General features: G+C 72.5%; 54 protein-coding genes and 1 pseudogene (2 of these 55 cut by a window edge). 32 read left to right on the top strand and 23 right to left on the bottom strand.

Features of this window, described 5'->3' with window-relative positions:
* A protein-coding gene (locus ACZ561_RS18225; RefSeq protein WP_470995830.1) for a GDSL-type esterase/lipase family protein crosses the window boundary here: on the bottom strand, positions 1-630 show its 5' portion. The gene continues 54 nt to the left of window position 1, outside the view; 630 of the gene's 684 nt are visible here — the first part of the coding sequence; its start codon is at positions 628-630; the stop codon falls past the left edge of the window.
* 78 nt (positions 631-708) lie between these two features.
* On the opposite strand from ACZ561_RS18225, the gene ACZ561_RS18220 reads away from it, so the two are divergent.
* A complete protein-coding gene (locus ACZ561_RS18220; protein ID WP_470995827.1) occupies positions 709-1,689 on the top strand; it encodes a WD40 repeat domain-containing protein in 981 nt (326 codons plus the stop codon).
* Here ACZ561_RS18220 and ACZ561_RS18215 read toward each other — a convergent pair.
* The gene (locus ACZ561_RS18215; protein ID WP_470995824.1) at positions 1,655-2,410 is read right to left on the bottom strand and encodes a TetR/AcrR family transcriptional regulator; all 756 of its coding nucleotides are present in this window, start codon (positions 2,408-2,410) and stop codon (positions 1,655-1,657) included. The two genes, ACZ561_RS18220 and ACZ561_RS18215, sit on opposite strands and share 35 nt — an antisense overlap.
* A 77-nt stretch (positions 2,411-2,487) precedes the next feature.
* Here ACZ561_RS18215 and ACZ561_RS18210 point away from each other — a divergent pair, with 77 nt between their 5' ends.
* The 3 genes from ACZ561_RS18210 to ACZ561_RS18200 all read left to right on the top strand — a co-directional run bounded on the left by ACZ561_RS18210 (position 2,488) and on the right by ACZ561_RS18200 (position 4,820).
* Positions 2,488-3,531 (top strand): ATP-binding cassette domain-containing protein, encoded by a 1,044-nt coding sequence (locus ACZ561_RS18210; protein ID WP_470995821.1) that lies wholly within the window; start codon positions 2,488-2,490, stop codon positions 3,529-3,531.
* A complete protein-coding gene (locus ACZ561_RS18205; RefSeq protein ID WP_470995818.1) occupies positions 3,528-4,367 on the top strand; it encodes an ABC transporter permease in 840 nt (279 codons plus the stop codon). Before ACZ561_RS18210 ends, ACZ561_RS18205 begins: the two co-directional genes overlap by 4 nt.
* An 87-nt stretch (positions 4,368-4,454) precedes the next feature.
* Positions 4,455-4,820: a cupin domain-containing protein gene (locus ACZ561_RS18200; protein ID WP_470995815.1), complete on the top strand. Its 366-nt coding sequence runs from the start codon at positions 4,455-4,457 to the stop codon at positions 4,818-4,820.
* 64 nt (positions 4,821-4,884) lie between these two features.
* Here the strand turns inward: ACZ561_RS18200 and serC are convergent, their stop codons facing one another.
* Positions 4,885-6,003 carry a phosphoserine transaminase gene (gene serC / locus ACZ561_RS18195; protein ID WP_470995812.1) on the bottom strand — a complete coding sequence of 373 codons (1,119 nt, stop codon included), beginning with the start codon at positions 6,001-6,003 and terminating at the stop codon, positions 4,885-4,887.
* Between the two features lie 51 nt (positions 6,004-6,054).
* Here serC and ACZ561_RS18190 point away from each other — a divergent pair, with 51 nt between their 5' ends.
* From ACZ561_RS18190 to ACZ561_RS18175, 4 genes are all read left to right on the top strand, one after another.
* Entirely contained in the window at positions 6,055-8,808 is a 2,754-nt protein-coding gene (locus ACZ561_RS18190) for an FAD-binding and (Fe-S)-binding domain-containing protein (protein ID WP_470995809.1), read from the top strand.
* Between the two features lie 9 nt (positions 8,809-8,817).
* Complete coding sequence (locus ACZ561_RS18185; protein WP_470995806.1) at positions 8,818-9,549, top strand: TetR/AcrR family transcriptional regulator; 732 nt, start codon at positions 8,818-8,820, stop codon at positions 9,547-9,549.
* Positions 9,488-10,075, top strand: a complete 588-nt coding sequence (locus ACZ561_RS18180; protein ID WP_470995803.1) for a DUF2867 domain-containing protein — start codon at positions 9,488-9,490, stop codon at positions 10,073-10,075. The genes ACZ561_RS18185 and ACZ561_RS18180 overlap by 62 nt, the downstream gene beginning before the upstream one ends.
* A gap of 70 nt (positions 10,076-10,145) precedes the next feature.
* Complete coding sequence (locus ACZ561_RS18175) at positions 10,146-10,811, top strand: DUF5701 family protein (RefSeq protein ID WP_470995800.1); 666 nt, start codon at positions 10,146-10,148, stop codon at positions 10,809-10,811.
* A gap of 70 nt (positions 10,812-10,881) precedes the next feature.
* Here the strand turns inward: ACZ561_RS18175 and ACZ561_RS18170 are convergent, their stop codons facing one another.
* The gene (locus ACZ561_RS18170; RefSeq protein ID WP_470995797.1) at positions 10,882-11,880 is read right to left on the bottom strand and encodes a GlxA family transcriptional regulator; all 999 of its coding nucleotides are present in this window, start codon (positions 11,878-11,880) and stop codon (positions 10,882-10,884) included.
* A gap of 115 nt (positions 11,881-11,995) precedes the next feature.
* Between ACZ561_RS18170 and ACZ561_RS18165 the strand changes: the two genes are divergently transcribed.
* Positions 11,996-12,589: an MBL fold metallo-hydrolase gene (locus ACZ561_RS18165; protein ID WP_470995794.1), complete on the top strand. Its 594-nt coding sequence runs from the start codon at positions 11,996-11,998 to the stop codon at positions 12,587-12,589.
* A gap of 146 nt (positions 12,590-12,735) precedes the next feature.
* Here ACZ561_RS18165 and ACZ561_RS18160 read toward each other — a convergent pair whose 3' ends face one another.
* A complete protein-coding gene (locus ACZ561_RS18160; RefSeq protein ID WP_470995791.1) occupies positions 12,736-13,635 on the bottom strand; it encodes a LysR family transcriptional regulator in 900 nt (299 codons plus the stop codon).
* A 129-nt stretch (positions 13,636-13,764) separates the two neighbouring features.
* Here ACZ561_RS18160 and ACZ561_RS18155 point away from each other — a divergent pair, with 129 nt between their 5' ends.
* Positions 13,765-14,712: an EamA family transporter gene (locus ACZ561_RS18155; protein WP_470995921.1), complete on the top strand. Its 948-nt coding sequence runs from the start codon at positions 13,765-13,767 to the stop codon at positions 14,710-14,712.
* On the opposite strand, the gene ACZ561_RS18150 is transcribed toward ACZ561_RS18155, so the two are convergent.
* Positions 14,709-15,167: a VOC family protein gene (locus tag ACZ561_RS18150; RefSeq protein WP_470995788.1), complete on the bottom strand. Its 459-nt coding sequence runs from the start codon at positions 15,165-15,167 to the stop codon at positions 14,709-14,711. The genes ACZ561_RS18155 and ACZ561_RS18150 overlap by 4 nt on opposite strands.
* Before the next feature lie 105 nt (positions 15,168-15,272).
* Between ACZ561_RS18150 and ACZ561_RS18145 the strand changes: the two genes are divergently transcribed.
* From ACZ561_RS18145 to ACZ561_RS18120, 6 genes are all read left to right on the top strand, one after another.
* The gene (locus ACZ561_RS18145) at positions 15,273-15,881 is read left to right on the top strand and encodes a TetR/AcrR family transcriptional regulator (protein WP_470995919.1); all 609 of its coding nucleotides are present in this window, start codon (positions 15,273-15,275) and stop codon (positions 15,879-15,881) included.
* A 648-nt stretch (positions 15,882-16,529) separates the two neighbouring features.
* Positions 16,530-17,318 (top strand): TIGR03084 family metal-binding protein, encoded by a 789-nt coding sequence (locus ACZ561_RS18140; protein ID WP_470995785.1) that lies wholly within the window; start codon positions 16,530-16,532, stop codon positions 17,316-17,318.
* Positions 17,318-19,006 (top strand): acyclic terpene utilization AtuA family protein, encoded by a 1,689-nt coding sequence (locus tag ACZ561_RS18135; protein WP_470995782.1) that lies wholly within the window; start codon positions 17,318-17,320, stop codon positions 19,004-19,006. The genes ACZ561_RS18140 and ACZ561_RS18135 overlap by 1 nt, the downstream gene beginning before the upstream one ends.
* Before the next feature lie 19 nt (positions 19,007-19,025).
* The gene (locus ACZ561_RS18130; protein ID WP_470995779.1) at positions 19,026-20,621 is read left to right on the top strand and encodes an acyl-CoA carboxylase subunit beta; all 1,596 of its coding nucleotides are present in this window, start codon (positions 19,026-19,028) and stop codon (positions 20,619-20,621) included.
* A 106-nt stretch (positions 20,622-20,727) separates the two neighbouring features.
* Positions 20,728-22,614, top strand: a complete 1,887-nt coding sequence (locus ACZ561_RS18125) for an acetyl/propionyl/methylcrotonyl-CoA carboxylase subunit alpha (RefSeq protein ID WP_470995775.1) — start codon at positions 20,728-20,730, stop codon at positions 22,612-22,614.
* Positions 22,611-23,744, top strand: a complete 1,134-nt coding sequence (locus tag ACZ561_RS18120; protein WP_470995772.1) for an acyl-CoA dehydrogenase family protein — start codon at positions 22,611-22,613, stop codon at positions 23,742-23,744. Before ACZ561_RS18125 ends, ACZ561_RS18120 begins: the two co-directional genes overlap by 4 nt.
* Before the next feature lie 78 nt (positions 23,745-23,822).
* Here ACZ561_RS18120 and ACZ561_RS18115 read toward each other — a convergent pair whose 3' ends face one another.
* Positions 23,823-24,620, bottom strand: coding sequence for a sporulation protein (locus ACZ561_RS18115; RefSeq protein ID WP_470995770.1), 798 nt, complete (start codon positions 24,618-24,620; stop codon positions 23,823-23,825).
* A gap of 184 nt (positions 24,621-24,804) precedes the next feature.
* Between ACZ561_RS18115 and ACZ561_RS18110 the strand changes: the two genes are divergently transcribed.
* The 3 genes from ACZ561_RS18110 to ACZ561_RS18100 are packed head-to-tail and all read left to right on the top strand — an operon-like array spanning position 24,805 to position 27,652.
* Positions 24,805-26,382, top strand: a complete 1,578-nt coding sequence (locus ACZ561_RS18110) for a 4-coumarate--CoA ligase family protein (RefSeq protein WP_470995767.1) — start codon at positions 24,805-24,807, stop codon at positions 26,380-26,382.
* Complete coding sequence (locus ACZ561_RS18105) at positions 26,379-27,086, top strand: enoyl-CoA hydratase family protein (RefSeq protein ID WP_470995764.1); 708 nt, start codon at positions 26,379-26,381, stop codon at positions 27,084-27,086. The genes ACZ561_RS18110 and ACZ561_RS18105 overlap by 4 nt, the downstream gene beginning before the upstream one ends.
* Positions 27,074-27,652, top strand: a complete 579-nt coding sequence (locus ACZ561_RS18100) for a TetR/AcrR family transcriptional regulator (RefSeq protein ID WP_376432153.1) — start codon at positions 27,074-27,076, stop codon at positions 27,650-27,652. Before ACZ561_RS18105 ends, ACZ561_RS18100 begins: the two co-directional genes overlap by 13 nt.
* Positions 27,653-27,776: 124 nt before the next feature.
* On the opposite strand, the gene ACZ561_RS18095 is transcribed toward ACZ561_RS18100, so the two are convergent.
* On the bottom strand, positions 27,777-29,501 hold the full coding sequence (locus ACZ561_RS18095) for an FAD-dependent monooxygenase (protein ID WP_470995761.1): 1,725 nt from the start codon (positions 29,499-29,501) through the stop codon (positions 27,777-27,779).
* A 276-nt stretch (positions 29,502-29,777) separates the two neighbouring features.
* On the opposite strand from ACZ561_RS18095, the gene ACZ561_RS18090 reads away from it, so the two are divergent.
* A complete protein-coding gene (locus ACZ561_RS18090) occupies positions 29,778-30,818 on the top strand; it encodes an isopenicillin N synthase family dioxygenase (protein ID WP_470995758.1) in 1,041 nt (346 codons plus the stop codon).
* 237 nt (positions 30,819-31,055) lie between these two features.
* Here ACZ561_RS18090 and ACZ561_RS18085 read toward each other — a convergent pair whose 3' ends face one another.
* Positions 31,056-32,165, bottom strand: a complete 1,110-nt coding sequence (locus tag ACZ561_RS18085; RefSeq protein ID WP_376432147.1) for a citrate synthase 2 — start codon at positions 32,163-32,165, stop codon at positions 31,056-31,058.
* A 219-nt stretch (positions 32,166-32,384) separates the two neighbouring features.
* Here ACZ561_RS18085 and pdxH point away from each other — a divergent pair, with 219 nt between their 5' ends.
* On the top strand, positions 32,385-33,017 hold the full coding sequence (gene pdxH / locus ACZ561_RS18080; RefSeq protein ID WP_470995917.1) for a pyridoxamine 5'-phosphate oxidase: 633 nt from the start codon (positions 32,385-32,387) through the stop codon (positions 33,015-33,017).
* Here pdxH and ACZ561_RS18075 read toward each other — a convergent pair.
* Positions 33,009-33,887: a winged helix-turn-helix transcriptional regulator gene (locus ACZ561_RS18075; RefSeq protein WP_470995755.1), complete on the bottom strand. Its 879-nt coding sequence runs from the start codon at positions 33,885-33,887 to the stop codon at positions 33,009-33,011. The genes pdxH and ACZ561_RS18075 overlap by 9 nt on opposite strands.
* Positions 33,888-34,009: 122 nt before the next feature.
* On the opposite strand from ACZ561_RS18075, the gene ACZ561_RS18070 reads away from it, so the two are divergent.
* The 3 genes from ACZ561_RS18070 to ACZ561_RS18060 are packed head-to-tail and all read left to right on the top strand — an operon-like array spanning position 34,010 to position 36,607.
* Entirely contained in the window at positions 34,010-34,813 is an 804-nt protein-coding gene (locus ACZ561_RS18070; RefSeq protein WP_470995752.1) for an ABC transporter permease, read from the top strand.
* Between the two features lies 1 nt (position 34,814).
* Complete coding sequence (locus ACZ561_RS18065; RefSeq protein ID WP_470995749.1) at positions 34,815-35,789, top strand: ABC transporter ATP-binding protein; 975 nt, start codon at positions 34,815-34,817, stop codon at positions 35,787-35,789.
* On the top strand, positions 35,786-36,607 hold the full coding sequence (locus ACZ561_RS18060) for an ABC transporter permease (protein WP_470995746.1): 822 nt from the start codon (positions 35,786-35,788) through the stop codon (positions 36,605-36,607). Before ACZ561_RS18065 ends, ACZ561_RS18060 begins: the two co-directional genes overlap by 4 nt.
* 70 nt (positions 36,608-36,677) lie before the next feature.
* Here the strand turns inward: ACZ561_RS18060 and ACZ561_RS18055 are convergent, their stop codons facing one another.
* Both ACZ561_RS18055 and ACZ561_RS18050 read right to left on the bottom strand, forming a co-directional pair.
* Positions 36,678-37,091, bottom strand: a complete 414-nt coding sequence (locus tag ACZ561_RS18055) for an esterase/lipase family protein (RefSeq protein ID WP_470995743.1) — start codon at positions 37,089-37,091, stop codon at positions 36,678-36,680.
* A 258-nt stretch (positions 37,092-37,349) separates the two neighbouring features.
* A complete protein-coding gene (locus ACZ561_RS18050) occupies positions 37,350-38,066 on the bottom strand; it encodes a DUF7674 family protein (protein ID WP_470995741.1) in 717 nt (238 codons plus the stop codon).
* Between the two features lie 127 nt (positions 38,067-38,193).
* Here ACZ561_RS18050 and ACZ561_RS18045 point away from each other — a divergent pair, with 127 nt between their 5' ends.
* Complete coding sequence (locus ACZ561_RS18045; protein ID WP_470995739.1) at positions 38,194-39,531, top strand: PAS domain-containing protein; 1,338 nt, start codon at positions 38,194-38,196, stop codon at positions 39,529-39,531.
* Between the two features lie 540 nt (positions 39,532-40,071).
* On the opposite strand, the gene ACZ561_RS18040 is transcribed toward ACZ561_RS18045, so the two are convergent.
* The 4 genes from ACZ561_RS18040 to ACZ561_RS18025 are packed head-to-tail and all read right to left on the bottom strand — an operon-like array spanning position 40,072 to position 43,668.
* Positions 40,072-41,277: an ABC transporter permease gene (locus ACZ561_RS18040; protein WP_470995736.1), complete on the bottom strand. Its 1,206-nt coding sequence runs from the start codon at positions 41,275-41,277 to the stop codon at positions 40,072-40,074.
* Positions 41,277-42,128: an ABC transporter ATP-binding protein gene (locus ACZ561_RS18035; RefSeq protein WP_470995733.1), complete on the bottom strand. Its 852-nt coding sequence runs from the start codon at positions 42,126-42,128 to the stop codon at positions 41,277-41,279. The genes ACZ561_RS18040 and ACZ561_RS18035 overlap by 1 nt, the downstream gene beginning before the upstream one ends.
* A complete protein-coding gene (locus ACZ561_RS18030) occupies positions 42,125-43,186 on the bottom strand; it encodes a peptidoglycan-binding protein (RefSeq protein WP_470995730.1) in 1,062 nt (353 codons plus the stop codon). The genes ACZ561_RS18035 and ACZ561_RS18030 overlap by 4 nt, the downstream gene beginning before the upstream one ends.
* Positions 43,183-43,668, bottom strand: a complete 486-nt coding sequence (locus ACZ561_RS18025) for a hypothetical protein (protein ID WP_470995727.1) — start codon at positions 43,666-43,668, stop codon at positions 43,183-43,185. The genes ACZ561_RS18030 and ACZ561_RS18025 overlap by 4 nt, the downstream gene beginning before the upstream one ends.
* An 89-nt stretch (positions 43,669-43,757) precedes the next feature.
* Here ACZ561_RS18025 and ACZ561_RS18020 point away from each other — a divergent pair, with 89 nt between their 5' ends.
* Together ACZ561_RS18020 and ACZ561_RS18015 are read left to right on the top strand one after the other, a co-directional pair.
* On the top strand, positions 43,758-44,417 hold the full coding sequence (locus ACZ561_RS18020; protein WP_470995724.1) for a response regulator transcription factor: 660 nt from the start codon (positions 43,758-43,760) through the stop codon (positions 44,415-44,417).
* A complete protein-coding gene (locus ACZ561_RS18015; protein ID WP_470995721.1) occupies positions 44,414-45,619 on the top strand; it encodes an ATP-binding protein in 1,206 nt (401 codons plus the stop codon). The genes ACZ561_RS18020 and ACZ561_RS18015 overlap by 4 nt, the downstream gene beginning before the upstream one ends.
* A 14-nt stretch (positions 45,620-45,633) precedes the next feature.
* Here ACZ561_RS18015 and ACZ561_RS18010 read toward each other — a convergent pair whose 3' ends face one another.
* Complete coding sequence (locus tag ACZ561_RS18010) at positions 45,634-45,897, bottom strand: hypothetical protein (protein ID WP_470995718.1); 264 nt, start codon at positions 45,895-45,897, stop codon at positions 45,634-45,636.
* 389 nt (positions 45,898-46,286) lie between these two features.
* Between ACZ561_RS18010 and ACZ561_RS18005 the strand changes: the two genes are divergently transcribed.
* A complete protein-coding gene (locus ACZ561_RS18005) occupies positions 46,287-46,793 on the top strand; it encodes a hypothetical protein (protein ID WP_470995715.1) in 507 nt (168 codons plus the stop codon).
* Positions 46,794-46,830: 37 nt separating this feature from the next.
* On the opposite strand, the pseudogene ACZ561_RS18000 reads toward ACZ561_RS18005, so the two are convergent.
* Together ACZ561_RS18000 and ACZ561_RS17995 are read right to left on the bottom strand one after the other, a co-directional pair.
* Positions 46,831-47,055: pseudogene (locus tag ACZ561_RS18000) on the bottom strand (DUF6333 family protein); the annotation flags it as partial.
* On the bottom strand, positions 47,028-47,213 hold the full coding sequence (locus ACZ561_RS17995; protein WP_470995712.1) for a DUF6333 family protein: 186 nt from the start codon (positions 47,211-47,213) through the stop codon (positions 47,028-47,030). The pseudogene ACZ561_RS18000 and the gene ACZ561_RS17995, both read right to left, overlap by 28 nt.
* 253 nt (positions 47,214-47,466) lie before the next feature.
* Here ACZ561_RS17995 and ACZ561_RS17990 point away from each other — a divergent pair, with 253 nt between their 5' ends.
* Positions 47,467-48,207, top strand: a complete 741-nt coding sequence (locus tag ACZ561_RS17990) for a DUF2470 domain-containing protein (RefSeq protein ID WP_470995709.1) — start codon at positions 47,467-47,469, stop codon at positions 48,205-48,207.
* On the opposite strand, the gene ACZ561_RS17985 is transcribed toward ACZ561_RS17990, so the two are convergent.
* On the bottom strand, positions 48,204-48,971 hold the full coding sequence (locus ACZ561_RS17985; protein ID WP_470995706.1) for an SIS domain-containing protein: 768 nt from the start codon (positions 48,969-48,971) through the stop codon (positions 48,204-48,206). The genes ACZ561_RS17990 and ACZ561_RS17985 overlap by 4 nt on opposite strands.
* Positions 48,972-49,120: 149 nt before the next feature.
* Between ACZ561_RS17985 and ACZ561_RS17980 the strand changes: the two genes are divergently transcribed.
* On the top strand, positions 49,121-49,813 hold the full coding sequence (locus ACZ561_RS17980) for a metal-dependent transcriptional regulator (RefSeq protein WP_470995703.1): 693 nt from the start codon (positions 49,121-49,123) through the stop codon (positions 49,811-49,813).
* Between the two features lie 592 nt (positions 49,814-50,405).
* Complete coding sequence (locus tag ACZ561_RS17975; protein WP_470995700.1) at positions 50,406-51,257, top strand: alpha/beta fold hydrolase; 852 nt, start codon at positions 50,406-50,408, stop codon at positions 51,255-51,257.
* A 9-nt stretch (positions 51,258-51,266) separates the two neighbouring features.
* On the opposite strand, the gene ACZ561_RS17970 is transcribed toward ACZ561_RS17975, so the two are convergent.
* Positions 51,267-52,463 (bottom strand): serine hydrolase domain-containing protein, encoded by a 1,197-nt coding sequence (locus tag ACZ561_RS17970; protein WP_470995697.1) that lies wholly within the window; start codon positions 52,461-52,463, stop codon positions 51,267-51,269.
* 383 nt (positions 52,464-52,846) lie between these two features.
* Complete coding sequence (locus tag ACZ561_RS17965; protein ID WP_470995694.1) at positions 52,847-53,713, bottom strand: arginase family protein; 867 nt, start codon at positions 53,711-53,713, stop codon at positions 52,847-52,849.
* A 131-nt stretch (positions 53,714-53,844) separates the two neighbouring features.
* Between ACZ561_RS17965 and ACZ561_RS17960 the strand changes: the two genes are divergently transcribed.
* The gene (locus ACZ561_RS17960; RefSeq protein ID WP_470995691.1) at positions 53,845-54,201 is read left to right on the top strand and encodes a DoxX family protein; all 357 of its coding nucleotides are present in this window, start codon (positions 53,845-53,847) and stop codon (positions 54,199-54,201) included.
* A gap of 129 nt (positions 54,202-54,330) precedes the next feature.
* Here ACZ561_RS17960 and ACZ561_RS17955 read toward each other — a convergent pair whose 3' ends face one another.
* On the bottom strand, positions 54,331-54,912 hold the 3' portion of the coding sequence (locus ACZ561_RS17955) for a hypothetical protein (RefSeq protein WP_470995688.1). 30 nt of this gene lie beyond the right edge of the window; the window shows 582 of its 612 coding nt (coding positions 31-612); the start codon falls outside the window, past its right edge; the stop codon is at positions 54,331-54,333.

Genomic DNA, 54,912 nt, shown 5'->3' with positions numbered 1-54,912 from the left:
GAAGGAGCCCGCCAGTTTGTGCTCGCCGGACGGGCCCGGGTGGGTGCCGTCGTAGGTGTCCGCGTGGATGTCGTACGACTCCGGGGTCGTCGCCAGCAGCAGCGGCGACGTGGCGGTGTCCAGATCGGCGACCGCCTTCGCGAGCAGCTCGTTGAAGCGCTCGCACTCGGCGGCGAACGGCGCGTCGTACTCGGCCCGCACGTTCGGGATGACCGGCATGACCACGGTCCTGACGTGCGGGTTCGCCGCGCGGGCCGCGGTGACGAACGCGCGTGTGTTCTCGGCCGTCTGGTCGCTGTTGGTGTAGAAGCCGAGGTCGATCAGGCCGAGAGAGACCAGCAGGACGTCCGCCCCGGTCGTGCCGACCGCCTCGCCGATCAGCGGCGCCATGTGCAGCCAGCCCTCGCCCCAGCCGGCCAGATGGCGCCGGGCGGGCGCGGGGAAGTCCGGGTCGGCGTAGTCGTGCGAGAGGGGCGCGTCGGCGCCCGTGTCGTACAGCTCGGTGCGCGGCCCGACGATCTCGTACCGCCCGGGCAGCACGGTCTCCAGGTGCTGCCACATCCGATAGCGCCACGTGTAGTCGCCGGCGCGTCCGATGGTCATGCTGTCGCCGACGAACATAAAACGCATGGTCACATCATCGCGGAGCCCGAGCGGGGCCTGCGACGTGATCCCGGCCACCCCTCGGCCCCGTGGCAGGCTTGGTCCATGCGATCGCTTCTGCGCGTCTCCGGTGCCGCCGCCCTGGTCCTGCTCACGGCGGCCGGCCCCGCCGTGGCCGCCGAGGTGGATCAGGACTTCACGATCAAGGACCCCCGGATCGCCGAGTCCAGCGGTCTCGCCGCCAGTCACGCTCACCCGGGCGTCTACTGGACGCACAACGACCAGGACTCACCCCTGATCTACGGCATCGACTCCCGTACCGGCGAGACGGTCGCGACGCTCACCATGAAGGGCGTCGGCACGCCGCGCGACATGGAGGCGATCGCCGTCGGCCCGGACGGCGACATCCATGTCGGCGACATCGGAGACAACAAGGACGGCAGCTGGGACCACGTCTGGATCTACCGCTTCCCCGAGCCGAAGCAGCTGAAGGACCAGACGGTCACGGCGAAGCAGTACGACGTGAAGTACGCGGACGGGCCCCGCAACGCCGAGGCGCTGATGGTCCATCCGAAGACGGGCCGGGTCTACATCGCCAGCAAGAACCAGGACGGCGGGGGGCTCTACGCGGGCCCCGAGCGGCTCTCCTCCGGGGGGACGAACGTCTTCCGGCGCGTCGACGACGTGCCATGGGTGACCGACGGGGCCTTCTCGCCCGACGGCGAACGGCTGACGCTGCGCGGCTACTTCACCGCGAAGGAGTACCTGTGGAAGGACGGCCGCCTCGGTGACGAGGGCGCGAGCGTGGGGGCGCCCTTCCAGGGGCAGGCGGAGTCGGTGACGTACACCGAGGACGGCAAGGCGCTGATGTTCGGCTCGGAGGGTGCGAACAGCAAGGTCGTCCGCGTGGACCGGTCCCCTGCCCCGCGTCCCTCGACCCCGGCCCCCGGCTCACCGCCGAAGGCCCCGGGCGCGGACGCGTCCACCACCACCGAGGACCGCGGCAACTTCACCGTCGGCGTGATCGTCCTCGGCGCCGCGACCGCCCTGGTCATCGGCGGGAAGCGCCTCCTGCGCCGCCGCTGACGAGCGCCTCGAAGCCGTCGAGGAGGCGTTCGAGCCCGAAGGCGAAGTGGTCGAAGTCGCGGGAGAAGGTGTCCTCGGCGAGGGCCGCCATGTGCGGGTAGTCGCCCGAGGCCATCGCCCGCTCGAGGAAGGGCTGTTGGCCCCTCCAGAACTCCTCGTCGTCGACGCCCGTCTCCTTCGCGGCCTCGGCGGCCTGGATCTCCATGCGGGCGACGCCCGCGACATAGCTCTGCACGGAGATGATCACCCCGATCGTCTCGGGGTCGCTCAGTCCCATCCCGTGCGGTCCCTTCAGGCCGGAGAGGCAGAGCTCGAGCCCGCGCAGCGCGCTCGGCCCGAGGACCGAGCGTGCCTGGTTGACCCTGAGCAGCCAGGGATGGGCCTGGTACAGCTCGCGGTACGAGCGCGCGAGCTGCTCGACGGTGTCGCGCCAGTGGGTGGGGATCTCCGGGCCGTCCTCGAAGGACTCGCCCTGGACGCGGTCGAGCATCAGGTCGAGCAGCTCGGTCTTGCCGGGGACGTACCGGTAGAGCGACATCGTCCCCACGCCGAGTTCCGTCGCCACGCGCCGCATGGAGACGGCGTCGAGCCCCTCCATGTCGGCGACGCCGACCGCGGCCGTGACGATCCGGTCGAGGGTGAGGCCCGGCTTGGGGCCGCGGCTGGGGCGTTCGCCCGTGCCCCACAGGAGTTCCAGGCTGCTCGTCGTCGCGTCCTTCATGGCCTCACCTTAAAACTGAGTACACCGTACTCTGAATCGGGTACGGTGTACTCAGTTTCGCTGAGTGGAGGATTCCCATGTACGAACACGCGGTCCTCGTCGAGGGCCTGCGCAAGTGGTACGGAGACAAGGGCGGGAGGAAGGGCGGTGGCCGGGGGCGCGCGAGCACCCTCGCTCTCGACGGCTTCGACCTCGCCGTCCGCCCCGGCACGGTCCACGGCCTCCTCGGCCCCAACGGCGCGGGCAAGACCACCGCCGTACGCGTCCTCGCCACGCTCCTGAAGTCCGACGGCGGCCGCGCCGAGGTCGCCGGGATCGACGTGGTCCGCGATCCGCGCGCCGTCCGCGGCCGCATCGGCCTGGCCGGCCAGTACGCCGCCGTGGACGAGGGCATCAGCGGCCGGCAGAACCTGGAGATCTTCGGCCGTCTCTTCCACCTGGGCGCACGTCGGGCCCGCGCCCGCGCCGGCGAACTCCTCGACCGCTTCCAGCTCACCGAGGCCGCCGACCGGAACGCGGGCACCTACAGCGGCGGGATGCGCCGCCGCCTCGACCTGGCCGCCTCGATGATCCTGGCGCCCGACGTCCTCTTCCTCGACGAGCCGACCACCGGCCTCGACCCGCGCGGCCGCGGTGAGGTCTGGGGCGCCGTCCGGGCCCTCGTGGCCGGCGGTACGACCGTGCTGCTCACCACCCAGTACCTCGACGAGGCCGACCGGCTCGCCTCCCGGATCACGGTCATGGACCACGGCCGGGCCATCGCCGACGACACCCCCGACGGGCTGAAGGACCGGGTCGGCGGCGACCGGATCGAGGTCGTGGTCGCGGAGGCGGCCGACCTGCCGGCCGTACGGAAGGTCCTCGCCCGGGTCGCGGCCGCCGAGCCCGCCGTGGACGAGGCCGACCGCCGCCTCTACGCCCCCGTCACCGACCGGGTCGCCGCCCTCACCGAGGTCGCGCGCACCCTGCGGGACGAGCGGATCGCCGTCGAGGACCTCGGCCTGCGCCGCCCCAGCCTGGACGACGTCTTCCTGACCCTGACGGGCCGCCCGAGCGCGGACGCCACCACCGACGAACCGGGCGCCACGCGCCCCGACACCCAAGGAGTCGCAGTCGCATGACGACCGCCGCCACGGAGGACCGGACCAGGACCCCGGTCGCCACTCGCAGCCGCGCCTACTGGGCGATGGCCGACTGCGCCACCCTCGTCCTCCGCACCCTGCTCAACTACCGCCGCCAGCCCGTCGCCATCCTCTGGCAGCTCGGCTTCCCGATCGTCTCCGTCCTGCTCTACGGCTTCGTCTTCGGCAGCGCGATGCGGGTCCCCGGGGGCGGTGACTACAAGGACTTCCTCATGCCGGGGATGTTCACCATGACGATGACCTTCGGCCTCATGAACACCGCCACCGCCGTCGTCTCCGACTCCGGCAAGGGGGTCATGGACCGGTTCCGGTCCATGCCGATGGCTCCCTCCGCCGTCACCGCCGGCCGCGGCCTGTCCGACCTGCTGGTCGCCTCCGCCGAACTCGCCATCCTCGCCGCCACCGCCCTCGCCATCGGCTGGACCTCGGACGGCGGCGTCGGCGGCACGCTGCTCGCCTTCGCCCTGCTGCTGCTCCTGCGCTTCAGCCTGATCTGGGTGGGCGTCTGGTGCGGGCTGATCGTCCCGAACACGGAGACCGCCGGCGCGCTCTACGCCGTGATCTTCCCGATCACGATGATCTCCAGCGTGTACGTGGCCCCGTCCCTGATGCCGGGCTGGCTGGCCCCCGTCGCGGCCTGGAACCCGATCTCCTCGACGGTCGCGGCCACCCGCGAGCTCTTCGGCAACCCGGGCGCGGGCGGCGGGAGCTGGGTGGAGCAGCACGCGCTCCTGATGGCCGTCCTCTGGCCGCTGATCCTGACCGCGGTCTTCCTGCCACTGGCGGTGCGCAGGTTCCAGCGGCTCAGCCGCTGACCTGCGGTTCCTCTCCCCGCGTCGACCGGGCGGGCCGCCGGGCCGAGACTGGAAGGAGAGCCGGGAACGACGAGGCGTGGAGGGATCATGACGGGATTCACCCGTGAGGGCACCCCGGTCGCCATGGAAGGCGGCGGTCTGGACTTCCGGATGCAGGAGGCCGGGGGCGACATGACCGTCGCCTTCATCCACCTTCCCAAGGGCACCGACATGGCGCCCGCGCTCAAGGGCCTCGAAGGCGACCTGTGCCAGTGCCCCCACTGGGGTTACTTGTTCAAGGGCCGGCTCAGGGTGCGGACCGCTTCGGGCGAGGAGATCTACGAGGCCGGCCAGGCCTACTACTGGGGACCCGGTCATGCCCCCGAGGCGCTGGAGGACGTCGACGTCGTGGAGTTCTCGCCGACCGCCGAGTTCAACGCGGTGGTCGACCACGTGAAGGCGCAGGTGGGGTGAGGGGAGAACGCACGAGGCCCGGCACCGACCGTGGTCGGTGCCGGGCCCTTCGTGCGACCAGGTGTTACAGCTTCTCGATCACGTAGTCGATGCAGGCCGTGAGCGCCCGCACGTCCGCCGGGTCGATCGCCGGGAACATCGCGATGCGCAGCTGGTTGCGGCCCAGCTTGCGGTACGGCTCGGTGTCCACGATGCCGTTGGCGCGCAGCACCTTGGCGACCGCCGCCGCGTCGACGTCCTCGGAGAAGTCGATCGTGCCGATGACCTGCGAACGCTTCGCCGCGTCGGTCACGAACGGCGTCGCGTACTTGGACTCCTCGGCCCAGCCGTACAGCGCCTGGGAGGACTCCTTCGTCCGGGCCACGGCCCAGTCCAGACCGCCCTGGCCGTTGATCCACTTCAGCTGCTCGTTGAGCAGGAAGAGGGTCGAGAGCGCAGGGGTGTTGTACGTCTGGTTCTTCAGCGAGTTGTCGATCGCCGTCGGCAGGGAGAAGAACTCCGGGATGTGCCGGCCGGACGCGTGGATACGGGCCGCGCGCTCCAGGGCGGCCGGCGAGAACGCCGCCAGCCACAGGCCGCCGTCGGCGGCGAAGGACTTCTGCGGGGCGAAGTAGTAGACGTCCGACTCGGTGATGTCGACCGGCAGGCCGCCCGCGCCGGAGGTCGCGTCGACCAGGACGAGCGCGCCCTCGTCGGCGCCCGCGACCCGCTTGACCGGGGCCGCGACACCGGTGGAGGTCTCGTTGTGCGTGAACGCGTAGACGTCGACGCCCGCCTCGGCCTGCGGCTCCGGGTGGGTGCCCGGGTCGGAGGAGATCACGGTCGGCTCGGCCAGCCAGGGGGCCAGCTTCGCGGCCTTCGCGAACTTGGAGGAGAACTCGCCGAAGTTCAGGTGCTGCGACTTCGACTCGATGAGCCCGTGGGTCGCGATGTCCCAGAAGGCGGTGGAGCCGCCGTTGCCCAGGATCACCTCGTAACCCTCGGGCAGCGAGAAGAGGTCACGCACTCCGGCACGTACCTCGCCGACCAGGTTCTTGACCGGGGCCTGGCGGTGGGACGTGCCGAGGAGGGAGGTGCCGGTCGCGGCCAGGGCGTCCAGCGCCTCCGTACGCACCTTGGAGGGGCCCGCGCCGAAACGGCCGTCGGCGGGCTTGATGTCAGCGGGAATCTGGATCTCAGCCACGAGGCGGAGCGTATCCGGTCGGAAGGGCCACGGCGGAACGATGTCCGCCGGATGAGACGACAGGTGAGACATCCTGACCTCGTGCGAAAACACCACGAGCTGTCCGAGCTGGAGGCCGCCCTCCGCTCGGCCGTGGCCGGAGACGTCGATTTCGGCGTCACGGCCAGGGCCCTGATGACGATGGACGCCTCCAACTACCGCCGGGTGCCGTTGGGTGTGGTCGCGCCCCGGGACGCCGGGGACGTGGCGGCGGTGCTGTCCGTCTGCCGCGAACGCGGGGTGCCGGTGGTCGCGCGGGGCGGCGGCACGTCGATCGCGGGCCAGGCGACCGGCACGGGCGTCGTGCTCGACTTCACACGCCATATGCGGACGGTCGTCTCCGTCGACCACGAGGCGCGGACGGCCGTCGTCCAGCCCGGGGTGGTCCTGGACCGGCTGCGGGACGCGGTTCGCCCGTACGGGCTGACCTTCGGCCCCGATCCGTCGACGCACAGCCGCTGCACCCTCGGCGGCATGATCGGGAACAACGCGTGCGGGGCGCACTCGGTGGCGTGGGGCACGACCGCCGACAACGTCCTCTCCCTCGACGTCCGTACGTACGGGGGCGAGGCGCTGCTGCTCGGGCGGGACTGGCAGGGAGCTCCGGCGGGGCTGCGGGAGCTGATCGACCGGAACCTGGCGCTGGTGCGGACGGGGTACCCGGCGGGGCTGCCGCGCCGGATCTCCGGCTACGCGCTCGACGCGCTGCTGCCGGAGCGGGGCGGCGACGTGGCCCGGCTGCTCTGCGGGAGCGAGGGGACGCTCGGGGTGGTGACGGAGGCGACCGTACGGCTGGTCCAGCTGCCCGCCTCGCCGGTCCTGGCGGTCCTCGGCTACGCGGACGAGAGCGCGGCGGCCGACGCGGCGGCGGGGCTCCTTCCGTACCGGCCGTTGACGGTGGAGGGGATGGCGGCCGATCTGGTGCGGGGCGCTTCCGGGCTGCCGCGCGGCGGGGCCTGGCTCTTCGTGGAGACGGACGGGGAGGCGGCGGCCCGCGAGCTGGTGAGGGCGGCGGACGCGCTGGACGCCTCGGTGGTGGTCGATGCGACCGATCAGCGGGCGCTGTGGCGGATCCGGGAGGACGCGGCGGGCACGGCGACCCGGATGCCCGGGGGTGCCTCCCGGAACGAGTCCGGGGGAGGTGCGGAGGCCTGGCCGGGGTGGGAGGACTGCGCGGTGCCGCCGGCGCGGCTGGGCGCGTACCTGCGCGAGTTCCGTGCGCTCCTTGCCGAGCACGGTCTCCGGGGGACTCCGTACGGCCACTTCGGCGACGGCTGCATCCACGTCCGTATCGACTTCGACCTCTACACCGGGGCGGGGGTGGGCCGCTTCCGGGAGTTCTCGGAGGCGGTGGCGGATCTCGTGGTCGCGCACGGGGGCTCGCTGTCGGGGGAGCACGGGGACGGGCAGGCGCGGGCGGAGCTGCTGCCGAAGATGTACGGCTCCGAGCTGGTGTCGCTGTTCGGTGCGGTGAAGGACGTGTGGGACCCGGACGGCGGTCTGAACCCGGGGATGCTGGTGCGCCCGGCGCCGCTGGACGCGAATCTGCGTTTCCAGGGGCTGCCGGTGGTGGGCCGGGAGGTGGCGCGCTGTGTGGGTGTTGCCAAGTGCCGGGTGGAGGGGCCCACTTCGGGACCGGGGGTGATGTGTCCTTCGTACCGTGCGACGGGGGAGGAGCAGCACTCGACGCGGGGCAGGGCGCGGCTGCTGCACGAGATGGCGCTCGGCGAGGTGATCACGGACGGCTGGCGCTCGGAGGAGGTCAAGGAGGCCCTCGACCTGTGCCTGTCGTGCAAGGGGTGCCGGAGCGACTGTCCGGTGGGAGTGGACATGGCCGCGTACAAGGCGGAGTTCCTGGACCGCCACTACGCGGACCGGCGGCGGCCGCGCTCGCATCTGACGATGGGGCGGCTGCCGGAGTGGCTGCGGCTGTTCGGGCCGGCGCTGAACGTGGCGCGGATGTTCCCCTCCCGGTTCGCCGGTGTCACTGCGGAGCGGAAGCTGCCGCGGGTGGCGGCGCTGACGTTCGTGTCCTGGTTCGGGGCGCGTCTGGAGGAGGCGGTGGACGTGCTGCTGTGGCCCGACACGTTCACCAACCACCTGGCGCCCGACGTGGGCCGCTCGGCGGTACGGGTGCTGCACGCGGCTGGACTGGGAGTGGGGCTGCCGCCGGGGCGGGTGTGCTGCGGGCTGACGTATGTGTCGACGGGGCAGCTGGACCGGGCGCGGAAGGCGATGCGCAGGACGCTCGACGTGATGGAGCCCAAGCTCGGCCATCCCGTGGTCGTCCTCGAACCCTCCTGCGCGGCGACCCTGCGGACCGATCTCCCGGAACTCCTCCCGGACGACCCGCGCGCCCGGACGCTGGCGTCCTCCGTACGGACCTTCGCGGAGGCCCTGGAGGAGTTCGCGCCCGAGTGGGAACCGCCGCGCCTCGACCATCCGGTGGCCGGCCAGACCCACTGCCACCAGCATGCGGTCCTGGGCGACGACCCGGACCGCCGGCTCCGTGAACGGATGGGCCTGGTCGGCGAGTTGAGCGGAGGCTGCTGCGGCCTTGCGGGCAACTTCGGCTTCGAACCGGGCCACTACGAGGTCTCGGTGGCCTGCGCCGAGGACCAACTCCTGCCGGCGATCCGGGCGTCGGCCGACAACGCGGTCCTCCTGGCCGACGGCTTCTCCTGCCGCACCCAGATCGACGATCTGGCGGGCCGTCGAGCCCGCCATGTCGCGGAAGTCCTGGCGGAGGCGCTGCGGGAGCAGTAACATACATGCATGAATGTACGTGAGCAGGCCGGCTCTCCGCGTCCCCGGCGTTCGACCCAGGCCGAGCGGCGGGAGCGGACGCGTGGTGCGCTGTTGGAGTCGGCTGCTCGGGGGCTGTCCCGGTACGGGTACAGCAACCTCGTGCTGGAGCAGGTGGCCAGGGACGCCGGGTACACGCGCGGTGCGCTGTACCACCAGTTCAAGGACAAGCAGGACCTCGCCCTCGCCGTGTCCGAGTGGGTCTTCGAGATGTGGGACCGCGAGGTCGGGCGGCACGTCGAGCGGGAGTCGGATCCGCTCGCGGCGCTGCTCAAGCTCGCCCGTGCCCACACCGTCTTCTGCCGGCGCGACATCGCCCGCGTGGTCGTGGCGCTGCGCCTGGAGTTCGCCGGACAGGACCATCCGATCGGACACCAGGTGGAGACGGGCTACCGCCAGCTCCTCGACCTCTGCACCGGGTACATCGAGGCCGGACGCGCGGCGGGGACGATCCCCGCGGGTCCCCCCGCCGGGGATGTCGCGCTCGCCTATGCCGGAGCGCTCGAAGGCACCTCGATCGCCCTCGCCGGGCGGGTGCCCGACGACGCGTCACTCGTGGTCGCCGCGGTCGCGGGCGCCCTCGGGCTCGACCCCCGCACGACGCACTCCTCTGTACGGAACGAACCGCAGGAGGCACATCATGGAACTTCCCACGTCCGCGCACACGTCCCGCCCCTGGCGGATCCACGAGATAGCGCCTGACTTCCGCCTCTACGACGTCTGGGCACTGCCCACACCTGGCGGCCCCGACGAATTCCCGCGCCTGGTACGGAACTTCGCCGGCGGCGACACGGGTGACAACTCCTCCCGGATCGCCCGCCTGCTCTTCGCGATCCGCTGGAAGCTCGGCAAGCTGCTCGGCTGGGACGACAAGGAGAAGGGCATCGGCTCCCGGGTGCCGACCCTGCGCGACCGGCTGCCGCAGGACCTCCGCGACGGCCCGGCCGGACCCGAGTTCGACCTGCTGCCCTTCACCTCCGTCTACCTGAGGGACGACGAGTGGGCGGCGGAGATGGCCAACCGGACCGTGCACGGAGTGATGCACCTGAGCTGGGTCCCCGACGGCGCGGGCGGCTACCGGGGTCAGATGGCCGTCCTCGTGAAGCCCAACGGCCTTCTCGGCAAGGCCTACATGGCCGCGATCGCCCCCTTCCGGCACCTCATCGTCTACCCGCCGCTGATGCGCGACATCGGGCGCGAGTGGCGTGCGTCCGCGTCCCGGGTCTGACGGGAACATTTCGCCGGGCCGCCTCGTTCCTCTCGGGACCACCACTGCGCACCACCGACCGAGGAGTCCCGTGCCCACACCCGCGTCGCCCTCCACCGTGACCCCGCTCCCGCCGCTCGCCGCCCAGGCCGAGCGCCTGATCGAGCTCGGGGTGCACGAGCTCGCGGGGATCCCCGCCGACGAGCTGCGCGCCTTCGCCGCGGGCGCCGGCGGCGCGGACGGAAACGGTGTCGCCCTGCTCGCCGTCCACCCGGACCGGGCCCCCGCCTCCGCCCTCGCACCGCTGCTCCGGCGCGAGGGCAAGCCCGGTTTCGTCGTCGTCGACATGCCCGACGTCGACGACTTCGCCCCGTCCGGCGCCGTCGAGCTGCCCGACGGCCCCCTCTACCTGGTCACCGGCGTCGACCGCGGTGACCACATGGCCAACTGGAGCCCGGAGGAGGCCCTGCCCGCCCTCACCGAGCAGGACCGCACCCCGCTGCTGCTCACCGAGGGCATCCACTGGGTGCTCCAGCAGCCGGAGGTCCTGGAGCGCAACCGCTGCTTCATGACCATCGGCTCCCGGCTGCGCAAGGCGAACGGCACCCTGGACGCCCGTACCCCCGCGATCTGGATCAGCAACGGCACGGGCCGGGACGGCCGCGAGCGGCGCGACGCCCCGAAGGTCGGCTGGTGCTGGTGGGGCAACCGCCACACCTGGCTGGGCTTCGGCTCCACCACGGGCCGCGAGAGCTAGGTCCTGTCCGCAGAGTCTCGCCTGGTCCGCGACGCCCTGCGGGCGGACGGCGATACCTTGCGGACACTCCCTAGGCCCGCCGCTCCAGGGGCCGCTGTGCCTCCGCGCCCGCCGCGTCCGTCCTCGTGAACGTACGGCGGTAGGTGCGGGGCGGCACCCCGCGGCGGCGGACGAACTGTTCGCGCAGGACCGCCGCGCTGCCGTAGCCGACGAGACGGGCGATCTCCTCGACCGGCAGGTCGGTCGTCTCCAGGAGCTCCTCCGCCCGGCCGAGCCGCAGGCCGAGGACCCAGGCGTGGGGCGTCGTCCCGGTCGCGGCGGCGAAGCGGCGGGCGAAGGAGCGGCGGCTCATCAGGGCGCGGCGGGCCAGTTCGGCCACGGGCAGCGGCTCGTGGAGGTGGGCCCGGGCCCAGGCGAGGACGCCGGAGAGCCGTTCGTCCTCGCAGTCCTCGGGGACGGGCGCGGTGACGTACTGCGCCTGTCCGCCGTCGCGGTGCGGCGGCAGGACGAGGTCCCGGGCGACCGCGTTCGCGGCGGCCGCTCCGTACTCCCGGCGCAGCAGATGCAGACAGAGGTCGAATCCGGCCGCCGCGCCCGCGCCCGTGATGATCCGGCCCTCGTCGACGTACAGGGCGTCCCGCTCGACGGTCACGGACGGGTGGCGGCTCGCGAGCAGATCGGCGAACCGCCAGTGCGTGGTGGCCCGCAGCCCGTCGAGCAGCCCGGCCGCGGCGAGGGCGAACGCACCGACGCAGTGCGACCCGACCAGCGCGCCGCGTGCGTGGGCGGCGCGGAGCGCGTCGAGCACGGGCGCGGCCGGCGGGGTGCGGAAGTCGGCCCAGGGCAGGACGAGTACGAGATCCGCGGCGGCGAGCCGGTCGAGCCCGTGCTCGACGGCGAGCGGGACGCCGAGGTCGGTCGGGACCTGCCCGGGCCGGTCGGCGCAGAGCGCGAAGTCGAAGCGCGGGAGGCCTGCGGGGGGAGCGCTGAAGACTTCGGAGACGAGGCCGACGGCGAGCATCCCGACGCGGGGCGGGGCGTAGGCGGCGACGTTCAGGAACGGCGTCATGGGGCGGAGTGTGGCATGCGGGGAGCCGGGTGCGCGGGGAGTGTGGCACAAAACCCGCGATGGGTGGCAGTACGGCCACTCGTCGATGGCCTTCCGCCCGGCGAAGCTTGGGCACATGACAGACCAGCCGCGCGGCAACACCGCCAACTACACCGTCCTGACCACCGGTTACACCACCTCCACGGGCCCGGGCGTCGCCGCCACGGTCTCGTACGTGTCCGACGGCGACCGCCATGTGATCGTCGACCCCGGCATGGTCGCGAGCCGCGACCGCATCCTCGGCCCGCTCGCCGAACTGGGCCTGGGCCCGGAGGACATCACCGATGTCGTGCTCAGCCACCACCACCCCGACAACACCATGAACGTGGGCCTGTTCGGCTCGGCGCGCGTCCACGACCACAAGGCGGAGTACCTCGACGACCAGTGGACCGACCGGGACGCCGAGGGCTATGAACTGACCCCGTCCCTGCGCCTGATCCGCACCCCGGGCCACAGCCCCGAGGACATCACTCTCCTCGCCGGTACGGCCGAGGGCGTCGTCGCCTTCGTCGGCGATCTCTGGTGGCGCCCGGACGGCCCGGCCGAGGACCCGGTCGCCCCCGACCGCGACCTCCTCCGTGACAACCGCCTCCGGGTCCTGAAGGCGTCCGACGTGATCGTTCCCGGGCACGGCGCACCGTTCCCCGCCGGCGACGAGGCGGTGCTCTAGGACGGCGCGTTCCCGCTCACCGCGCCCGTCGACCGTCGCGAGGGAACCCCAGGATGTTGTTGCCCGATCCCGCGTCACGGCCCGACGCGTCGTCGCCTCGAGGGAGCCAGGGACGGACAGCCGCACGTCGTGGTGACGCGACGGCTTCACGACTCCCGGGCGACCTCCCGGGCCAGGGCCACCAGCAGCTCCGTCGCCGGGTGGGGGGACGCGTCGCGCCAGGCCAGCAGGACATGGACCGGTGGCGCGTCGGGGAGCGGGCGGTAGGCCACGCCGGGGTGGGGGTGCATGGCGGCCGTCGAGGCCGAGGAGACGCCGACGCCCCGGCCCGCCGCGATCGCCGTCAGCCAGTCGTCGGTGTTGGCGACCGTGAGCGTGGTCGCCGGGCGGCGCGACGGGGGCCAGAGTTCGAGGGTCGTCGTGCCGGAGACGGTGTTGAGGACGACCGTCCCGTCCGCGAGGTCCGCCAGCGTCAGCGACGTACGGGACGCCAGGTCGCTGTCCGTCGGGACGGCGGCGACCCGGCCCTCCGTCGCCAGTTCCTCCGTCGCCAGGCCCGGCGCCTCCACCGGCCCCCGCAGCAGCGCCGCGTCCACCTCGCCCCGTACGAGACCGGCGGTGCGGTCGTCGATGCGCAGGAGCTCCAGGGGCGTCTCGGGGTGCTCGTGCTGCCAGCGCCGGAGCAGGGGAGTGGTGTACGGGCCGAAGGCCGACCACGCGTGCCCGAGCCGCAGGGGGCGCCGGCGCAGTCGCTCCGGGTCCAGGGCCGTGTCGAAGGCGGCGACGGCCGTGGCGGCCCGGTCGTGGAAGGCGCGGCCCTCGGCGGTCAGCGCCAGGTGGTGGGTGGAGCGGTCGACGAGCCGGGTGCCGAGGTGTTTCTCCAGGGCGGCGAGCGTGCGGGAGACGGCGGGCTGCGTGAGGTGGAGCCGGGCCGCCGCCCGCGTCACATTGCCCTCCTCGGCGATGGCGAGAAAGCAGCGGAGATGGCGTAGCTCGATGCTTGTACGGCTCATGCGTTCGGAGCATAACCGCAGCCCAATCGGCATTTCACGCGCCGCGCGGTGGCTCGTAACGTGAGAGGCGGAACCCGATTGACGGGTGCAGTATTCTGGACTGAGAGTCCAGTCTGATGAACTGCGCAAGGGAGTGAGCCGGTGGACAGCCCGGTCAAGGACATTGCCGCCGGGGCGCCGACGAGCGCCGGGACGGTCGCGGGCGGGACGGTCGCGGGCGCGGGGGCGGCGACCGCCTCGGCCTCGGCTCGCGCCACCCGTCTCGGCCCTGTCGCGCTCGTCGTCGCGGGCGGTCTGTCCGTGCAGTTCGGGTCGGCGGTCGCCGTGCTGCTCATGCCCCGCGCCGGCGCCCTCGGCGTCGTCACCCTGCGCCTGGTCCTCGCCGCCGCCGTCCTGCTGATCGTCTGCCGCCCCAAGGTGCGCGGTTACGGTCGCGCCGACTGGGGCACGGTCGTCGCCTTCGGCACCGCCATGGCGGGCATGAACATCCTCTTCTACCAAGCGGCGGACCGGATCCCGCTCGGAGCCGCCGTGACCCTGGAGGTCCTCGGTCCGCTGGTCCTCTCGGTGATCGCCTCGCGCCGGCTGATGAACCTGCTGTGGGCGGGGCTCGCCCTCGGCGGAGTCCTCCTGCTCAGCGGTGGCGGCTTCGACCGGCTCGACCCGGTGGGCGCCGCGTTCGCGCTCGGCGCGGGGGCGATGTGGGCGACGTACATCGTCTTCAGCGCCCGTACCGGCCGGCGCTTCCCGCAGGCGGACGGGCTGGCGCTGGCGATGGCGTTCGGCGCGGTGCTCAGCCTGCCGTTCGGCATCGTCGAGGCGGGCGACAAGCTGCTCGTGCCCTCCACGATCGGCCTCGGCCTCTGTGTGGCGCTGATGTCGTCCGTCCTCCCGTACACCCTCGAACTCCTCGCCCTGCGCCGCCTGCCCGCCCCCACCTTCGCCATCCTGATGAGCCTGGAACCGGCCATCGCCGCGACCGCCGGCTTCCTCGTCCTCAGTCAGGCGCTGGCCCTGACGGACGCGCTCGCGATCGCCCTGGTCATCGCGGCGAGCATGGGCGCGGTCCGCACCCAGGTGAAGCGCGCGGCCCTGCCGCCGGAGGTCTAGTCGGCGGGCGTGTGCCGATCCGGCGCGCCCTGATCCGGCGTGTACTGATCCGCGTACTCGGCGGTCGGCGGGGTCGTCGTGATCACGTCGATCAGCACCCCGTCCGGGGCCCCGACGATGAAGTGCCGCTGGCCGAAGTCCTCCGTGCGCAGCGGGAGCAGTTCGGGCAGCCCCGCCTCGCCGACCAGCCGGCGGTGCTCCGCGTCCACGTCCTCCACCTCGAAATTGAGCAGCAGGCCGCCCTGGGTGGGGGTGCGGTGGCCCTCGGGGAGGGTCGGGTGGCTGTGGTCGAGCAGCGCGAGCTCGTAGTGCGGCGCGTCGGGGCGGCGCAGGCTCACGTACCAGTCGGCCTCGAAGGTCGGCGTGAAGCCGAGATGGCGGGTGTAGAAGTCGCGTGCCGCGGCGACGTCGCGGGTGCAGATCACGGGGTAGAAGCTGTCGAGCCCGGTTCTCATGGCATGACTCCTCTGCGCGTGCGCTCTCTTTCACATACCTCGGGTATGTGAACCGTGCGGCTAGCATACCCCGGGTATGTGAAACGGGAAGGGTGGTGCGTGGCGATGGCGGACGAGCGGGCGGCGGGCAGCCGGGCGGAGCGGCGGGCGGCAACCCGGCGGGCGCTGCTGGCCGAAGGACGACGGCGGTTCGCCGAGGACGGCTACCACGGCGTGGTCCTCGCCGAGGTGGCCCAGGCCGTCGGGGTCACCAAGGGCGCCGCCTACCACCACTTCGAGAGCAAGGCGGGGCTCTTCCGGGCCGTGGTCGCCGAGGTCCAGCACGAACTGGGCGAGCGGGTCGCGGCGGCGGCGGAGGGGCACGCCGACCCCTGGGAGCAGCTGCGCGCCGGCTGCCGGGCCTTCCTCGCGGCCGGCTCGGACCCGGCCGTACGGCGGATCGTGCTGGTCGACGCGCCGAACGTCCTCGGGTGGGAGGAGTGGCGGGCCCTGGACGAGGAGTCCTCCGCCCGGCATCTGACCGAGGTCCTGGCGGCCCTGATCGACGCCGGGATCGTCGCGGAGCAGCCGGTCGAACCCCTGGCGCGCCTGCTGTCGGGCGCGATGAACGAGGCCGCACTCTGGCTGGCTCGCGGCGGCACGCCCGCATCGCTGGACCTGACGATGAACGCCCTGGACGGCCTCCTGTCAGGCCTCCGCCGCCAGGAGCCGTAACGGCGAGGCGCGGCCTGACGATGCGGGGCCTGGTGGCGCGGCCTGGCGATGCGGGGCCGGGTGGCGCGCCCCGGCGATGCGCGGCCGGGTGGCGCGCCCCGGCGGTGCGGGGGCTGGTGGTTCGCCCCGGCGATGCGCGCTCCAGCGAAGCGGCCCGGCGACGCACGCCCGGCCCCCGTGCCCCGGTGAGGCGCCCGGCTTCGTGCCCCGTGCCCGCAGCCCGGGCCGTTCCTCGTGCCCCGGGCTGCACCCCGGCCTCGTGCCCCGTGCCGCACCGCACCCCACGTCCCGGGCCGTGCCGCACCGCACCCCATATCCCGGGCCGCACCGCACCCCGCCTCCCGTCCCGGGCCGCACCGCACCCCGCCTCCCGTCCCGGGCCGCACCGCACCCCGCCTCCCGTCCCGGGCCGCACCGCACCCCGCCTCCCGTCCCGCACCGCACCCCGCCTCCCGGGCCGCCGCCGCGCGGTCGCCTTCCGCGCCCGGCCGCGCGCCTCGCCGTCAGGGCCGCGCCCCTGCCGCATCCCTCCGCGGCGGCGGAGCGCTCGCTCGATCGTGCCCAAGAACTAAAGCAAGCACGCTTGATTGTTTCTCCGTCCGCTGCCATGCTCCTCGGCACACGCCCGTGTCCCGAGGGGAGCGCACCGTGTCCGACCCTGCCGTCGTCCTCGACGATCTGCGCAGCGAGAGCGAGGAAGTCGACCTTCTCGTACGGGGGTTGAGCGACGAGGGATGGGCAGCGCCCACACCCGCCCCCGGCTGGACGATCGCCCACCAGATCGCCCATCTCGCCTGGACCGACCGGGCGGCCCTGCTCGCCGCCACCGATCCCGAGGCCTTCACCGCCGAGGCCGAGAAGGCGCTCGCCGCACCCGACACGTTCGTCGACGACGGGGCGGCGGAGGGCGCCGCGCTCCCGCCCGCCGAGCTGCTCGGACGGTGGCGGGTCGGCCGCGAGCGGCTGCAGAGCGCCCTGCGCGCGGCCCCGCCCGGCGCCCGTTTCCCCTGGTACGGGCCACCCATGAGCGCCATCTCCATGGGCACCGCCCGGCTCATGGAGACCTGGGCGCACGGCCAGGACATCGCCGACGCCCTCGGTGTCGTACGCGAGCCGACCGCCCGGCTGCGCCACGTCGCCTGGATCGGCATCCGCGCCCGCGACTACGCCTATCTCGTCCGGGGGATCACCCCGCCCCCGGAGCCCTTCCGCGTCGAACTGGCCGCCCCCGACGGCGAGGAGTGGGTGTACGGACCCCAGGAAGCGGCCCAGAGGATCACCGGGCCCGCGCTCGACTTCTGTCTGCTCGTCACCCAGCGCGTCCACCCCGACGACACCGCGCTCCGCGCCGAGGGCCCCGACGCCGCGCACTGGCTCACCATCGCCCAGGCCTTCGCGGGCCCCGCCGGCACCGGCCGCGCGCCGCAGGGGGCCTAGTGGACCTCCTCCGTATCGGCAACGCCTCCGGCTTCTACGGCGACCGCTTCGACGCGGTCCGCGAGATGCTCACGGGCGGCGAACTCGACGTCCTCACCGGCGACTACCTCGCCGAACTGACCATGCTCATCCTCGGCCGGGACCTTCTGAAGGACCCGGACGCCGGATACGCCAAGACCTTCCTGCGCCAGATGGAGGAGGGCCTCGGCCTCGCCCACGAGAGCGGCGTCCGCATCGTCACCAACGCCGGTGGTCTCAACCCCGCCGGTCTCGCCGAGGCGCTCGGGGAGCTGAGCCGAAGGCTCGGCATCCCCACCCGTATCGCGTACGTCGAGGGCGACCGCCTCCCCACCGAGCACGGAGTGCTCACCGCCAACGCCTACCTCGGCGGCGCCGGGATCGCCGCCTGCCTGACGGCCGCCGCCGATGTCGTCGTCACCGGCCGCGTCACCGACGCCGCCCTCGTCACCGGGCCGGCGCAGTGGCGCTTCGGCTGGGGTCCGGAGGAGTACGACAAGCTGGCGGGCGCGGTCGTCGCGGGCCACGTCCTGGAGTGCGGTACCCAGGCCACCGGCGGCAACTACGCCTTCTTCACCGACCACGACCCGCGCGCGCTGCGCCGCCCCGGCTTCCCGCTCGCCGAACTCCGCTCCGACGGCAGCGCCGTCATCACCAAGCACCCCGGCACCGGTGGCGTCGTCGACCTCGGCACGGTCACCGCACAGCTCCTGTACGAGACGTCGGGCGCGCGCTACGCGGGGCCCGACGTGACCGCCCGGCTCGACACCGTACGGCTCACCCAGGACGGGCCGGACCGGGTGCGGATCGACGGCGTACGGGGCGAGGCGCCGCCGCCCACCCTCAAGGCGGGGTTCACCAGGATCGGCGGCCACCGCAACGAGGTCGTCCTCGTCCTCACGGGTCTCGACATCGAGGCCAAGGCCCAGCTCGTCAGGGAGCAGATCGAGGACGCCTTCGAGCGCTCCAAGTCCCGCCCCGCCGACGTCCGCTGGGAGCTTGCCCGTACCGATCACGCGGACGCCGCGACCGAGGAGACCGCGAGCGCGCTGCTCCGTCTCGTCGTCCGCGACCCCGCCCCCGAGCCCGTCGGCCGTGCCCTCAGCGGCGCCGCGATCGAACTGGCCCTCGCGAGCTACCCCGGTTTCCACGTCACCGCCCCGCCCGGCAAGGGCGCGCCCTACGGCGTCTTCGAGGCCCGGCACGTCCCGGCCGCCGACGTCCCGCACACCGCCGTCCTGCCCGACGGGAGCCGCGTCACCCTCCCCGTACCCGACCGCACCCGGGAACTGGCGCCGCTCGACCCACCTCCGCTGCCCGAGCCGCTCCCCGAGGGCCCGGTGCGACGAGCACCGCTCGGGCGCGTCGCCGGGGCCCGCAGCGGCGACAAGGGAGGCGACGCGAACATCGGCGTCTGGGTCCGCACCGACGACGCGTGGCGCTGGCTCGTCCACACCCTCACGGTCGAGCGGCTCAAGCGACTTCTGCCGGAGACCGCCGGGCTGGACGTCGTACGGCACGTCCTGCCGAACCTGCGCGCGGTGAACTTCGTCGTCACCGGCCTCCTCGGCGAGGGCGTCGCCTCCCAGGCCCGCTTCGACCCCCAGGCCAAGGCACTCGGCGAGTGGCTCCGCGCCCGCGAACTCGACGTACCGGAAGAGCTCCTGTGACCGCCCCGGAGGAACTGCTGTGACCGTCCTCGCCTCCGCCCTCGACACGGGCGGACCCGACTACGCGGCCCACCGCGCCGCCATGCTCGACAAGCTGGCCGCCCTCGACACCGAGCACGCCAAGGCGCTCGCGGGCGGCGGCGAGAAGTACACCGCACGGCACCGCAAGCGCGGCAAGATGCTCGCCCGCGAACGCATCGAGCTCCTCGTCGACCCGGACACCCCGTTCCTGGAACTGTCCCCGCTCGCCGCCTGGGGCAGCGACTATCCGGTGGGGGCGTCGATCGTCACCGGTATCGGCGTCGTCGAGGGCGTCGAGTGCCTGATCACCGCCAACGACCCGACCGTGCGCGGCGGTGCCTCCAACCCGTGGACGCTGAAGAAGGCCCTGCGCGCCAACGAGATCGCGTACGCCAACCGGCTTCCCGTGATCTCGCTCGTCGAGTCCGGCGGCGCCGATCTGCCGTCCCAGAAGGAGATCTTCATCCCCGGCGGGGCGCTCTTCCGCGACCTGACCAGGCTCTCCGCCGCCGGCATCCCCACCATCGCCGTGGTCTTCGGCAACTCGACGGCCGGCGGGGCGTACGTCCCCGGCATGTCGGACCACACCGTGATGATCAAGGAGCGGTCCAAGGTCTTCCTCGGCGGTCCTCCGCTGGTGAAGATGGCGACGGGGGAGGAGAGCGACGACGAGTCGCTCGGCGGCGCGGAGATGCACGCCCGCACCTCCGGTCTCGCCGACCACTACGCCGTCGACGAGGCCGACGCGCTGCGCCAGGCGCGGCGGATCGTCGCCCGCCTCAACCACCGCAAGGCGCACGCCGATCCGGCGATCGCGGAGCCCCCGAAGTACGACGAGGACGAGCTGCTCGGGATCGTGCCGGGTGACCTGAAGACCCCGTTCGATCCGCGCGAGGTCATCGCCCGGGTCGTGGACGGCTCGGACTTCGACGAGTTCAAGCCGCTGTACGGGCCGAGCCTGGTGACGGGCTGGGCGGAGCTGCACGGCTATCCGGTCGGCATCCTCGCCAACGCCCAGGGCGTGCTCTTCAGCGCCGAGTCGCAGAAGGCGGCGCAGTTCATCCAGCTCGCCAACCAGCGCGACATCCCGCTGGTCTTCCTGCACAACACCACCGGCTACATGGTCGGCAAGGAGTACGAGCAGGGCGGCATCATCAAGCACGGCGCGATGATGATCAACGCGGTGTCGAACTCGAAGGTGCCGCACCTGTCCGTGCTGATGGGCGCGTCGTACGGCGCCGGGCACTACGGGATGTGCGGCCGGGCCTACGACCCGCGCTTTCTCTTCGCCTGGCCGAGCGCCAAGTCGGCCGTCATGGGCCCGCAGCAGCTGGCCGGCGTCCTGTCGATCGTCGCCCGGGCGAGCGCCGCCGCGAAGGGGCAGCCGTACGACGACGAGGCCGACGCCGGGCTGCGCGCGATGGTCGAGGCGCAGATCGAGTCGGAGTCGCTGCCGATGTTCCTGTCCGGGCGGCTGTACGACGACGGCGTCATCGACCCCCGCGACACGCGCACGGTCCTCGGGCTGTGCCTGTCCGCGATCCACACGGCACCGGTCGAGGGCGCGCGCGGCTTCGGCGTCTTCCGCATGTGAGGCTCCACCGGATCACCGCAACCATCAATTGAGGAACCACCGCGGCGAGCAACCAGCTCCGCGAGAACGGCGGCGGTTCAGCCGCGAAGGCAGAGGGAGAGGCTCCATGATCCGTTCAGTCCTCGTCGCGAACCGGGGCGAGATCGCCTGCCGGGTGTTCCGTGCGTGCCGGGAGCTGGGCATCGGGACGGTCGCCGTGTACTCGGACGCGGACGCCTCCGCCCTGCACGTACGGGAGGCGGACGCGGCGGTACGGCTGCCGGGGGCGACGCCCGCGGAGACGTATCTGCGCGGCGACCTCGTCGTGAAGGCGGCGCTGGCGGCGGGCGCGGACGCGGTGCACCCGGGGTACGGCTTCCTGTCGGAGAACCCGGAGTTCGCCCAGCAGGTCCTGGACGCGGGCCTGGTGTGGATCGGCCCTCCGCCGTCCGCGATCGAGGCGATGGCCTCCAAGACGCGGGCGAAGGAGCTGCTCGGGATCGCCCCGCTGGTGGCCGCCGACGTCACGGAGGCCGACCTGCCGGTCCTGGTGAAGGCGGCTGCGGGCGGCGGCGGGCGCGGCATGCGGATCGTGCGGGACCTCGGCGCCCTGGAGGGAGAGCTGACGGCCGCCTCGGCGGAGGCGGCGAGCGCGTTCGGCGACGGCGAGGTGTTCGTCGAGCCGTACGTGGAGAACGGCCGCCATGTGGAGGTCCAGATCCTCGCGGACGGCCACGGGACGGTCTGGGCGCTCGGCACCCGCGACTGCTCGCTCCAGCGCCGCCACCAGAAGGTGATCGAGGAGGCCCCGGCGCCGGGCCTGCCGCCGTCGCTCGTCGCGGAGCTCCACGACCGTTCGGTGTCGGCGGCGAAGGCGGTCGGCTATGTCGGCGCGGGCACGGTCGAGTTCCTGGTCGCGGACGACCGGGCGCACTTCCTGGAGATGAACACACGCCTCCAGGTGGAGCACCCGGTGACGGAGGAGGTCCACCGGGTGGACCTGGTGGCCCTCCAGATCGCGGTTGCGGAAGGCGGGGCCCTGCCCCCGGAGCCCCCGTCCCCCCAGGGCCACGCGATCGAGGCACGCCTGTATGCGGAGGACCCGGCCGGAGGCTGGACGCCTCAGACGGGCACACTGCACGCCCTCGAGTTCCCCGTGGGCTCCCGCGTCGACACCGGCTACGTCTCCGGGGACACCATCGGGGTCCATTACGACGCCATGCTCGCCAAGGTCGTCGTCCACGCGCCCACCCGCGCCGAGGCCGTCCGCAAGCTGGCCCACGTACTGGAGCGGGCACGGATCCACGGGCCCGTGACCAACAGGGACCTGCTCGTCGCGAGCCTGCGGCACCCCGAGTTCCACGACACCTCGCGCCTCGACACCGGCTTCTACGAGCGGAACCTGGACGCCCTCACGCAGGCCCCGCCCGGCGAGGCGCACGCGGCCGTCGCCGCCGCGCTCGCGCAGGCCGAGGGGAGCCGTGGGCGGTTCGGGGGAGGGTGGCGGAACCTCGCCTCGCAGGACCAGGTCAGGGTGTACGGCGACCACGAGGTCCGCTACCGGCCCACTCGTGACGGCGGCGCCGGGTACAACGTCACCGTCCCTGAGGGCGTCCGCCCCGTGAGCGTCGCCCCCGACCGCGTACGGCTCGAAGTGGACGGTGTCGTACGGGATTTCGAGGTCGCCCGGCACGGTGACACCGTCCACGTCGGCCCGCACCGGCTCACCGTGCGGCCCCGCTTCCCCGACCCCACCGACCAGCGGGAGCCCGGCTCCCTGCTCGCGCCGATGCCCGGCACCGTCGTCCGCGTCGCCGACGGCCTCGCGCCCGGCGCGCGGGTCACCGCCGGGCAGCCGCTCCTCTGGCTGGAGGCCATGAAGATGGAGCACCGCGTCATCGCCCCCGCCTCCGGCACGCTCACCGCGCTCCACGCCGTCCCCGGCCGCCAGGTCGAGGTCGGCGCCCTGCTCGCCGTCGTACAGACCGATGCACAGGAGGACCAGACCGTATGAGCACCATGATCGAAAGCGAAGAGCTCACCGCGCTCCGTGCCGCCGTCTCCGCGCTCGGCCACCGCCACGGCCCCGGCTTCGACCGGGCCACCCTGTGGGCCGAGGCGGGCAAGCTCGGCTACCTCGGGGTGAACCTGCCGGAGGAGTACGGCGGCGGAGGCGGCGGCATGGCCGAGCTGTCGATCGTCCTGGAGGAGGCCGGGGCCGCCGGCGCACCGCTCCTGATGATGGTGGTCTCGCCCGCGATCTGCGGCACGGTCATCGCCCGTTTCGGCACGGAGGAGCAGAAGCAGGCGTGGCTGCCGGGTCTGGCGGACGGCTCGCGCACGATGGCCTTCGGTATCACCGAGCCCGACGCGGGCTCGAACTCGCACCGCATCACGACCACCGCGACCCGTACGGAGGAGGGCTGGGTCCTCAACGGCCGCAAGGTGTTCGTGTCGGGCGTCGACATCGCCGACGCGACCCTGATCGTGGGCCGTACGTCGGACGCCCGCACGGGCACGCTCAAGCCCTGTCTCTTCATCGTCCCGCGCGACGCCCCCGGCTTCCAGCGTCGGCACATCGAGATGGAACTCGACGCGAACGAGAAGCAGTTCGAGCTGACCATCGACGATGTGCACCTGCCGGCCGACGCGCTCGTCGGCGACGAGGACGCGGGTCTGCTCCAGCTCTTCGCGGGGCTCAACCCGGAGCGGATCATGACGGCCGCCTTCGCGATCGGCATGGGGCGGTACGCCCTCGCGCAGGCCGTGAAGTACGCGAAGGAGCGCCAGGTCTGGAAGACCCCGATCGGCGCCCACCAGGCCATCGCCCACCCCCTGGCCCAGGCCCACATCGAGCTGGAACTGGCCCGCCTGATGATGGCCAAGGCCGCGCACCTGTACGACGCGGGTGACGACATCGGGGCGGGCGAGGCCGCCAACATGGCGAAGTACGCGGCGGCCGAGGCCTGTGTGAAGGCCGTCGATCAGGCTGTCCACACGCTCGGCGGCAACGGTCTCACCCGTGAGTTCGGTCTCGCCCGTCTGATCGCCGCGTCCCGCGTGGCCCGGATTGCCCCCGTCAGCCGGGAGATGATCCTCAACTACGTGTCGGTGCACACGCTGGGGCTGCCCAAGTCGTATTGAGGAGACGGCAGTTCCGGCGTTCTTCGGTCGGTCCCGTTCCCTCCGGAAGACCCGAGGAGGGAACGGGGCGGCGGTCGGTCACTCCTCGTCGGCGGCGTGACTGTCGCCGAGGAGGGCGACCTCGCCGATCCAGCGCCGGATCTCCGCTCCGAAGTCCACCCGTCCGACCTCGTGATGGGCGGCCACGAAGCGCAGGGCGGGCGGCTTGCTCTTCCAGTACCGCTCGTGAACGGCGGCCTTGCGGAGGAAGATCTCGCAGCCGACGGCGTTGGTGTGGAAGTTCAGCTCCAGCTCGCGCGGGCGCTCGTGCCCGGGCGACTGATCGACGAGAAGGAGGCTCTGCCGCCGGTAGACGTGGTACTCGGTGCGGGGGATGGTGTCGGTGACGATCCGGGATCCCTCGCACACGTAGCCCTCGGCGGCGAAGGACTCGAGAACCGTCTCGTGCAGGGGCAACGCGCTGATGTGCACGAGGTCGTCATCCGTCCGGGCCTTGATCCCCTCGGCCTCGACCTCGGTGTGCAGGCCCAGGTGGACCCCCAGCTTCTGCCCCTTGACCTCGGTCAGCGGGGTCTCCCACTTGAGCCGGTGGCGGATCCGGACCCGCCTCTCCTCGCCCTTCTCCAGGGTGAAGTAGCCGCTCACGCTCGGGTAGTCGAACGTGTCGCCGCTCTCCCCGTCGCCGTCGCCCTTGTGGGCCACCGGTGCGTCGGTGACGAGCCTCAGGCTTATCGACTTCACCTCGACCCTGCGTTCGGGGGCGCGCAGCACCACCTCACCGGTCAGAAGTCCCCCAGGCAGCGCCGGTTCGGACTCCACGAGGGTGTCGATCTCGAGCGGTACGCCGCCCTTGCCCAGCAATCGTTTGAAGACCATGCGCGCAGGCTAACCGGTTGTGATCATTCTGTGTGCGGGCCTCGACATTTCGTGCACGGCGGTCATCGCTCTCGAATCATGCAGGCACGCTTGATTGTTTCCCTGGAGTGCTGACAAGGTCTCCCCAAGTCGTACCGACACACGCGATCCTGGCGACCACCTTCCACCTCTCCAGGGGGCCTGCATGGTGTTCCACAGCGAGTACGAGGCCGTCTCCACCGTTTCCCTCCCCATCCACGAGGCCGTCCTCGGCCGGGCCGCAGAGTTCGGGGACGCCCCCGCGCTGATCGACGGGGCCGGTGGGCCCACCCTCACCTATGCCCAGGTCGACGCCTTCCACCGGCAGGTCGCCGCAGGGCTCGCCGAGGCAGGAGTCCGCAAGGGGGACGTGCTCGCCCTGCACAGCCCCAACACCGTGCTGTTCCCCATCGCGTTCTACGCCGCCACCCGGGCCGGCGCGTCCGTCACCACCGTCCATCCGCTCTCCACGGCGGAGGAGTTCGCCAAGCAGCTCCGCGACTCCTCCGCCCGCTGGATCGTCACCGTCTCGCCGCTCCTGGAACCGGCCCGGCGGGCCGCCGAACTCGCGGGCGGGATCGAGGAGATCTTCGTCTGCGACCAGGCGCCCGAAGGGGACGGCATCCGCTCACTCCAGTCGATGCTCGCCACCACCGCCCCCGAGCCTGCCCTGGAGTTCGACCCGGACGAGGACATCGCCGCCCTGCCGTATTCCTCCGGCACCACCGGGGTCCCCAAGGGCGTGATGCTCACCCACACCTCGATCGCCACCAACCTCGCCCAGCTCGAACCCTTCATCCCCATGGGCCCGGGCGACCGCATCCTCGCCGTCCTGCCCTTCTTCCACATCTACGGGCTGACCGCCCTGATGAACGCCCCGCTGCGGCAGGGCGCGACCGTCGTCGTCCTGCCCCGGTTCGAACTCGACCAGTTCCTCGCCGCGATCCAGAACCACCGCATCAACGGCCTGTACGTGGCCCCGCCGATCGTCCTCGCGCTCGCCAAGCACCCGGCCGTCGCCGACTACGACCTGTCCTCCCTGGAGTACATCGTCAGCGCCGCCGCCCCGCTCGACGCCTCCCTCGCCGAGGCGTGCTCGGCCCGGCTGAAGCTGCCGCCCGTCCGCCAGGCGTACGGCATGACCGAGCTGTCCCCCGGCACGCACGTCGTCCCCCTCGACGCCGTGAACCCTCCGCCCGGCGCCGTCGGCAAGCTGCTCCCCTCCACCGAGATGCGGATCCTGTCCCTCGACGACCCGACGAAGGACACCGAGCCGGGTACGGAAGGAGAGGTCGCCATCCGGGGTCCGCAGGTCATGAAGGGCTACCTGGGCCGCCCCGACGCCACCGCCGACATGATCGACGCCGACGGCTGGGTGCACACCGGCGACATAGGCCGGGTCGACGAGAACGGCTGGCTCTTCGTCGTCGACCGGGTCAAGGAACTCATCAAGTACAAGGGCTTCCAGGTCGCCCCGGCCGAGCTGGAGGCCCTGCTGCTCACCCACGAGGGGATCGCCGACGCGGCCGTGATCGGCGTGCACGACGAGGACGGCGCCGAGATACCCAAGGCGTTCGTCGTCCGACAGGCGAGCGCGGCCGACCTGAACGGCGAGGACGTCATGGCGTACGTGGCCGGCAAGGTCGCCCCGTACAAGAAGATCAGGCGTGTGGAGTTCGTCGACGGGGTGCCGCGCGCCGCGTCGGGGAAGATCCTGCGCCGCGAACTGAGGGACCGCGAGTGAAGCTCGACCGTGGCATCGCCACCCTGACGCTGGACTGTCCGGAGAACCGCAACGCCCTCTCGGCCGCCCTGGTGGCCGAGTTGGCGGAGGCGCTCACCGAGTGCGGCGAGGATCCGGCCGTACGCGCGGTGGTCCTCACGCACACCGGCTCGACGTTCAGCGCGGGCGCCGACCTGAAGGCCCCGCCGAGTCCGTACGCCTTCGTCGACCTGCTCCGGCAGATCGTCGAGCTGCCGAAGCCCGTGGTGGGCGTGGTGCGCGGCCATGTGCGCGCCGGCGGCCTGGGGCTGCTCGGGGCGTGCGACATCGTGGTCGCCTCCGAGGGCTCGGACTTCGCGCTGACGGAGGTACGGATCGGGGTCGCGCCCGCCGTCATCTCGCTGACGCTGCTGCCCAAGCTGGAGCAGCGGGCGGCGGAGCGGTACTACCTGACGGGGGAGCGGTTCGGCACGGCGGACGCCGTACGGATGGGTCTGGTGACCGCCACCGAGGACGACCTGGACGCGATCCTGGACGGGCTGCGCAAGGGGTCCCCGCAGGGGCTGGCAGAGTCGAAGCGCCTGGTCACGGCTAGAGTCCTGGAGACCTTCGAGCGCGACGCGGAGGACCTGGTCCAGAGGTCGGCCTCGCTCTTCGCCTCCGCCGAGGCGCGCGAAGGGATGACGGCCTTCCTCGAACGACGGGACCCTGAATGGCGGCTCTGACCGGCCCGAAGCAGGACAGGAGCCGCGCCACCCGGCAGCGGCTCCTGGAGGCGGCGGTGTCCTGCCTGGCCGAACACGGCTGGGCGGGCTCCACCGTCTCCGTGGTGGCCGAGCGCGCCGGGGTCTCGCGCGGCGCCGCGCAGCACCACTTCCCCACCCGGGAGGACCTGTTCACGGCGGCCGTCGAGTACGTCGCCGAGGAACGCTCCCACGCCCTGCGCACCCTCCCGGCGCGCGACCGCCGCGAGGCCGTCGGCGCCCTGGTCGACCTCTTCACCGGACCGCTCTTCCGCGCGGCCCTCCACCTCTGGGTGGCCGCGGCCCACGAGCCCCAGCTCCACGCCCGGGTCACCGAGCTGGAGGCCAGGGTCGGCCGCGAGTCCCACCGCATGGCGGTCTCCCTCCTGGCCGCGGACGAGTCCGTCCCGGGCGTACGGGAGACGGTGCAGGGCCTCCTCGACATGGCCCGCGGCCTGGGCCTCGCCACCCTCCTGACCGACGACAAGGCGCGCCGCGAACGGATCGTGGCCCAGTGGTCGAAGCTCCTGGACGACGCACTGGGCTGAGCCCCGAGGTCCGCCCCCGTCGACCGGCGGGTCGCCCGCGCGGCGGGCCCTCTCGCCCCGGGCCGTTCGGCTTCCCGGGTCGGTCGACTGTCCTGACCCGTCGGCCGCCCGGCCCCGTGAGACCTCAGGCCGGTACGGACAGCGCGGCGAGGTAGCCGGTCAGCGCGGCCGCGGTGCCGGCGAGGGGGAAACGGGCGCCGAGCTGCCCGTCCGGGCGCACCAGGAACCCGGTCGGCCCGTCGGGGCGGTAGATCCGGGCGAACTCGCCCGCCGCGTCGACGTACCCGGGGACGCTCCCGGTACCGGCGGCCGAGGCCGCCTCGCCGGCGAGCACCGCGACCGTCTGCAGGCTGCTCTCGGGCCCCTGCCCGTCGGGTCCGGATCCGGGGAGTCCGGCGAGGGCCACCGGCTCCGCGCCGGGCGCCTTCCGCCCGCCGACCGCGGCGGCGACCACCGCGCCCGCCTCGGCGGCCCTGGCGAGGTCGGCGGGGGCGGTCGCGTACAGCAGCAGCACGTGCCCGGTGCGGCCGCGCAGGACGTCGAGCAGACGCAGCGGGTACGCGGCAATGGGGACGGTCAGGCCGCCGCAGTCGGGGGCCCGATCGCCGGGCTGGGGCGCGTCGACCGGCCCGTACGGGCTGCCCGCGAGCGGGCCGTCCCGGTAGGCGACCAGCAGTTGGGCCTCCCGGAGCATCAGGGTGCTCGGGTCCTCGGGGTCGCTCTCCATCCCCTGCCTCGCGTGGCGCACGGTCCGGCCCACCACCTCTTCGCCGACGGGGCGGCGCTCGGCGTCGTAACTGGCGAGCAGGGCCGGCCCGGCCTCCCCGTCGAGGACGAGGGCGAGCTTCCAGGCCAGGTTGCAGGCGTCCTGGATGCCGGTGTTCATGCCCTGGGCGCCGGTGGGCGGGTGGATGTGGGCGGCGTCGCCTGCGACGAAGACCCGGCCCTCGCCGTAGCGGTCGACGATCCGGTGGCTGATGCGGAAGACGGAGGACCAGCGCAGCGCGGAGACGCGGGTGGGGGTGGGGGCCAGCCGGTCGACCACGGCCTGGATGTGGGACAGCTCCGGCGCCCGGCTGCCCTCCAGACCGTGCGCCACGCCGTCGCCGCCCGCGTCACGCCCCTGCGCGGACAGCTCCGGCGGGACCATCATCGACATGCGGAAGCGGCCCGTGCCGGGCAGCGGGATGCAGACCAGCACGTCGTCGGTCGAGCCGTCCTCGGCGTGGCGCAGGGACCGCAGGCCGTAGCCGTACGGCAGGTCCCAGTCGGCCTCGACGTCGCCCAGCATGTACTCCTCGGGGAAGGCCCCGCCCTCGTAGCTGAGGCCGAGGCCCTTGCGGACGGTGCTGTGGGCACCGTCGCAGCCGATCAGATACCGGGTGCGCAGCTCCTCGTCGGCGCCGGCGCCGGTCCGCAGCCGTGCGGTCACCCCGTCCTCGTCCTGGGCGAACGACAGCAGCTCGGTGCCGCGTTCCACGGTGGTGTCCAGACCCGCGACGTACTCCTCCAGGAGTCGCTCGGTCTCGTACTGCGGCAGCGCGGCGAATCCGTACGGCACCTCAGGGGGCAGCGCGAGGTCGACCCGCGCGACCTCCCGGCCGTTGACAAGGATCAACTGGCCGCGCAGCGGGACGGCGGCCTCCAGGACGGAGCGGGCCAGCCCCATCCGGTCCCAGATCTCCAGGGTGCGCGGCTGGATGCCGACCGCTTTGGCGTACGGCAGCCGGGCCGGCAGCCGGTCGACGAGCCGGCAGCGCACCCCGCGGCGGCGTAGTTCGGCGGCCGCGGTCAGCCCCACGGGGCCGGCGCCCACGATCAGTACGTCGGTTGTACGGGTGTCTGCCACGGGTGCCTCCCAGTGCACCTGGCCCCCGGACCGGTCCCGAACACCATGGTCGCCCGGGGGCGTGACCCGCGCCACATACGTCTCGCCCGCCCCGCAGTACGCTGGTCCCATGCTTTCGCTCGTACGCCGCCGCCACGTGGACTTCGTCCGCGTCACGAGCATGGGCTGTCGGCGCTCCGCCTGACCTCGAAGCCCCCAGATCCACTTCAGGCACCCGCGCCCCCGCCCCACCCCTGGCGGCGCGCCCGGGCCCCGTACACCCCGCGGACGCACACCATGACGCACACCTCGTACAGCTCCCAGCTCCCCATCGTCGACCTCGCCGCCGCCGACCGCGGCCCCCAGGCCCGGCGACTGCTCCATGCGCAGCTCCACAGCGCCGCCCACGACGTCGGCTTCTTCCAGCTGGTCGGGCACGGTGTGACCGAGGCCGAGACCCGGGCGCTCACCTCCGCCATGCGGGCCTTCTTCGCGCTGCCGGAGGCCGACCGGATCGCCCTCGACACCACCAACTCGCCGCACTTCCGCGGCTACACCCGCATCGGTGACGAGCGCACCGGCGGCTCCCGCGACTGGCGCGACCAGCTCGACATCGGCGCCGAGCGCCCCGCGCGCGTCCCGGGCCCCGGCGAGGCTCCGTACTGGTGGCTCCAGGGCCCGAACCAGTGGCCCGCCGCCCTCCCCGAGCTGCGGTCGGCCGCCCTGAACTGGGTCGAGCGCCTCAGCGGGGTCGCCGAGCGGCTGCTGCACGAGCTGCTCGCCTCGATCGGCGCGCCCGCCGGCTTCTACGACGACGTCTTCGGCGACCGGGCCCACCCGCACCTCAAGCTGGTGCGCTACCCGGGAAGCGCCGGCGACGGCGCCGACCAGGGCGTCGGCGCGCACAAGGACTACGGCTTCCTGACCCTGCTCCTGCAGGACCACGTCGGCGGCCTCCAGGTCGAGCGCGAGGACGGCGCCTTCCACGACGTGCCGCCGCTGCCCGGCGCGTTCGTCGTCAACCTGGGCGAGCTCCTCGAAGTGGCGACCAACGGCTATCTGATCGCCACCAACCACCGGGTGGTCTCTCCGCCCGCGGCGACGGAGCGCTACTCCGTCCCGTTCTTCTACAACCCGCGGCTCGACGCGCGGATCGCCCCGCTCGCCTTCCCGTACGCCTCGGCGGCGCCCGGGATCACGACCGACCCGGCGAACCCGCTGTTCGCCGAGTACGGCCGCAACGAGCTGAAGGGCAAGCTGCGCGCCCACCCGCTGGCGGCGGCCCGTCATCACGCGGACCTGCTGCTCGCGGAGGAGCGCCAGCTCACCACCGCCTGACCGGGCCCGCCCCGGGGGCGCTGACAGGGCCTGCCCCGGCGGTCGGCGGGACCTTGACATGGCCAGGCACGGCCCGCGGTCGCGGTGCCGGGCGGGCCCCTGACTTGCAGGCACGGCCCGCGGTCGCGGTGCCAGCGGGCCCCTGACATGGATCGGCCCGGCCCCGCGGTCGCGGTGCCGGGCTCGGCCGGGGCGGGCTGTGCGGGCTCGCCCCGGGATACTTGTGCCTGTGCGGGCTCAGCCCGCGAACGCCGCCAGGTCGGCGTAGCCCGCGATCTCCTGCGGGTCGCGTCGGCCGGGGCCGATGTACCGCGCCGACGGCCGCACCAGGCGTCCGGTGCGCTTCTGCTCCAGGATGTGCGCCGACCAGCCGGCTGTACGGGCGCAGCTGAACATCGACGTGAACATGTGCGCCGGGACCTCGGCGAAGTCGAGCACGATCGCCGCCCAGAACTCGACGTTCGTCGCGAGGACGCGGTCGGGGCGGCGGTTGTGCAGCTCCTCCAGGGCGGCCTTCTCCAGCGCCTCGGCGACCTCGAAGCGCGGCGCGGCGAGTTCCTTGGCCGTACGGCGCAGAACGCGGGCGCGCGGGTCCTCGGCGCGGTAGACGCGGTGGCCGAAGCCCATCAGTCGCTCACCGCGGTCGAGGGCCTGCCGCACGTACGCCTTCGCGTCGCCGGTCCGCTCGATCTCCTCGATCATGCCGAGGACGCGGGACGGGGCGCCGCCGTGCAGCGGGCCGGACATGGCGCCGACGGCGCCGGACAGGGCGGCGGCCACGTCGGCGCCGGTGGAGGCGATGACGCGCGCGGTGAACGTGGAGGCGTTCATGCCGTGCTCGGCGGCCGAGGTCCAGTACGCGTCGACGGCCTTGACGTGCTTCGGGTCCGGCTCGCCGCGCCAGCGGATCATGAACCGCTCGACGACCGACTGGGCCTTGTCGATCTCGCTCTGGGGCACCATCGGCAGACCCTGGCCGCGCGCCGACTGGGCGACGTACGACAGCGCCATGACGGCGGCCCGGGCGAGGTCCTCGCGGGCCTGCTCGGCATCGATGTCGAGGAGCGGCTTCAGGCCCCACACCGGGGCGAGCATGGCGAGCGCGGACTGGACGTCGACGCGGATGTCGCCGGAGTGCACCGGGATCGGGAAGGGCTCGGCCGGCGGCAGGCCGGGGTCGAAGGCGCCGTCGACCAGCAGACCCCAGACATTGCCGAACGAGACGTGACCGACCAGATCCTCGATGTCGACGCCGCGGTACCGAAGAGCGCCGCCCTCCTTGTCCGGTTCGGCGATCTCCGTTTCGAACGCGACGACTCCCTCGAGTCCGGGTACGAAGTCGGACATCAGGCGGCTCCTCTATCGATGATCAATCATCCGGGGTGTTGGTCGGGAATCAACAGTCATCCAGCCCAAGAGTCTGTACGGTTCCGATGATGCGGGGAAGCGTGACATCCGGCACACTCCGCCGATTCGGCAAGGAAGGGTTAGCGGGCCGCTGTGCCGGGCAGACTGCGTCTCTGCGGCAGGATGGCCTCTGTGACTGACGCTCTCGATCCCGCCGACATGCGCGAGCAGTACCGCACCACGGAGCTGACTGTGGCCGACCTCGCCCCCGAACCGATCGAACAGTTCACGCGCTGGTTCAAGGAGACCGCCACCAACCCGGCGATCCATGAGCCGAACGCGATGGTCGTCTCGACCGCCACAGCCGACGGCCGCCCGTCCTCCCGCACGGTGCTGCTCAAGCACTACGACGAGGCCGGTTTCGTCTTCTACACGAACTACGGCTCCCGCAAGGGCACCGAGCTGTCGGCCAATCCGTACATCTCGCTGCTCTTCCCCTGGCATCCGCTGGCCCGCCAGGTCATCGTCACGGGCCGGGCGGTGCGCACGGGCCGCGACGAGACGGTCGCCTACTTCCGCACCCGCCCGCACGGCTCCCAGCTGGGCGCCTGGGCCAGCCATCAGTCCTCGGTGATCGAGTCCCGCGAGGAACTCCTCACCCGGTACGAGGAGTTGACCGCGCGCTACCCGGACGACGAGCAGGTGCCGGTGCCGCCGGAGTGGGGTGGCTTCCGGGTCGTACCGGAGACGGTGGAGTTCTGGCAGGGCCACGAGAACCGGCTGCACGACCGGCTGCGGTACGTGCGGGTGGGGGACGGCGACGACTGGCGCGTGGAGCGCCTCTCACCCTGACACCTTCGCCGCCTCCGTGAGCGCCGTCTCGACGGCGTGCGGGATGTCCGTGACCGGGAACTGCGCGTGCCGTACGGTCCGCTCCCGGTCCACGACCAGGACCGCCCGCTTGAGCCGCAGCGCCTGTCCGGCGCGGAAGGTCGGCAGCCGGAGCGCCGCCGAGAGCCGGGCGTCCATGTCGGACAGCAGCGGGAAGGGGATCTCCTCGGCGGCGGCGAAGGCCCGCTGCTCGTCGGGGCGCTGGGTCGAGACCCCGTGGACGGCGACGCCGGCCGCCGTGAACTCCCCGTACGCGTCCCGGAACAGCCGGTTCTCCAGCGTGCAGCCGACCGTGCCGGGGATGTCGTTCCAGCCCTCGGGCAGCGGGCTCGGTCGCCCGGTCGCGGGGTAGCAGAAGAGGACGGTGGCGGCGGCTTCCGGGTCCACCGGGTCCCGCTCTCCGCCGGTGTGCGCCGGCAGCGTGAGGCGCGACAGCCGGGTGCCGGGGAGTTCGTGGACGCGGTGGGCCTCGGCGCTGTGCTCGTCGGCGGAGGCCGTGAGGGTGCCGTCGCCGAGGAGCCAGCGGTCGGCCCAGTCCTGCAGGGAGACCAGGACGGGGAGCAGTGCCCGGCCGGTGGCGCTGAGCCGGTACTCGTGCCGCACCGGCGCCTCCTGGTAGGGCACCTTGTCGAGCACGCCGCTGTCGACCAGGTGGTTCAGCCGCTCGGCGAGCACCTTCCGGGAGATGCCCAGCTCGCTCTGGAGCTCGTCGAACCGGTACCGGCCGCGGGCGGCCTCCCGTACGAGCAGCAGGCTCCACCAGTCGCCGACGACGGCGGCGGCCTGGGCGATCGCGCAGGCGGCGTCGCGCTCGGGCACGGCTCGGGCCATGGTCTCCTCCTCGGTCGGTCGACCGCTCCATCTTGCGCCATCGAGTGAGTTCCCGATAGAAACTCACCGTAAGTTTCGAAAAGAAACCCACTGATCGTTTCACGGGGGAGGGGAACGCCCGCATGCCCATAGCCCGGGCTACCGCCTGGCGCACCTGGCAGATGACCCGCCGCGCCTATCCATGGACCTACGCCGTCGGCACGGTCCTGCCGGCCGCGCTCGCCATCTCGCTCGCGTACTTCGGCTACCACGCCATCGGTGGCGCAGCCGTCGCCGACGACTTCACCGAAGGCAGCGGCACCACCGCCTACCTCGCCTACATCGTCGTCGGCGCGACCGCCTTCCAGTTCACCGTCCGGCTCATCCTCTGGTCCGCGAAGGCCCTCATCACCGAGCAGCGGCAGGGCACCCTCGGCGCCCTCCTCGTCGCACCCGCCGGCCGCCTCCCGTACCTCGCCGGCTTCACCGCCTTCGCCGTCCTCAGCAGCCTCGTCGAGTTCCTCACCCTCGGCGTCGTCGTCGCCCTGCTCGGCATCTCCGTCCCGGTGGCCTCCGTGACCGGCCTGCTCCTCGGCGGCCTCGCGCTGATCGGCGCCGTCTTCGCGCTCTCCGTCGGACTCGGCGGCCTCATGATCGCCGCCGGCGAGGCGCACATCTCCCAGAACACCGTCTTCATCGTCCTCGGCCTGGTCGGCGGCTTCACCTTCCCTCGCGCCTACCTGCCCGAACCCGTCCAGTGGTTCGCCGAACTGCTCCCCACCACCGCGGCGACGGACGTTCTGCACGCGGCGACCACCGGCGGGCAGTCGCTGCCCGACCTCCTGCCGAGGCTGGCCGTCTGCGCGCTGCTCAGCGGCGTCTACCTGCTCCTGGGCCTGACGTACCTGCCGCGGGCCGAGGCCCGCGCCGTAGAAAGGACGTACTGACATGACGGGCATTCAGGTGCGCGCGCTGCGCAAGGACTTCCCCGTACGCGACAAGGGGATCTTCGGGCCCCGCAGCCTCAAGAAGGCCGTCGACGGCCTCGACCTCGACATCCCGCCCGGCCGGATCACCGGACTCCTCGGCCTCAACGGCGCCGGCAAGACCACCACCATCAAGATCCTCGCCACCCTGCTGCGCCCGAGCTCCGGTGCGGTCACGGTCGACGGGCTCGACACCGTCGCCGACGCCCGCGCCGTACGCCGCCGCATCAACCTCATCGCGGGCGGCGAGCGCATGGTCTACACCCGGATGACCGGCCGGGAGAACCTCTGGTACTTCGGTCAGCTCTACGACGTCCCGAAGCGCGAACTGCGCACCCGCATCGACGAGTTGCTCAGCACGGTCGGCCTGTCCGACGCCGCGGACACCATGGTCGAGCGGTACTCGCGCGGCATGACCCAGCGCCTCGCCATCGCCCGCGGGCTGATCAACCGGCCCGCCTACCTCCTGCTCGACGAGCCCACTCTCGGCCTGGACGCCCCGATCGCCCGCGACCTGCGCCGCGTCGTGGCCCGGCTCGCCGAGGAGGGTACGGGCGTCCTGCTGACCTCCCACTACCTCGCCGAGGTCGAGGAACTCTGCGGCCATGTGTACGTGATCTCCACCGGCCGCCACCTCGCGGAAGGCAGCCCGGCGGAACTGAAGGCGGCCACCGGCAGCCACCGCACGATCCGCCTGACGGTCACCAACCCGAGCGAAGCGACGACCGCGGTGGCCGCACGCCTCGGCGCGAGCTCCGAACTCCTCCCCTCCGGAGCCGAGTTGATCACCCTGCGCCACCCGGACGACATGGCCGGCCCGCTGACCGCCGCGATCGTCGAGGCGGGCGGCTCGATCGGCGGGCTCGAGATCGCCGAGGCCAGCCTGGAGGACGCGATCCTGGCGCTCGCCGAGACCGGCGAGGAGGCCCTCGTATGAACCACGCCGTCCGGGTCTTCGCGGCGGAGGCCCTGAAACAGCACCGGCGCCTCTTCGGCCAGCCCCTCGTCGTCTTCTCGATGCTCGTCTGGCCCGTCCTCCAACTCGCCACCACGTACTACACGTTGCGCCCCGTCGCCACGGCCTCGCCGGCCGCCGCGAACTGGCCGCTCGCCGCCGACCCCGACCGGCTCCTCGCCTTCCTGGCCACCGGCACCCTCGCGTACGCCTTCTTCTTCTCCCTCGTCCAGAGCGCCTGGCACCTCTCCTTCGAGCGCGCCACCGGCACCCTGGAACTCCTCTTCCTCTCCCCGGCCGGCCGCCTCACCCTCATGCTCGCCAACGGCGCGGGAGCCCTGCTCCAGAACGCCTGGCTGCTCACCTGCTTCACGGTCGCCGCCCTCACCGGCTTCGGCACGCTGTCGGTCTCGGCCTGGTGGATGTACGGCGTCGTCCTCCTCGCCCTGCTGATCCCGGCGGTCGCCTGGGGAGCGTTCCTCAACAGCCTGCTGGTCTTCTCCCGCGACTCGGCGTTCCTGTACACGATCCTCGACGAGCCCCTCTGGTTCGTCTCGGGCGTCCGCCTCCCCCACTTCGCCCTGCCCGCGGCGATCCAGATCGTCGGCGCGGTCTTCCCGCTCACCGGCAGCCTGATCGCGGTCCGCGGAGCCCTCCTCGAACACCGCACCCTGACGGAGCTCGCCCCGACACTCCTCGGCCTGACCGCCCTCAGCGCCCTCCTGCTCGGCGCGGCCGCGGTGATCCTGCGCGTGGGGGAGGCCAGGTCCCAGCGAACGGGCAGGCTCTCGCTGGCCTGAGGGGCGTGCCGATCAGGCCGGGGCTCGCGGCGCCTGGCAAGACACCCCCTGGCGGCGCCCGTCGCGGCCCTCACCTGGTCGACCAACTCCGCCGCCCGGCCGACGTGGGGATGTCACCGGTGCCCACCACCGGCCCCGAACCCCCGCCGTAATCGAGCGCGAAGACGCAGTACCCCTCGGCCTTCAGCTTCGGCGCCAGGCCCGCCCAGTTGACGTACCGGTTCTCGAAGGTGCCGTGGACGAGGACGACCGGGCGCGGATGCGCGGCGCTCGGGCGGCAGCTCCAGTCGTCCGCGCCGGTGGGGACGGCCGTCGGATGGAGCAGGGAGTACCCGAGGGAGGCGAAGAAGCCGCCCTGGGGCGCGGCCCCACGGGGTCGGCGGCCGCCGCGGCCCCCTGCGCGGACTCGGTCCCGGCCCGCCTCCGCTTCGAGGCACTGCCCGCGCTGCGCACCCGAGCCCTGGAGCCGGGCGAGCGCAGACACGGAGAAAAACGCAGACGACCCGTGGGCCTTGGTCCCGTCCGCTCGAGTTCGGACGAGAGCCGGCCGGACTTACCGGCGGCCCACGGGTCGGGTGACTGCTTGGGATTCGGCAGGTGGCCTGCCGAGGTGCACAGAGTGCGACGGCAGGCCGTTAGCCCGCAGTCACCTCACGAATCCGAAAAGAAATCATGTTCTCGGATCACCTCCTTTCGCGTGTGCTCCACACCTTAGGAACTCTTCCGCGAAGCCTCAAGCCATTTATTCTCCGATTTCGCGGCGGGCCTGCCGGGCCAGTGCGGGCGGCCAGATCGCGAGGAAATCGGCCATGGCGGGATCCCAGGGGTGGACCGGCTCGACGAAGGACGTGCCGACGAGACTGCGGGTGTCAGGATCCTCGGCGGTCATCGCCCGCTCCAGGAACGCCAGGCACCGCCCCACGAGCTCGCTGTCCCCCCGGGCCCAGGCGTCGAGCACGAAAGGTGTCACGTCGAGGTCGAGGAAGACGTGCTGAAGGATTTCGTGCTCGTTGAAGAGATGGACCTCGAGATCCTCCCGCAGCTCGGGAACGGCCTCGACGAGCGCGGGCACGACACCGGCGTAGGAAAGCGGGTCGGGCATGGGCGGCGCGGTCACGCGGTACGTCCACGCATGGTCGAGAATCTCCTCGGCGGCGCCCGTCCAGGCCCCGGACGCCAGACAGCCGTCCACGTACCGCCCTCCGCGACCGAGCGCGAAGCTCCAGAAGTCCGGATGCGCCGTCTCCCGGAGCAGGACCAGCGGAACGCCGCGGTCGACGTCGTCGACGTATACGAACTCGTCCCGCACCCGGACGGCGACCTTCACCCCTACGCGTCGGCTCCACCGCTGCACGAGGGTCTCCATGACGTCCATCCTGCCGGACGTCCGTTCACGCGGCAGGGGTGCGGGAAGCGCCGGGTCGAGGGCCAGGCCCTCCAGGATGTCGTTGCTCCCCACTCGCCCCATGTTCGTTTCCGGGACGCAACGATTTCATTGAACCGGGTGTGTCCTGCGTCACGTTCAAGTTGAATGATCGGGGGCGTGCAGGTGCACGCGCGTACACCGTCCTGCAGGGGGTGCCGGGATGAGTGCTGCCAGGAGTGAGACCACGTCCGTGCCGGGTGACGATCTGCTCGCCGCGCTGCTCGACGGGATGGACGCGGCGCTCTGCGCATTCGACGCCGACGGGACCGTCACGCACTGGAACAGGGAGGCCGAGCGGATCCTCGGCTGGTCCGCCGGGGAGGCCGTCGGGCGGCGCGGGTTCGACGGGTGGGCCGCGCGGCGGGCCGACGCGGCCCAGGCGCTGGAGCGGCTGATGGCGGCGATGGAGGCGCCGGGCCGGCTGGTGCACGAGTTGGCGTTGGTACGGAAGGACGGCGGGCGAGTCCTCGTACGGACGCAGTCGGCCGGGGTGCGCGGCGCGGACGGGAAGCCCGCGGGGGTGTACTGCGCGTTCAGCGAGGTGCACGCGCAGATAGACCTGGAGCGCTCGATCGCGCTGAGCGAGGCGCTCTTCGAGGACGCGTCCTGGGGCGTCGTCCTCGTCGACGTGGACCTGCGGCCCACCACCGTCAACGGGTACGCCGCCCGGGCGATGGGCGGGGGCCGCACCACGCTGCTCGGCCGGCCGCTCGGCGAGCTGATCGCGCAGGGTGTCGAGGAGTTGGAGGGCGCGCTCCAGCACGTGCTGGCGGAGGGCGCGCCGCGGGCCCTGGCGGAGGTGTGGGTGACGCTGCGGACCGCGGAGGGCGAGCGACGGCGGTGCTGGCGCAGCGGGTTCGTGCGGCTGTCGTCACCGCTCGCGGAGGAGCCGGTGCCGCTGGGGGTGGGGTGGCTGTTCCAGGACGTCACGGAGGAGCGGCTCGCGGAGCAGGAGGCGGGCCGACTGCGGTTCCGGTACAGCCAGTTGCACCGGGCGGGCATGGCGGCGGCCGAGTGCGAGGATCCGAGGGAGGCGGCGACGGTCCTGCTGGACTTCGCGCTGGCCGGGTTCGCCGACCACGCGCTCGTCGACGTGGCGGCGGGGGAGCGGCGGCTGGTCCGTGTGGCGGCCACGCCCGGCGGCGAGCCCGGCCCGGTCGCCCCGGTCGCGGGCGGCGGAATCCCGGTGCGGTACCCGGCGGGCCACCCGGTCCTTCAGGCGGTGTCCCGTACGGGCCCGGTACGCGCGTCGGCCCCGGCGGCGAGCCCGCAGGGCGCCGAGGAATGGGCGGCGGAACGCCACTGGCCGCGGGACGCGGTCCACGCGCTGTGCCTCCCGCTGCGCAGCCGCGGCCGGACGGTGGGCGCGGTGACCTTCCTCCGCGGCGCGTCCCGCACCTCCTTCGAACGCCCGGACGCGGTGTACGCGGAGGTGGTGGCGGTCCGTGTGGCGTCGTACCTGGACCTGTCGACGGCGTCCACGCCACCGACCTCGTAGGACGGCTCCGCTCGTCACGGGCAGGCGCCCGTATGTCTCCCGCAACACCCCACTGTCGCCCCCGCTCCGCCAGGGCGGTGCCCGCCCGGACTCCCGCCGGGTTGTGGGCGGGTGTTCAGCGGGGCGGTGCCCGCCCGGACTCCCGCTGGGTTGGGGGCAGCCGACCCCGCGGGGCGGCGCTCACCCTCAACCCCGCTGGGTTGTGGGCAGGTGTTCCGCAGCGCGGTGCCCGCCCTCAACTCCGGCCGGGTTGTGGGCAGCTGTCCCGCGGCGCGGTGCCCGCCCGGACTCCCGCTGGGTAGTGGGTAGCCGTCCGGCAGCGCGGTGCCCGCCCTCAACCCTCACCCCCACCCGGTTGTGGGCAGGCGTTCCGCGGGGCCGGGGGGACCCCCAGCCCAGCGGGACGATTGCCCACACGGGGGTGGGGCGCCGGACGAGGCGTGCGGGGGCACCCCCAAAGCGGTACGGGCCGGGGGCGAGGCCGGCCCCCGTGGCCCACGCCCCCGCCCCCATGGCCCAGGCCCACGCCCCGGCCGCCGCCTACGCCGTCGCCAAGGCCAGCGTCGGGGACAGGCGGGACGCGCGGACCGCCGGGTACAGGCCCGCCACCGTCCCGATCGCCAGCGTCGCCGCGAAGCCGCCGACCACCGCCCACAGCGGCACCACCCATGGCAGCCCACCCGTGGACGCGTACACGCCCGTCGCCGCCGCGCCCAGCGCCACGCCCGCCAGGCCGCCGAGGCCGGACAGCATCAGGGACTCCGTCACGAACTGGATCCTGATCTGCCCCCGCGTCGCGCCCAAGGACCGTCGCAGGCCGATCTCGTGGCGGCGCTCCAGCACCGAGATGATCATGGTGTTGGCGACGCCGACCCCGCCCACCAGCAGCGCGATCCCGCCCAGCCCGAGCAGCAGCGTCGAGAACGCGCCCTCCGTCGCCGCCTTCGCCTTGAGCGCCGACGACGGATCGCCGACCGACACGTTCTGCGGGTTCTGCGGGTCGATCGTCGCGGCGAGGAGCTGCTGGACCTGCCGTACGGACACGTCCGTGGACCGCTCGTACACCGTCGTCGGATGTCCGTCGAAGCCCAGCAGCGGCCCCGCGCCCTCCCAGCCCACCAGCGCCGAGCGCTCGATCTCGGGGGCGAGCGGCAGCGGGTCGAGGATGCCGATGACGGTGAAGTACCGGTCGTCGATCCACACCTGCTGCCCCGGCCGGGTGATGCCCAGCCGTTCGGCCGCGACATGTCCCAACACCACGGACGGATAGCGGCCGTTGGCGGTGTTCAGCCACGTACCGGACGCCATCCCGCCGCGCAGGACGTCGAGGAGTCCCTCCGTCGCCGCCTTCACGGCGATCCCGCCCGTCTCGGCCTCCGGGATCTTCTCGGAGCGGCGCACCGAGCGCTTGAGGTCGCCGGTCCCTGCGGCCTCCTCGACCCCGCCGATACGGCCGACCATCCCCACCGCGTCCTTGGGCAGCTTGACCTCCTGCCCGCTGAACATCCCCTCGCCCGGCCGCGCGACCAGCATGTTCGTGCCGAGCGCGTCCAGCTGCCGGAGCAACTGGGCCTGGCTGGAGGCCGAGATGCCCACGACCGCGATCATCGTGGCGATGCCGATGGCGATCCCCAGCGCGGACAGCACGACCCGTACGGGCCGGCTCCGCAGCCCGGCGGATCCCACATGGAGAACGTCACGTGGCCCGAGCCGGGCGGCCGAGAGCTTCGTACGCGTACGGGACATCAGGCCGCGCCCTTTCCGTCGCCGGAGGGGGGTGATGCGGCGTCCGCACCCACCCACGCACCCCCGGAGCAGCGCGCCTCACCCCCGACCTCTCCGCCGGAGCCACGCGCCGCTCTCCCGACCTCTCCGCCGAAGCCGCCCGCCGCACCCCCGGGCCCACGCGCAACGCCCCCACCCCCGCTCCCCGTGTCCCCCACCACACGCCCGTCCCGTACCCGTACCTGTCGCGGCAGCCGTCCCGCGATCTCGCCGTCATGGGTGATCACCGCGATCGTCGCGCCCTCCGCGTTCAGGTCGTGCAGGAGCTCCATCACCGCCTCGCCCGACGCCGAGTCCAGCGCGCCCGTCGGCTCGTCGGCCAGCAGCAGGGCCGGTTCGCCGACCACCGCGCGGGCGATGGCGACCCGCTGCTTCTGTCCGCCGGACAGCTCGTGCGGCCGGTGCTTCATCCGGTCGGCGAGCCCCACCCGGGCCAGCGCGTCGGCGGCCATCCTCCGGCGCCGGGCCCGGGGCAGCCCGGAGTACAGCAGCCCCTCGGCCACGTTCTCCAACGCGCCCACACCCGGCACCAGATGGAACGCCTGGAAGACGAAGCCGATACGGCGCGCCCGCAGCGCCGACAGTCTGCGGTCCGTCAGCGAGGCCACGTCGTGGCCGGCGATCTCGACCGTTCCGGCGCTGGGCCGGTCCAGGGTGCCGACGATGTGCAGCAGCGTCGACTTGCCGGAACCGGACGGCCCGACGATTCCGAGCAACTCTCCCTCGACGACGGTGAGATCGACGCCGTCGAGGGCCCGGACGCCGCCCGCGTACTCCTTGGTGACTCCGGAGAGTCGTACGACCGTGGTCATGCGGACGGCACCCCGACCTTCATGCCCTCGCGCAGCCCGTCGCCGCTGACCTCGACCCGGCCCTGCCCGAACATGCCGAGCTCGACCTCCACGTCCCGGGCCGTTCCGTTCTCGACGACCTGGACACCGAAGCCGCCGCCGGGCAGAGCGAGCAGCGCGTTGACGGGTACGGACAGGACGTCCTGGCGTGTCTCGCCGGTGAGGTCGACGGTGACCGGGGACTGGTCGACGCCCTTGACCTTCTCCGGGTCGTCGAAGGAGACGGTGACGGGGATCTTCGGGGTCCGGTCCTGCGGGTCGTCGCCGGCCTTCGCGGTCTTCCCGACCGACGACACCTTCCCCGGCAGCTCCGTACCGTCCGGCAGCAGAACCTTCACCCGGGTGCCGGACTTCGCCAACGTGGCGTCGGAGACCGGGATTTCGAAGCTCACGACGCGCTCGGAGCCGGTCACGGTGAGCACCGGACCGCCCGGCGCGACCCGGTCGCCGGGTGCGGCGCCCGCTTCCTTGACCCGTACCGCGCTGCCCGCGAAGGCGATCTGGTCCGGACCGACGGTGCCGGTCTGCTTCAGCTCGTGGGACTTCTGCCAGCGCTTGACGGCTGCGGCCGTCTTCGCCGTGTACTCCTCGTCGACGTCGAAGCCGGTGTACCCGAGGGCGGCGAGGTTCTGCTCCAGCTGGTGGACGTCCTTGCCCTTGTCGCCGGTCTTGAGCGTCCGGTACATGGGCTCGGCGCCGTACATCAGCCGGACCGGGCGGCCCTCGACCTCGTACAGCCGCTCGTCGCGCTCGACGACGGAGCCGGTGCCCGCGATCCAGGTGAGGATCCCGGCCGGGCCCGCGTTGATCTTCCGTTCGCCGAGGTGGCCGAGGGTGCCGTCCTGCTGGGAGCTGTTGCTGAGGTCGCCGCGGGTGACGGGTGCGGTGGCCTTCGGCAGCCCCTTGGAGTCGGCCTCGACCTCGGGCTTGTCGGGGGCGGTCAGCGCGGTGACGGCCGCTCCGCCGCCCGCGACCGCGACGATCGCCACCAGGGCGACCACGAGCCTGCGCCTGCTCATCGGCCCACGCCCTCGCACGCCTTGGCCGCCTTGTCGAACTTCTGCTTCTCGGCGCCCTTCGGTATCGGCATCGCGGCCTGCGCGCCGCCGTCGAACTTCGGATCGGGCATGGAGAACCCGTTCTCGCGCATGCACTTCGCGTACGCCAGGGCCTTGTCCTTGTCGGCCTGCGTCGGCTCCTTGCCGAGGCCGGCGCCGCCGCCCTTGCCCTGGCACGCCTTGAAGGCCTTCTCCATCTTCTCCTTCGACATGCCGTCGCCGCCGATGGTGAGCCCGACGCCCTGCTCGCCCGGCTTGGGCTCGGGCACGTCGAGGCCCTGCTCGCGCAGGCACTTGCGGTGCTCGAAGGCCTGGTCGGCCTTCTTGCCCTCCTCGTTCGCCCCGGGGGCGTCGCTCCCGCCGCCGGAGCAGGCGGCCGTGAAGAGGGAGAGGGCGGCGAACGAGGCCGCGGCGGCCAGCTTGGTCTTCCGTGAGGTCGTCATGGGCGGGAGCGTGCCGCGAAGGGATGTTTCGCTTCTCTCAGCGGATGGGTTAACACCGGCGAAAGGTCCCCTTCGGATACACAGGGGCCATGCGCGTACTGGTGGTGGAGGACGAGGCGTTTCTCGCCGAGATGATCGCCGAGGGGCTGCGCCGCGACGCGATCGCCGTGGACGTCGCGGCCGACGGCCTCGAAGCGCTGCGGAAACTGCAGCTGGGCGAGTACGACGTCCTCGTCCTGGACCGCGACCTGCCCGGGATGCACGGCGACGCCGTGTGCCGGCGGGTGGTCGAGCAGCGGCTGATGACGAGGGTGCTGATGCTGACGGCGGCGGGGACGGTACGGGACCGGGTGGAGGGCCTCGGCCTCGGCGCCGACGACTATTTGACCAAGCCCTTCGCGTACGACGAGCTGCTCGCCCGGGTCCTGGCGCTGGGCCGGCGCGCCCGGCCCGCGCTGCCTCCCGTACTGGAGCGCGCCGGGATCGTCCTCGACACCGCCCGCCGCCAGGCCAGCAGGGACGGGCGCCATCTGCATCTGTCGCGGAAGGAGTTCGCGGTCCTGGAGGCGCTGCTGCGGGCCGAGGGGGCGGTGGTGAGCGGCGAGGACCTGATCGAGCAGGTCTGGGAGGAGCACACGAGCTACCGCACGAACGCGGTACGGGTGGCGCTGAGCAAGCTGCGGGCGAAGCTGGGTGAGCCGCCGGTGGTGGAGACGGTGCCGGGCGCGGGCTACCGGATCTCGTCATGAGGCGGGTGGTGACGGGGGAACGGTCCCGGCTGACGGCCCTGTACGGCGGGCTCCTGCTGCTGGCGGGCGGGCTGCTGACGGGCGTGGTCTATCTGCTGGTGAAGGAAGGGCTGTACTCCTCGATCAGCGTGGCGATCACCGGCGCGGTGCCGGCGCGGCGGTTGGAGGACCTGCCGACGGCGTTCCCGTCGGGCTACCCGAGCGCCGTGCCGGCGAGCCCCGCTCCGACGGTGCCCGGCCAGGTCTCTCCCGAAATGCTGACGGTGGCGCGGACGGTCAGCGACGCGGCGGAGTCCGCGGCCCTGGAGCGGCTCCTGACGGTCTCGCTGATCGTCCTCGCCGTGTACGCGGTCCTCTCGGTCGCACTGGCCTGGTGGATGGCGGGCCGGGTGCTCCGGCCGGTGGCCGTGATCACCGAGACGGCGCGTCGGCTGTCGGGCGAGAACCTGCACGAGAGGATCGCGCTGGAGGGCCCGCCGGGCGAGCTGAAGCGGCTGGCCGACACCTTCGACGGGATGCTCGGCCGGATGGAACGGCTGGTCTCCGCGCAGCAGCGGTTCGCGGCGAACGCGGCGCACGAGCTGCGTACGCCGGTCGCGGTGCAGCGGGCGGCGGCGGAGATCGGGCTCGCGGGGGAGCCGTCCCCGGAGCGGGTCGCCCGGATCAGGGAGAAGCTGATCGAGGTCGCCGACGACAGCGAACGGATCATCGAGGGACTGCTGTTGCTCGCCGCCTCCGACCAGGGGCTGCGGGAGCGGCGGCCGGTGGCGGTGCACGAGGTGGCCCGCGGGGCGGTGGACGCGCTGGCGGCCGAGGCGGCGGAGCGCGGGGTGACGGTCACGGTACGGGCCCGGCCGCTGACGGTCGACGGAGACGCGGTGCTGCTGGACCGGCTGGTCCACAACCTGGTGGTGAACGGCGTCCGCCACAACGTCCCCGAAGGCCGCGTGGACGTCCGTACGGGTCCGGAAGGCATCGAGGTGACGAACACCGGCCCCGAGGTTCCGCCCGACACGGTCCCGCTCCTCTTCGAGCCCTTCCGCCGGCTGACGGCCCGTACCCAGGCCCCCGACGAGGGTGCGGGCCTGGGTCTCTCGATCGTCGACTCGATCGCCCGGGCCCACGACGCCACCACGGAGGCGTTCCCGAACAGGGAGGGCGGAGGTCTGACGGTACGGGTGCGGTTCACGGCGCACGGCTGACTCCCGGACGGCGGTCAGCCGTCGTCGCGGAGCCGGCGCCCGATCTCGATGTCCTTCTCCAGCGCGCTCAGCCGCGGCGGGGTCCTGGACGAGTCCAGAACCACCACATGAAGCCGGTCGCCCGCCGCCGGGGGCGGCGCCTCCTCCGACCACCACGAGGGATGCTTGACCTGGTCGATGAAGCCCTCTTCGCCTTGCGTGCCCTCGATCCTCACCCGCGAGCCCACCGTCGCCACCCCGAGAATCACCACGTCGCACTCCTCGTGGTCCTTGACCATTGCGCCACCCCCTACCGCCGTGCGGAATCCATGGCTTCTTCATGACCAGTTCGTTGAACCGGTCCAGCTTGTCCACCGGAATCACCCGCTCGATCCGTGGTGCTCCGTCCTTCCCGTTCGTGTCGTACACCTTCATGTACTCGGAGCTGGTGAACTCCTCCAGGAAGTCCGGGTGCATGTCGTACCGCACCATGCCATTCGCGTAGTTGATGCCGCCGTTCGGGCTCCAGTACTCGGTGGCCACGTCCCGCTCGCCGAAGTAGATGGCTCCGTCGGAGATGACACCGCCGCCCAGATCCACTCCCTTCTGGTGGTCTCCCCCGCGCGGCGGAGGCGGTTCGCCGTAGCGGACGAAGTGCGGCGGTCGCTCCCCGACCAGCATGGACGTCATGACGACGACCGCACCTCTCACCGCCCCCGCCCCCCTCTGGGCCCGCCGTGCCGCCCACGCCGTCGCGCTGTGCGCCCTTCCGTCCGGCCTGTGGCGCATCGCCATGGCGTCCGGGATCTACGTGGGCTACAGCGACCAGGTGTTGCGGGAGGTCTTCGACATCCCGGGGTGGGGGATCGCGTACGTCGTCGGCCTCTCCGTCCTTGCCGAGGTGGCCGCGCTGTTCCCGCTGCTGCTCGTCAGCGACCGGTGGCGGCCCCTGTCTCCCCGCATCCTCACCGCGGTGTCCTGGAGCGCCTCGGTCGTCCTGCTCCTGGTGGCGCTGTGGCAGCTCGTGGTCGCGTTCACGGTCGAGAGCCAGACGTACATGTCGAGCGGTACGGCGCAGACCGTCTGGTGGTTCGTCTTCGCCCCGCTGTTCGCCATTCCGGCCCTGATGACCGCGGTGACCTGGTCGTACGCGAAGCGCCGGCGGGCACAGGAGCGGGCGCAGGCGCAGGCCTGATCCGCTCACGTGCTCGCGGCGCAGGCCGGCCCGCCGCTCAGCCGCGGATCCAGTTCTCTTCCATCAGATCCGTCGCGGCGTGGGTGTGCCGTACGCGGAACACCGACGTCTTCACCCTCCGCCGACGCCACGGGCGACGGGGTCCGAGGATCAGCTCCCCGAGCCCGCCCCAATAGGTCGAGGCGGGATTGTCCGGGTCGTACGTGACATCGGCATCCGTCGCCGTCCGCGCCGTCACCCCGCAGGCGTCCAGAACGGCCCGGGGGTCGCCGCCCCGAACTCCCGTGCCCGGTCCGGGTCATTGGGCGGCCATGCCGGCGAGTGTTCCGTCAACGGCGGCAGCACGACCGTGATCGTGTGATTCCCCGATCCCCGTACCTGCGCCTGCGACGGGCACGTCCCAAAGCTGTTCTCCGTCATGGTCATCACCGTAAAGCCACGAGCTCTCGACTCAACCTCCGTCCATGCAGAGCGAGTTGGAGCGCAGGCTGCCTCAGTCGGTGTCAACGACCAACGGGGGCGCCGACCCCGGCCGATCCATCCTGGGCCCCAGGGGAACCCGACGTGAACCGTGCGGGGCCGCCCCGTGCGAGGGGCCGCTCTCGTCCGAAAGGGGGGTTCACCGGCGCCCCGCGGGCTGCTAGGTTAGGCAAGCCTAACCTAAGGAGTTCTGATGGCCTTCGCCAAGGCGCGCCGCAACGGGCCGACCGACGCCGAGCGGATCCGCTCCGTCATCGCCGCCGCCGGCTCCCTGAGTCTGACGACGGACGGCAACAGCTACGACCTGGTGGCGATGCACGACGTGGACGACGCGGGCCGGCTGGCGCTGCACGCCCCGGCGGACAGTCCGCTGGCGGCCGAGGTCGCGTGCGCTCCCCGCGGAGTGCTCTCCGCGCTGCTGGAGTTCACGGACATCGCCCCGATCGCGGTCCGCGACCGGGTCAGGGCGCGTGTCACTCTCGCGGGGCGGCTCACGCCGTCTCCCCTGCAGACCTCACCCGGCGTACTCGTGCTCCGGCTCGATCTGGCGCAGGCGAGCATCCAGCGGGGCGCGCTCGTCGACCACGTCGGCCCGGACGATCTGGGGCGTGCCGCTCCGGACGTGCTGGCGGTGGCCGAGGCCGCGATGCTCACCCACCTGGAGGAGGGCCATCGGGATGTCGTCGACCGCCTGGCCCGGCTGGCCGACCCGGAACTCCCCCATGCAGCGGTCCGCGTCGCGCCCCTCGCGCTGGACCGCCACGGGATCACCCTCCGACGCGAGTGCGCCCACGGCAGCGCCGATCTCCGGATCGTGTTCAGGACTCCGGTGAAGGACGTGGACGAGGTCGGCCGACAGGTGGAACTCCTCCTGCGCCGCGCCGTGGCCGCGCCTTCCGGGAAGCGGGCGGGCCGGGACGGGGCGGACTCCTAGTGCCGGAAGAAGATCCGGTCGCGGTACTCCGTCATCACCCGGCCGTTCCACTCGTGGCCGCCGTCCACGTTCCCCGAGCGCAGCAGCGGCGGCTCGATGCCCAGGCGGACCAGCTCCTCGGTCGCCGCGGCCATCGTGGCCTGCATCAGCGCGCTCGTGACCACCGTCGAGGCGGGCGCGAAGGGGGCCTCGATGGCCTCGTGGGTGAGCTCGGCGTCGCCGATGGCGATGTGCGAGTCGAGGACGATGTCGCAGTGGTCCTTCAGATACGTTCCCGAGACATGCCGGGACTTCGTCTCCGTCGCGTACGCCAGCGAGGTGACACCGATCACCGTCAGGCCCAGGGCGCGCGCGTTCATCGCCATCTCGACCGGCAGGGCGTTGCGGCCGGAGAGCGAGATGATGATCAGTACGTCGCCGGCCTTGGCGGGCGAGGAGTCGAGTACCGCCCCCGCGAGACCGTCCACGCGCTCCAGGGCCGAGCCGAGTGTCGCCGGCATGACGTCGACGCCGACCACGCCGGGCACGGCGAGCAGGTTCATCAGCGCCAGTCCACCCGCCCGGTAGACGACGTCCTGGGCGGCGAGCGAGGAGTGTCCCGCGCCGAAGGCGAAGAGGCGGCCGCCGGCGGCGACGGCCTCGGCGATCGCGGTTCCGGCCGCGGCGATCTCCTCGGCGTCCCCGTCGCGGACCTGCTGGAGCAGGCCGATCGCGGCGTCGAAGAACTGTCCGGCCAGCTTGGACTCGCGCGCGCTGTCGCCCATTCCCGAAGCTCCTTGTCGTCGTGTCGCGGATCACGGTGCGGTCTGGACCATTGCTCTGTCAATACCGCCTTTCCCCGGCGCGGCACGGTTGTCTGTGGCATGCGTCAGAATTGGGGCAGGGCCAGCGCACGACTCATCGAGGGGCACGTATGTCCGGACTGATCGACACAACGGAGATGTATCTCCGCACCATCCTCGAGCTCGAGGAGGAAGGTGTGGTCCCCATGCGCGCCCGGATCGCGGAGCGGCTCGACCAGAGCGGCCCCACGGTGAGCCAGACGGTGGCCCGTATGGAGCGCGACGGTCTGGTGACCGTCGCGGGTGACAGGCACCTGGAGCTGACGGACGAGGGCCGTCGACTCGCCACGCGCGTGATGCGCAAGCACCGGCTCGCCGAGTGCCTGCTCGTCGACGTGATCGGCCTGGAGTGGGAGCAGGTCCACGCCGAGGCCTGTCGCTGGGAGCACGTGATGAGCGAGGCCGTGGAGCGGCGCGTTCTGGAGCTGCTGCGGCACCCGACGGAGTCGCCGTACGGCAACCCGATCCCGGGTCTCGAGGAGCTGGGCGAGAAGGCCGAGGCGGAGGCCTTCCTGGACGACTCCATGGTCTCGCTGGCCGATCTGGACGCGGGCCAGGAGGGCAAGACGGTGATCGTCCGCCGGATCGGCGAGCCGATCCAGACGGACGCCCAGCTGATGTACACGCTGCGGCGCGCGGGCGTGCAGCCCGGTTCCGTGGTGAGCGTGACGGAGTCGGCGGGCGGTGTTCTCGTCGGCAGCAGCGGCGAGGCGGCCGAGCTGGCCGCCGATGTGGCGGCGCACGTCTTCGTGGCGAAGCGCTAGCCGCGGTTGAGCGTCGGCCGAGTCCGGGCGTCGGCCGAGTCCGGGCGCCGGCCGAGGTCGAGCGTCGGCCGAACTCCGCAGCGTAGGCCGAGGCCGAAGCGCCGGGCCGAGTCCGGGCGCCGGCCGAGGCTGAAAGCGCCGGCCGAGGCTGAAAGCGCCGGCCGAGCACCTCCTCAGGGCCCCGGGAACACCCCCTCCTGCTTCCCGGGCCCGTTTTACGGCGGAATCACCACGCCCGCACCCTCGGCGTGCCACGCTGGGGGGAGCCGTACGGTCGGGGAGGGGTGTGGCGATGACGAAGGCGTCCGGGGCGGTGCGTGAAGAGACAGAGGGCCCCGGCGCCCATGGGCGCCGGGGCCTGTCCTCCCCTGTGCTGACCCGGAGCCCCGAGCTCCCAGGGTCATTCCCCTCGGACCGTTTTCCCCGAGCGGTCCGCCTCCCGCTGAAGATCTCCCCTCGGCGGCGCGCGTCAATCCTTGAACCCCGTCACTCGAACGAGGGGTGTTAGGTGGCAGAACCGCATTTTCGAATAAGGGTTCGATAGTCTGGCGGTGCTCGACACGCTCGATGGAAAGAGGGGGTGCCAGGGAACATGGTGCGACGTCTCGACGTCACCGGGGCCGACGGCGTACGCCTGGCTGCCTGGGAGTTCATGGAAGAGCGGGCGGAGACGGCCGGGTCCGGCGTCTTACTCCTGCACGGCCTCATGGGGCGCGCCTCCCACTGGGCGCCCACCGCCCGCTGGCTCGCCGAGGGCCACCGGGCCGTCGCGCTCGACCAGCGCGGACACGGCCGCAGCGACAAGCCCGCCGCCGGCCCCTACACCCGCGAGGCGTACGTCGCCGACGCGGCAGCGGCCGTCGAGCAGCTCGGCCTCGGGCCGGTCACCCTCATCGGCCACTCCATGGGCGCCCTCACCGCCTGGCAGCTCGCCGCCGAGCGCCCGGACCTCGTCCGCGCCCTGGTCATCTGCGACATGCGGGCCTCGGCCCTCGGGGCCGCCTCGCAGCGGGAGTGGCAGGACTGGTTCCGCCGCTGGCCTGTCCCCTTCACCTCGCTCGACGCCGTACGGAAGTGGTTCGGCGACGAAGACCCCTGGGTCGAGCGGCCGAACCCCGCTCGCGGCGAGTTCTTCACCGAGGTGATGACCGAGCGCCCCGACGGCTGGTACCCGGTCTTCGACCCCGCCCAGATGCTGACCTCCCGCGAGACCTGGGTCCACGATGCCCACTGGGACTCGCTCGCCCAGGTCCGCTGCCCGACCCTCGTCGTCCGCGGCCTGGACGGCGAGTTGGGCCGCGCGGAGGCCCAGGAGATGGTCCGCGTCCTGCCTCGAGGGGCGTACGCGGAGATCCCCGACGCCGGTCATCTCCTCCACTACGACCAGCCGGAAGCCTGGCGCACGGCGATCGAGCCGTTCCTCAACGGTGTGTTGACGTCCTGACGCCGGGGCTCAGCGCGGCGGGACCGCCCCGTCGTACACGTTCTTCGGCGTCACGATCGCGGTGATCGCGCGGGCGACCAGCGTGCTCGGCTCCTCGCCCTGCGAGGTGATGTCGGTGTTGAGCATGAGCACCAAGGTCGCCTTCTGCGAGGGCAGATAGACGGTCACGGTCTCGTAGCCCGGGATGGAGCCGTTGTGCCCGATCCAGCCGCTGGCGTTGAAGATGCCGAGGCCGTAGCTGGTGCCGGGGAGGCCCGTCGGCAGCGTCTTGAGCCGCTCGGCCTGGGTCTCCGGGCTGAGCAGCTCCCCGGTGGCGACGATCTTCGCCCAGCGGCGCAGGTCCTCCAGGTCCGAGATCATCGCCCCCGCCGCCCAGGCCCAACTGGGGTTCCAGTCCGTGGAGTCGGCGACCTCACCGCTCAGCGTCTGGTTGGTGTACCCACGGGGGTGCGGCTCGGGGAACTCCGAGCCCTCCGGCAGCAGCGTGTGCCGCAGGTCGGCCGGGCGGAGCACCCGCTTGTCGATGAAGTCGACGAGGCGGTGACCGCTGACCTTCTCGACCACCAGGCCGAGGAGGATGAGGTTGCTGTTGGAGTACTGGAACTGCGCCCCCGGCGCGAAGGTGTTCTTGTGCCGGTAGCCGTAGGCGAGCACCTCGTGCGGGGTGAACGAGCGCTGCGGGTCGCTCAGCAGATCCTGGATGAAGTCCGGGTCGGACGTGTACGGGAAGAGGCCGCTGCGCATCTCGGCGAGGTGGCGCAGCGTGATCTTGTGGCCGTTGGGCACGCCGCGGATGTAGTCGGAGATCGGGTCGTCCAGCCGGACCTTGCGGTCGTCGACGAGCTTCAGGAGCGCGGTGACCGTGAAGGTCTTGGTCTCACTGCCGATCCGCACGAAGCCACCGGTGCTCATCGGCTCGCCCGTGACCTTGTCGGCGACACCGAACGCGCGGACGTAGCGGCCCTTCCCCGGCATCCACAGCCCGGCGACGAGGCCCGGGATGCCGGCCTGCTTGCGGACGTCCTCGATGGCCTTGTCGAGGCGAGCGGTCAGCTCGGGGCCGAGACCGTCGGAGGGGCAGTCCTCCGCGCCGTGGTGGGTGACGGTGGCGGGGACGGCTGTGGCGGGAGTGGTGGCCATCGGAGCCAGTACGGACGCCACGAGCAGCGCGGCGGCGAACAGTCGGCGGGCGGGGGTACGTCGCATGTCGGGGGCGCCTCTTCCGGTTCAGGATCGGGAACGCCAACGTGACCCCGGCGATGCCTTGGTGCGCCCCTTCCTCGGCCCGGGGCCCCGTGATTCCACTCATTCGGACCCGGGGCGGCGACGGGGGCCCTCCCTCAACCCCGCTCCAGGGGTTTTGTGCCTTCGCCCCGCAGGGCGGAGTGCCCACCCTCAACACCCGCCCCACCCGGTTGTGGGCAGGCGTTCCGCAGGGCTGGGGGTCTCCCCGGACGGAGTCTGGGGGAAGGTGGGCACAACTCACGACGGCGCCGCACCCGCGGGCGCCGCAGGCACGGGGAGCCTGGGCACAACGGGGGGCGGCGAGGGCCGGGTCGCTGCACACATCGACTACCGCGATACACACGTCAGGCGTGGCGCGTCCGTGCCGAAAGCCCCCGCCGCAGGCACTCGGTCAGCCGGGCCGCGATCGTCCGGTCGGGGTCGAGACGCGGGTTGAAGATCGTGACGTCGAACCCGACGGCCCCCTCGTGGGCGAACGCCGTCCGCAGTACGTCCTCCAGCTCCGCCCAGCTCAGCCCACCGGGCTGGCGGTAGTCGACGGCGGGCATGATCGCGTCGTCCAGGACGTCGACGTCGAGATGGACCCAGAACCCGTCGCCCAAGGTCAGTCGGCCCATGACCTGACGGACCGCCTCGGCGGCGCCGACCGCGCGCACGTCGTCGAGGTCTAGGGCGCACAGCCGCAGCGGCAGCGGCTGCATACCCGCCGCGGCGGACTCGACGGCGTCCCGGAACCCGAACGCGACGACGTCCTCGTCCCTGACGAGCGGCCCCCGCCCTTCGAGATCGGCGAGCAGACGGGGACCACGGCCGGTGGCCAGCGCGAGCTCCATCGACGCGACCTCGCCGGTCGGCTCGGCGGACGGCTGGTAGAAGTCGGTGTGCCCGTCGAGGAACAGCAGTCCGTACCGGCCACGGCGGCGCAGGGCGAGGAGATTGCCGAGCAGGATGCTGCAGTCACCGCCGAGGACGACGGGAAAGCGCCCCGAGTCGAGAACCTCGCCGACGACATCCGCCAGCTGTGCGGAGTACTCCGCGATGCCGTCCGGATTGAGCACACCGGTCTCGACGTCCCGCTTCGGGTCGTACACGGGCGCCTCGACGCGCCCGACCCGCGCCATTCCGCCGAGCAGGGCCGCCGACAGGTCCTGAACGCCGGACGGCCGCAGCCCGAGCACGGACGGAGCCTCGATGATCGCCGGTTCACGCACGAACCGAGTGTGTCAGCGACCGCCGAACTCCCGAAGGAAGCGGGACCAGGCGCGGGGCATGTCACGTTTTCGGGGGTTGCCTCGTCCTGAAGGCGAACAATCATCCGTCGTTCTCGCGAAAAGGAGATTTCGTGTTCGCCGCCTACCTCGTGGTCACCCTCCTCACCTCGGCCATCAACGGCTTGGCCGCTGTCGCCAACTTCATCGGTCACGAGTACCCCAAGAGCCAGGCGGACAAATTGCGCGTGCCTCGGTCCTGGATGCGCCCGCTGGGCGCACTGTTGGCGGCGGGCGCGCTGGGGCTGCCGGCCGGGTTCGCCGTGCCGGTGCTGGGCACGCTGTCCGCCGCCGGTCTCGTGCTGTACTTCCTGGGTGCGTTCTGCGCCCACTTGCGGGTCCGTGACTACCAGTTGGGCCCCTGGGCGGTGTTCTTCTGCCTGCCGGTGGCCGCCCTTGCCGTGAACCTGACGTACCACGGCACCTGGTGAGCCGGTGGCGTGAGCGGCTCCACCCTCAGGAGGAGCCGCACCTTTCGTGAAGCGCTCAGCGGGCGATGCCTTCGGAGATGCTGAACCTCGCCCCGCACTCCGGACAGGTCGCGTGCCCGAAGAGGCGAGTCACCCAGTCGGCGACTTGGGCATGGCCGGCATCGAGTGCCATGGAGTGGAGCCGGGCCCCCACACGGTCAGCTCCTCCGCCGTCGCCGGATGCAGCTCCGCATCACACTCGTCCACGTACTCGCCCAGCACCATGCAGGTGAGTGCCTCGCACTCGGGGCACTCGGCCTCGAACTCCTCGAAGAGCAGTTCAAGCTGCTGAGACCAGATCGGCACACCCTCGAAGGCGAACAGCCCCTGCGCGAGGTACACGAACGTCTCCGGCTCATCGGCCTCGAGCAGGCAGCGACGGGCCGCGGGAAGCAGCTCGGCGACAGGCGCGGCATACCGGGCACGCATCGCCGCGTCGGCTTCGGCGACGATCGAACCGCCCATGAGCACCGCCTGCTTCCGCTCACCCGGGGCGCGGCCGGTCGCGATGTCCGCAAGCGCCGGCAAGGCGGCATGGCTCGCCTCGTACACGGTGCCCTGGTGGCAGAGCGCAGACCAGAGATCGTGCCAGATCCTCTCGTCGTTCTGGCTGCCGTCGAGCCGGGCGAAGAGGACGGGAACATCGGTTGCGGGCCCATATGCATGCTTGAG

This window comes from Streptomyces sp. NPDC039609, assembly GCF_055596705.1.
The sequence above is the reverse complement of the archived record's forward strand: the minus strand, read 5'-3'. Positions and strand labels throughout refer to the sequence as shown.

Coding starts and splice junctions, on each gene's coding strand:
- ACZ561_RS18220 (WP_470995827.1), top strand. CDS start 709: ATGCGATCGCTTCTGCGCGTCTCCGGTGCCGCCGCCCTGGTCCTGCTC.
- ACZ561_RS18215 (WP_470995824.1), bottom strand. CDS start 2,410: ATGAAGGACGCGACGACGAGCAGCCTGGAACTCCTGTGGGGCACGGGC.
- ACZ561_RS18210 (WP_470995821.1), top strand. CDS start 2,488: ATGTACGAACACGCGGTCCTCGTCGAGGGCCTGCGCAAGTGGTACGGA.
- ACZ561_RS18205 (WP_470995818.1), top strand. CDS start 3,528: ATGACGACCGCCGCCACGGAGGACCGGACCAGGACCCCGGTCGCCACT.
- ACZ561_RS18200 (WP_470995815.1), top strand. CDS start 4,455: ATGACGGGATTCACCCGTGAGGGCACCCCGGTCGCCATGGAAGGCGGC.
- ACZ561_RS18190 (WP_470995809.1), top strand. CDS start 6,055: ATGAGACGACAGGTGAGACATCCTGACCTCGTGCGAAAACACCACGAG.
- ACZ561_RS18185 (WP_470995806.1), top strand. CDS start 8,818: ATGAATGTACGTGAGCAGGCCGGCTCTCCGCGTCCCCGGCGTTCGACC.
- ACZ561_RS18180 (WP_470995803.1), top strand. CDS start 9,488: ATGGAACTTCCCACGTCCGCGCACACGTCCCGCCCCTGGCGGATCCAC.
- ACZ561_RS18170 (WP_470995797.1), bottom strand. CDS start 11,880: ATGACGCCGTTCCTGAACGTCGCCGCCTACGCCCCGCCCCGCGTCGGG.
- ACZ561_RS18165 (WP_470995794.1), top strand. CDS start 11,996: ATGACAGACCAGCCGCGCGGCAACACCGCCAACTACACCGTCCTGACC.
- ACZ561_RS18160 (WP_470995791.1), bottom strand. CDS start 13,635: ATGCCGATTGGGCTGCGGTTATGCTCCGAACGCATGAGCCGTACAAGC.
- ACZ561_RS18150 (WP_470995788.1), bottom strand. CDS start 15,167: ATGAGAACCGGGCTCGACAGCTTCTACCCCGTGATCTGCACCCGCGAC.
- ACZ561_RS18145 (WP_470995919.1), top strand. CDS start 15,273: ATGGCGGACGAGCGGGCGGCGGGCAGCCGGGCGGAGCGGCGGGCGGCA.
- ACZ561_RS18125 (WP_470995775.1), top strand. CDS start 20,728: ATGATCCGTTCAGTCCTCGTCGCGAACCGGGGCGAGATCGCCTGCCGG.
- ACZ561_RS18120 (WP_470995772.1), top strand. CDS start 22,611: ATGAGCACCATGATCGAAAGCGAAGAGCTCACCGCGCTCCGTGCCGCC.
- ACZ561_RS18115 (WP_470995770.1), bottom strand. CDS start 24,620: ATGGTCTTCAAACGATTGCTGGGCAAGGGCGGCGTACCGCTCGAGATC.
- ACZ561_RS18110 (WP_470995767.1), top strand. CDS start 24,805: ATGGTGTTCCACAGCGAGTACGAGGCCGTCTCCACCGTTTCCCTCCCC.
- ACZ561_RS18100 (WP_376432153.1), top strand. CDS start 27,074: ATGGCGGCTCTGACCGGCCCGAAGCAGGACAGGAGCCGCGCCACCCGG.
- ACZ561_RS18090 (WP_470995758.1), top strand. CDS start 29,778: ATGACGCACACCTCGTACAGCTCCCAGCTCCCCATCGTCGACCTCGCC.
- ACZ561_RS18085 (WP_376432147.1), bottom strand. CDS start 32,165: ATGTCCGACTTCGTACCCGGACTCGAGGGAGTCGTCGCGTTCGAAACG.
- pdxH (WP_470995917.1), top strand. CDS start 32,385: ATGCGCGAGCAGTACCGCACCACGGAGCTGACTGTGGCCGACCTCGCC.
- ACZ561_RS18075 (WP_470995755.1), bottom strand. CDS start 33,887: ATGGCCCGAGCCGTGCCCGAGCGCGACGCCGCCTGCGCGATCGCCCAG.
- ACZ561_RS18070 (WP_470995752.1), top strand. CDS start 34,010: ATGCCCATAGCCCGGGCTACCGCCTGGCGCACCTGGCAGATGACCCGC.
- ACZ561_RS18065 (WP_470995749.1), top strand. CDS start 34,815: ATGACGGGCATTCAGGTGCGCGCGCTGCGCAAGGACTTCCCCGTACGC.
- ACZ561_RS18060 (WP_470995746.1), top strand. CDS start 35,786: ATGAACCACGCCGTCCGGGTCTTCGCGGCGGAGGCCCTGAAACAGCAC.
- ACZ561_RS18045 (WP_470995739.1), top strand. CDS start 38,194: ATGAGTGCTGCCAGGAGTGAGACCACGTCCGTGCCGGGTGACGATCTG.
- ACZ561_RS18040 (WP_470995736.1), bottom strand. CDS start 41,277: ATGTCCCGTACGCGTACGAAGCTCTCGGCCGCCCGGCTCGGGCCACGT.
- ACZ561_RS18035 (WP_470995733.1), bottom strand. CDS start 42,128: ATGACCACGGTCGTACGACTCTCCGGAGTCACCAAGGAGTACGCGGGC.
- ACZ561_RS18030 (WP_470995730.1), bottom strand. CDS start 43,186: ATGAGCAGGCGCAGGCTCGTGGTCGCCCTGGTGGCGATCGTCGCGGTC.
- ACZ561_RS18025 (WP_470995727.1), bottom strand. CDS start 43,668: ATGACGACCTCACGGAAGACCAAGCTGGCCGCCGCGGCCTCGTTCGCC.
- ACZ561_RS18020 (WP_470995724.1), top strand. CDS start 43,758: ATGCGCGTACTGGTGGTGGAGGACGAGGCGTTTCTCGCCGAGATGATC.
- ACZ561_RS18015 (WP_470995721.1), top strand. CDS start 44,414: ATGAGGCGGGTGGTGACGGGGGAACGGTCCCGGCTGACGGCCCTGTAC.
- ACZ561_RS18010 (WP_470995718.1), bottom strand. CDS start 45,897: ATGGTCAAGGACCACGAGGAGTGCGACGTGGTGATTCTCGGGGTGGCG.
- ACZ561_RS18005 (WP_470995715.1), top strand. CDS start 46,287: ATGACGACGACCGCACCTCTCACCGCCCCCGCCCCCCTCTGGGCCCGC.
- ACZ561_RS17995 (WP_470995712.1), bottom strand. CDS start 47,213: ATGACGGAGAACAGCTTTGGGACGTGCCCGTCGCAGGCGCAGGTACGG.
- ACZ561_RS17990 (WP_470995709.1), top strand. CDS start 47,467: ATGGCCTTCGCCAAGGCGCGCCGCAACGGGCCGACCGACGCCGAGCGG.
- ACZ561_RS17985 (WP_470995706.1), bottom strand. CDS start 48,971: ATGGGCGACAGCGCGCGCGAGTCCAAGCTGGCCGGACAGTTCTTCGAC.
- ACZ561_RS17980 (WP_470995703.1), top strand. CDS start 49,121: ATGTCCGGACTGATCGACACAACGGAGATGTATCTCCGCACCATCCTC.
- ACZ561_RS17975 (WP_470995700.1), top strand. CDS start 50,406: ATGGTGCGACGTCTCGACGTCACCGGGGCCGACGGCGTACGCCTGGCT.
- ACZ561_RS17970 (WP_470995697.1), bottom strand. CDS start 52,463: ATGCGACGTACCCCCGCCCGCCGACTGTTCGCCGCCGCGCTGCTCGTG.